Source organism: Flavobacterium sp. Leaf82 (assembly GCF_001422725.1).
Taxonomy (GTDB): Bacteria; Bacteroidota; Bacteroidia; order Flavobacteriales; family Flavobacteriaceae; genus Flavobacterium.
On record NZ_LMMA01000001.1, the window covers coordinates 1 to 57671 of the forward strand.

Genomic DNA, 57671 nt, shown 5'->3' on the forward strand with positions numbered 1-57671 from the left:
AATAGTAAACTTTATAAAAATTATTAATCACTATAGTAAAAATTGATTTTTATAAAAACTGAAAATTTAAAATTGACAAAATATAAAAGTTAAACATGAATTTTAATCAAATCGATTCAAAGTTAACTTTATAAACAATTCTATGTTAATAACCATAAATACTAGGAATAATGATACCTAAAACTAAAATAAATACTTCTAATAAACGATTTTTTAAAAGATGATAAATGAGTCAGAAGAAATGAAAAATTAGCTCAAAATTGATTTATGAAAGCCAATTTTAATCTACTAAATCTATAATTTTTAAATATCAATAGAAAAAACAAATAATAAAAAAAAGCGCTTATAAAAAGCGCTTTTAATAGATTTTAATGATATTATATTTTTACCATTTCCTGAAGAATTTCGATTTCTCTTTCAGAAGCATTTTTTGGCGGATTTGAATACAATTTTAAAATTTCATCTTCAAATTGATTTTTCAAACTTAAATCTTCAATATCTCTTAAATTCAAAAGAGCTTTAGATCTCACATAAGTCGACTCGCTTCTAAGAGACATTATATATAATTTTTTAATATCCTCTTCTTCAAAATCTGCAGATTTTAAATGCGAATATTTCAAAATAAACTGAGCAAACAATAATGAACCTTTGTTATTATTGATATTCTTCTTTAAAGAATTTTGTAATAAAGAAAAACTGGAAACATTTTTAATGCTCTCCCCTATTGCACTTTCAATTGCAATACGCTCTGGTTTTGTTTCTACTTTAAAATATTTGTTAATATCTTTTAAAGAATTATTGATACTGTTTTCTTCTTTTTTACCCTTTTCTTCCCAGGCATCTTTTAGTCCAACAGTTTTGTTAAACACTAATTTTGAAGCAGTTGAATCTTTATCAACAGTAAAATATCCTAAACGTTGAAACTGAAATTTATCTTCATTTTGAGCTGTTGATAAACTTGGTTCAACAAATCCTTTTATAATTTCTAACGAATTTGGATTAACAAAATCTAAGAAATTTTTCTCTTTATAACTGTCCGGTGCTTCATCTGTAAACAAACGATCGTACATGCGAACTTCTGCTTCAACTGCATGAGAAATAGAAACCCAATGTAAGGTTCCTGAAACTTTTCTTTGGCTTGCTTCTGTTCCGCTTCCGCTTAAAGAATCAGTATCATAAGTTACATGAATCTCTGTAATATTTCCTTCAGCATCTTTTATAACACTTTCTCCTTTAATAATATACGCATTTTTAAGACGTACTTCTTTTCCTAAAGTCAAACGGAAAAATTTCGCTGGAGCTTCTTCTAAAAAGTCTTCTCTTTCGATATATAATTCACGGGAAAAAGGTACTTTTCTAAAACCGGCATTTTCATCTTCCTGATTATTTTCGGCTTCAAGCCACTCTTCTTTCCCTTCAGGATAATTTGTAATTACCAATTTTACAGGATCTAAAACTGCCATTACACGAGGTGCAATTTTGTTCAGATCTTCACGGATACAAAACTCTAAAACCGATATATTAATCAAATTATCACGTTTTGCAATTCCGGTTGTATTGGCAAAATTACGTAGTGAAGCAGCTGTAAAACCTCTTCTTCTTAACCCGGAAATTGTTGACATTCTTGGATCATCCCAACCGTTAACATGCTTTTCCTTAACTAGTTGTTGTAACTTTCTTTTACTAACAACGGTATGTGATAAGTTACGTCTTGCAAATTCTCTTTGCTTTGGACGCAGTTTATTTTCGTCTAAAATTTGATCTAAAAACCAATCGTATAATTCACGATGAGGCAAAAATTCAAGTGTACAAAAAGAGTGTGAAATCTCTTCCAGATAATCACTTTGACCGTGTGCCCAATCATACATTGGATATATTTTCCAGGCATCTCCTGTTCTATGATGTTCTTTGTGTAAAATCCTGTACATGATAGGATCACGCATTAGCATATTGGTCGATTTCATATCGATTTTAGCACGAAGAATATGTGTTCCAGCCTCAAATTCACCGCTTTTCATTCTTTCGAATAAGTCTAAATTCTCTTCAATCGAACGATTTCTGTACGGGCTATCAGTTCCTGTAGTCGATGGAGTTCCTTTTTGAATCGCCATATCCTCAGAAGACTGACTATCAACATATGCTTTATCTTTTTTAATTAATAAAACCGCCCAATCATATAATTGTTGAAAATAATCAGAAGCATAACGTTCTTCGGCCCAAGTATAGCCTAGCCACTCTACATCTTTTTTAATTGCATCAACAAATTCCTGTTCTTCTTTTTCAGGATTTGTATCATCAAAACGTAAATTCACAGGAGATTGATAATCAATTCCCAAACCAAAATTTAATGCAATAGCACTTGCATGACCAATGTGTAAATAACCATTAGGTTCCGGTGGAAAACGAAAATGAAGTTTATTTTGTGATAGACCTGATTTAAGATCTTCTTCTATGATTTGTTCAATAAAATTGAGTGATTTCTCTTCTGATGCCATTATTTATAGTAATTTTAGCAAAGATAAAAAAGTTTACAGTTTTCGGTTTACAGTTTACAGTTTTCTTTAGAAACTTATCAGTAAACCTGAAACTTAGAGCTTGAAACTAAATTTAAAATGGGAGTTATTAAACTAAAAAACATTCGCACTTTTTCATACCACGGATGTTTAATTGAAGAAGGAAAAATTGGATCTGACTACACTGTTGATCTAAAAATTAAAACTAATTTACAAAAATCAGCTCAAACAGATCATCTTTTAGATACTGTTGATTATGTTCATTTGAACAAAATTGTTACCGAAGAAATGGCGATTCGTTCGCATTTATTAGAACATGTAGCCAAAAGAATCAATATTCGCGTACTTGCAGAAATAGAAATGATAGAAAAAACAACTGTTTGGGTTTCTAAAATAAATCCTCCTATTGGTGGTGATGTTGAGTCAGTTACTATAAAAATGACCGAAAATAGAAAGTAATTCTTTTAAATAAAAAGCTATTTTTTTAAAATACTTCATTTTAAACTTTTGAAATTTAAAGATTTTAGTTACTTTTGCCATCCGTTCAACTACGGCGTCGTGGCCGAGCGGCTAGGCTGGGCTCTGCAAAAGCTCCTACTCCGGTTCGAATCCGGACGATGCCTCAAAAACCTCTAAAGAAATTTGGAGGTTTTTTTTATGTTTAAATTTTTAGAAAAAATTAGATAAAGATGACGTTCGAATCCGGACGATGCCTCAAAAACCTTTAAGGAAACTTAGAGGTTTTTTTATGTTTAAATTTTAGAAAAAATTAGATAAAGATGACGTTCGAATCCGGACGATGCCTCTAAAACCTCTAAAGAAATTTAGAGGTTTTTTTTATGTTTAATTTTTAGAAAAAAATAGATAAAGATGACGTTCGAATCCGGATGATGATCAAAAACCTTCAAGGAAACTTGGAGGTTTTTTTATGTTTAAATTTTCCTCAATCTTGTCATTTCGAAGAATGAGAAATCTTCGTAAGTGACTCGACAAAGATTGTCACTTTTCTATGCGGAGTTACTTACGAAGATTTCTCATTCTTCGAAATGACAAACTTTATGTAAATAGCTTAGTGAGATTACTTCGTTCCTAACAATGACTTATAAACACAAAAAAACCTCTGAAATACAGAGGTTTAAATTTATATTTTTGAGTTATTAACAACTACTTTTTCTCAATCTTCTCAAAAGCATTGCGAACCATTTCTTTTTCTTTTGGAAACCAACCCTGAGTTATTAACACCAGTCCAAAAATCATTAAAACAATACTAATTGCTTTTTTAATTTTAAGAATATTAGTTGGTGTCATTTTAGATTTTAATTGTTTGGCTAATAATATTTTAAGGCAATCAACTAACAAATAAGTAATGATTACTGAAGCAAAAAAAGTAAACATTCTTGAGTTTTGCATTTCTAATTTTGGTCCTACAGAAATGATAACTGCTAACCAGAAACCCAATACACCAATGTTGATAACGTTCAGTAAAAAGCCTTTTATAAACAAACTACCGTAGTTTCTTTTAATGATATCGCGGTCGATTTCTTCATCATCAATTTTTTCTTCATTTTTTAATCTTACGAAAGAAATTATACCGTAAGCCAGCATAATGATTCCGCCAAAAATAAAGAGAGCAGGTTTGTCCTTTAAACTCTGAATAAGTCTGTAACTACCTAAATAAGCAATTCCTATAAAAAAAATATCACCTAATACCACACCAAGATCAAAAACTATTGCAGCTCTAAACCCTTTTGTAATACTGGTTTCCAGTAGTATAAAAAATACTGGACCTACCATAAAACTTAAAAAAAGTCCCCATGGCAGTCCAGCCAAAATATCATTTATCATTCAAATACGATTTCTTATTTTACTTCTTCGATTTTACCTCCAAAAACCGTTTTCTGATTAATTTGTTTCGGTTTACCATAAATGTAAATAGAGCCTCCTGCGCTTACTTTTGCATCAACTAAGGTCGAAGCATTCACATCTGCTTTTCCGCCCGCAGAAACGCTTACTTTAGTCTGAGACGTGGATAATTTACTTCCCAGGAAATATCCGCCAGCTCCTAAACTTGCTTCAAGGTTATCTGCTTTACCAGTTGCAGTAATTTCTCCGCCAGAAACAGAGCTTACTTTTAGTTTATCAACATTCAAATCTACATTAATTTTAGCACCTTCCTGCGCACTTACTTTAAACGAAGTTGCTTTTATAGCTTCTTTACTTATAACCTCTGCACCTTCATTAGCATCGATCAATTCAATGTGTTTATAATACAAAGTTACTTCAAGATCATTTCCTGACAACAGTTTTGGAAAAGGCATTCTTAATTTTAATACACCATTCTTATTTACAGCTTCCAGTTCTGTTTCTCTTGCTCCTTTTATAACAACTTTATTTTCAGACGACTGAACTAATTTTACACTTAATTTATCGTAAACTTTTACAGTATCAAAATCACCTAAATCTTTGGTAACCTGACCAAAAGACATTTGAACAAATAAAATTGCCGCTCCTATAATTAACTTTTTCATACTTTTATTTTTATAATTAAACCTCTATTCTGCTCTTCTCAAAAAATGAAAATCCAGTTGTTTCTTCACTAAATCTGCATTTTTAACTTTTACATATATTTCATCTCCTAGTTGTAAAATACTATTTGAAGTTGCTCCAACTAAAGCATATTGTTTTTCATCAAAAGTGTAATAATCATCTTTTATTTCTCTGATTCTTACCATTCCTTCGCATTTGTTAGACACGATTTCAACATAAATTCCCCACTCAGTAACACCGGAAATAACTCCAAGAAATTCTTCGTCCTGATGATCCTGCATGTATTTAACCTGCATGTATTTAATACTATCACGTTCAGCATTAGTGGCTAAACTTTCCATATTAGAACAATGTAAACATTTTGTTTCGTAAACTTCTTCATCTACAGAAGCTCCATTATCCAAGTAATATTGCAGCAAACGATGTACCATAACGTCAGGATAACGACGAATTGGCGAAGTAAAATGGCTGTAATAATCAAAAGCTAAACCGTAATGGCCAATATTTTCTGTTGAATATTTGGCTTTACTCATACTTCTAATTGCAAGAGTATCAATTAAATTTTGCTCTTTTTTACCGTTTACTTCTTCCATCAAAGCATTCAATGATTTCGAAATATCTCCTTTGTTACGGAAATCTATTTTATAACCAAATTTAGCAATTACGGTTTGCATCGCAATTAATTTGTCTTCATTTGGTTCATCGTGAATCCTGTAAACAAATGTTTTCTTTTGTTTTCCAATGTATTCAGCCACTTTTCTATTGGCCAAAAGCATGAATTCTTCGATAAGATGATTGGCATCTTTAGAAACTTTAAAGTAAACTCCTTCCGGTTCTCCTTGCTCATCTAAATTGAATTTTACTTCGACTTTATCAAAAGAAATTGCTCCATTTGCCATTCTTTTCTTTCTTAGAATCTTAGCTAACTCATCTAATTTTAAAGTAGCATTTGTTATTTCATCAGAAACGGTATAAGATTCTCCGGTAATTGAAATGTCAACCGGAATCGTACTGTCTTTTGTTTCAATGATATATTGTGCTTCTTCATAAGCAAATCGCTGATCTGAATAAATTACTGTTCTGCCAAACCATTGATTGATAACTTGTGCGTTTTCTGAAACTTCAAAAATAGCTGAGAACGTATATTTCTCTTCATTTGGACGTAATGAACACGCAAAATTAGATAAAACCTCCGGAAGCATTGGCACTACTCTATCGACTAAATAAACCGAAGTTGCACGTTGATAGGCTTCATCATCCAGGATTGTTCCTTCTTCCAGATAATACGAAACATCGGCAATGTGAATACCAATTTCGTAATTTCCGTTTTCTAACTTTTTGAAAGACAAGGCATCATCAAAATCTTTTGCATCTTTTGGATCTATCGTAAACGTAAGCGTATCACGCATATCACGACGTTTTGCAATTTCAGATTCCTGAATCGATGTATCAATTTTTTGTGCATAAACCTCTACTTCTACCGGAAAATCTGATGGTAAACCGTATTCAGCCAAAATAGCGTGAATCTCTGTATTGTGTTCTCCAGGTTTTCCTAAAACTTTAATCACAGATCCAAAAGGACTATCAGCTCTTTTTGGCCAATCTTCGATGGTAACTAAAACAACATCACCATTTTCTGCTTCTCCAATTTTATCTTTGGGGATAAAAATATCCGTATACATTTTAGGATTTGCCGTTGATACAAAAGCAAAATTTGCCTGAATATCTATAACTCCTACGAACTCTGTTTTATTTCTTTCTACAACTTCAATTACTTCACCTTCAGGTCTTTTACCTTTTCTACGGTTATAAACATAAACTTTTACTTTGTCTTTGTCTAAAGCACGATTCAAATTATTAGTTGGGATAAATACATCTTCGGTAAAATCAGGACAAATAAAATACGCCGTTTTTCTACTCGTCATATCAATTGTTCCTTCGTAATAATCCTGACTTTCTGCTTTTACTAAATATTTTCCAGGTTCAGATTCTATTATTTTTTTTGAAGCAGCCAGTATTTTTAAATCTTTTATAATCTGGTTTCTGCTTTTTGTATCATCAAGTTCAAGCTTTGCTCCTATTTGTTTGTAATTAAATGCTTTATTAGGGCTTTGCGATAAAATTTTTATTATTTTACTGGAGAAATCTTTCTCATTTTTTATCGGCTTTCTAATTTTCTTACTCATATATCTTTTCTTAAAAAGTTAAAATTACAAATAAGATATCAGATTATAGATTTTAACAAATAAATTATTAAAAATATAACTTTCGTATATTTACAAAAAGACCCTTTATGGAAAGCTTTAAAACCATTGCAATATTCAATTATCAGCACGAAACAGTCGTTCTGAAGCACTTATTAGAGCAAGAACAGATTCCGTATTATTTTGAAAACGAAATGACCTTATCTGTCGTTCCAATGTACACGACGGCGTTGGGTGGAATCAAACTCAAAGTTCATCCAAATGATTTCGACGAAGTTCAGCAAATTCTTGACAATCTTAATAACCCACTTCAAATTGTTTAAACTCCTCTAATTTTTCAATTTCAAATTATTTTTTTTCTTTTAAACTTTCAAAGTTGTCAACATATATTAAATACAACAAAAAGAAAAATTTAAATTAAATTAATTTTTGGTTGTTATTATAGCTTGTTAATATGTGCTATAAATTTATTTTTAAAAGCATTGAAATGAAGTTTCTCTTAGTTATCTTGAGTTATCAACATACTTATATTTTGTTAAAGGATTAATTTCTAAGCCTTTTCTTATTTTAATTAACAACGGTTGACAACCAAAAAACAATTGATTTTGTAGATAAGTTCATATGTTGATTTTTGTTGAAAATAGCATTTTTGGTATTGATAACTTTTATAAAAATTCATCAAACTTTATTAGGTTATTTCATTGCAGTTTTGGATTAGGTTTTTTTTCGACACAACCAAAAAAAACTTCTAATTTTCTATCTTAACTTATGAACAAATAATGTTAATTTAAAGTTAACTGAATATCAACGAATTAGCTTTTGCTATTAACATTATAAAATTTTAACAAAATAAATGAATATTATTTATTGATTATGAGATACTTACAGAGTTGTTAATAATGTTGATAACTGTTAAGTTTTTGATATAAAGCTAGTTGTAATTTAATGTTTTTTTGCCACTCTCGATAGCTATCGGGATCACGAATGTACTCGAATTTTAATTGTCATGTTTTGTACAAGATTTAAACTAACGATGAAAAAGAAATTAGTGAAAATTAGTGAAATTCGTGGCAAACATTTATTAAATGAGTAAATTTGTACTACACAACTTAATAGTATAGAAAAAAATGAAAATTTCGATAGGAAACGACCACGCAGGACCGGATTATAAAAAAGCAATCGTAGCAATGCTTAAAGCAAAAGGATATGAAGTAACTAATTATGGTACAGATTCTGAAGATTCTGTTGATTATCCTGATTTTGGTCATCCGGTTGCGAATGATGTATCTGAAGGTAAAGCTGATTTTGGAATCGTTATCTGCGGAAGCGGAAACGGAATTGCAATGACTGTTAATAAACACCCTAAAGTAAGAGCTGGTTTATGCTGGACTAAAGAAATTGCTTATTTAACACGTTTGCATAACGATGCAAATATTGTGAGCATTCCGGCGCGTTTTACCTCTATTCCTCAAGCAGTAGAAATTGTTGAAACATTCCTGACAACTGCTTTTGAAGGTGGAAGACACCAAAACAGAGTGAATAAAATTGCTTGTCAGTAAAAAAGTCAAAAAAATCGGGTGCTTCGCACCAATAATGATAGTAAGCCGGGCGGATTTTTATAATTCATCCGGTTTTTTGTTTATATAGCTTAAAAATTATCTATTTAATTATTTGATAAATAGGTTTTTATGGAGTTATTAACAATGTAAATGTTTATATTTTATAAGTGAATATTAGATAAATCAATACAACTTGAAGTAAAAAAATAAGCGAGAACTTTATAATAAAAGAAGTTTTACTCGTTTTATGTCTAAAGAATAACATTGCTAACAATAAACCTATTGTTCCGCCAATTGCTTCAAAGAAAAATAATGTATTTTCTGGGATTCTGCGTTTATTTTTTCGAGCTTGATTTTTATCATATCCGGCAAGAATAAAAACGATGATATTTACAAATAAAAAATACAGTAATAAAACTTCCATTGGCTTAAAATTAAAAACAAAGATATTATTTTAGCCGAGTGATTTATTAATCTGTTCATGGTTTTAAAAAACAGATTATCTCATTTTGTAATCAAGAAATTATTTCATTAAAAGTATGACTAATATTCAATTCATTGCCAAGACTGTTCAAACAGCAGCGATTAACATTCAAAACACGGTTAAATTATTAGAGGAAGACTGTACGATTCCGTTTATTTCGCGTTACCGAAAAGATACAACCGGAAATCTTGATGAAGTTCAGATTGAGAACATTGCAAAACTTCAAAAAGAATATGAAACGATTGTAAAACGTAAAGAAGCTGTTCTAAAATCAATCGAAGAGCAAAAATCGCTTACGCCTGAATTGAAGCAAAAAATTGAACAAAGTTTTGATTTACAAGAGATAGAAGATTTTTATCTTCCGTATAAAAAGAAGAAAAAAACAAAAGCAGATGTTGCGCGCGAATTTGGTTTAGAACCTTTAGCGAAAATTATTATGTCTGAAAATGATGTTGATGTTGACTTTATTTCGACACAATATCTAAATGAAAATGTTATTAACGAAGAAGCTGCCATGCAAGGCGCAAGAGATATTGTTGCAGAATGGATTAACGAAAATATTTATGTTCGTAAACAATTGCGACGTTTATATCAACGAAAAGCGACTATTGGAACTAAGGTTGTAAAAAAGAAAGCTGAAGAAGAAGGAGCACAAAAATTCAGTCAGTATTTTGATTGGGAAGAACCTTTGACAAAAGCGCCTTCACATAGATTATTGGCAATGCTTCGTGCAGAAAACGAAGGTTTTGTTAAAATGAAAGTTGATGTTGATATCGACGAAGCTTATGATGTTATTGATGAAATCGTCATTAAAAAGCAAAATAGTACAACGGCACATTTGCAATTAGCGATCGAGGATAGTTATAAACGATTGTTGAATCCGGCGATTGGAAACGAAACTTTGCAAGAAGCAAAAGCAAAAGCTGATGCCAATTCGATTCAGGTTTTTGCCAATAATTTAGGTCAGTTATTATTAGCGCCGCCTTTGGGCGAAAAACGAATCCTGGCAATCGATCCAGGATTTAGAAGCGGTTGTAAAGTAGTTTGTCTGGATGAAAAAGGCGATTTATTATATAATGAAACTATTTATCCGCATGCGCCTCAAAATGAGGAAGCAATGGCGATCAAGAAAATTCGTTCGATGGTAAATGCGTATCAAATTGATGCCATTTCTATCGGGAACGGAACGGCTTCAAGAGAAACCGAATTTTTCATAAAAAAAATTGCATTCGATAAACCATTGCAGGTTTTCATCGTTTCTGAGGCTGGAGCTTCAGTATATTCGGCTTCAAAAATTGCGCGTGAAGAATTTCCTAATTATGATGTAACGGTTCGTGGATCTGTTTCTATCGGGCGACGACTTTCTGATCCTTTGGCTGAGTTGGTGAAAATTGATCCAAAAGCAATTGGAGTTGGACAATATCAACATGATGTTGATCAAACTAAACTGAAAGAAGAACTGGATAATACGGTAATTCGTTGCGTTAACTCGGTTGGAATCAATATTAACACAGCAAGTAAACATTTACTAAGTTATGTGAGTGGGATAGGAGAGAAACTGGCTGAAAACATCGTTCAATATCGTTCAGAAAACGGTCCGTTTGAAGATAGAAAACAGCTAAAAAAAGTGCCTCGCTTAGGCGAGAAAGCGTATCAGCAAGGTGCGGCTTTTATTAGAATTTCGAATGCTAAAAATCCGCTGGATAATTCGGCGGTACATCCTGAGGCTTATCCGGTTGTTGAAAAGATGGCAAAAGATTTGAAACTTTCTGTAAACGACTTAATTGCGAACAAAGAGAAAACAGCCTTAATTAAGGCCGAAAAGTATATTACACCTGAAATTGGTTTACTAACACTAAAAGACATCATAAAAGAGCTTGAAAAACCTGGATTAGACCCAAGAAAGTCCGCTAAGGTTTTTGAATTTGATGCGAATGTAAAATCAATCAAAGATTTGAGAACCGGAATGATTTTACCCGGAATTGTTAATAACATCACCAATTTTGGTTGTTTTGTTGATATCGGAATCAAAGAAAGCGGATTGGTTCACATCTCTCAACTAAAAGCAGGATTTGTAAGCGATGTAAACGAAGTGGTAAAATTACACCAACATGTGGATGTAAAAGTTACTGAAGTTGATGAAGACAGAAAAAGAATTCAGTTAACGATGGTATTGTAAAATATTTAAAACAAAAAAAATCCCAAATTACAATTGTAATTTGGGATTTTCTATTTTTATGGATTACTTCAAAATAACTTTTTTAGTAACGCTTTTATCTCCATTTGTAATTTTTATCAAATACAAACCAGAAGAATAGTTAGATAAATTGATCTCTGTATTTTCAGCCGTTGTTTTTTGTTCTGAAATTACTTTTCCTTGCGAAGAAATTACTGAAATCACAGATTTTTCCGGAGCAAAAACCGTGAATTTATCACTGCTTGGGTTTGGATATAAAGTAACAGTCGAATTCTCTACATTAAAATCGTCAGTGGCTAAAGTAGCAGTTTGTGGCAGATAAAAATTTCCTGTTAATAAAAAAGAGTACAATGTTTTTAAAGTATGATTAAAGTAACTGTTAGGTTCATTTAACTGATTTAAGTCTGTGTAAGAAGCATTTAAATGGGCTTGATTTTCTCCAGCCATCGCTGCACAGGCAAATGCACCAACAAAAGTAGCATTGTGCCATTGACCAATTAAAGTTCCGTTCTGGTTATATCCGTCTTTAATATTCGAAGATCCTCCAAGATTTACACGAACAAAATCAGATGATTTTTTTGCATATGCTTTGGCATCGACATTTCCAAACCATACATAATCAACAGCAATACGCCACGGAGTTCTGGCAGCATCATAGGTATATGTTTTTCCTTCTCTATTATATCCGCTCGCCTGAGTAGAATAAGCACCAGATCCCTGACACCAGTCAGAAACTAATCCGCCAACAGCATTATTTACCGTTAAATTACTGTTGATAACGGTATAAGATTTTGCTGCAACCTGATTCCAAAAAGTTACATCATTAGTAAAAGTTCCAAAAACGCGGTAATATGCCGGAGAAAAATAAGAAGGATTAGTAATCTGGCTTCCGCCGAATTGATCTCCTGGTTTAAGCACAAACGTATTTGCTTCGACTTCGTAAGTTTTAATGGCAGCTATTAGACTTTTTGCATCATTTTTATAATTAATAGTTCCAGTGCTTGTCCATTGATAGTCTGCTACAATAAGGGCAAATGCAGCGTCAAGTTCTGCATCTGTGGCACCATTTGCACCGTTGATTCCAGAACAGCCATTGATTTTCCAGTTCATTACACCGTTAGAATTTACGTTGTCTTTATAATACAGCCAAAGTCCATCGAATAATAATTTGTCAGCCGCATAAACGGCAAGCAGCATTCCGTAACCAATTCCTTCAGAGACAGTTTCAGACGGATTGTCAAATTTTACTCTGTATCGTCCGTTGGAGCAGGCTTCTACAAAGTTGGTTTTCCAGGTATTATAATTGTTTTGGGCATCGAGGCTATTTTTATTAGATGCCATTAGACCATTTGTAAATGTTACATTGGCCGGAAACGGTTGCTTTTGTGAATAACTTTTAAGGCACAAAAAAGCAACAGTAATCAGAAGTAGGTTTTTCATAATTATTGTTATTAAATTTAGGGACGATAAAAGTAAGATTTTTTAGATAAAAACAAAACCCCAAACTACATTTTGTAATTTGGGGTTTATAATAAGGGTTTAAATTCTTATTTAATTTCTTCCTCTTCTTTTTTAACAGAAGGTGCGGGTGGAGTTTGATCGTCTTTAGCAGCGTTTTTAAATTCCTTAATTCCGCTTCCTAAACCTTTCATTAATTCCGGAATTTTTTTACCTCCAAAAAGTAATATCACAATACCTACTATTACGAGGATTTCTGTAAGACCTAATCTTCCCATGATTGTATATTTAATGCCGAAGCAAATTGATTTTCTAAATTGTACCGCAAAGGTATATAGAAATATACGAAGAAGAAGTGTTTTTGGATTAAAATATTTGTTTCTATTAGCGTTAAATATTTTATAAAATGCTGAAATAACTGTATTCCTTTATTTTTGTAAGGCATTAACAAGACTATTAATTATTATATTTGCTCGTATAAATAACCATAATGGCTAAGAAAAAATTCAATTTCAGAAAAAAATTATTTATCAAAAACCGATTGGTAATTTTGAACGAAGACACTTTTGAAGAGATTTTTTCATTGAAACTAAATCTAATGAATGTTTTTGTAACGTTTACATTAGGCGGTATATTTTTAATTTTAATTACTACTTTTATCATCGCTTTTACGCCTTTGCGCGAGTTTATTCCAGGCTATTCTTCTACAGAATTAAAAAAGAATGCAACTGAATTAGCGATTAAATCAGATTCATTAGAGACAGCTTTAAAGAAAAATGAAGCTTATATAAACGGTATTCAAAAAGTACTTAGAGGAGAATTAGAATATGCAAAATTCAATAAAGATTCTATTTTGGCAGATGCTGATGAACCTTCAGAAGTGAATATGAAACCTTCAGAAGAAGAAATTAAATTAAGAGAAGAAGTGAACAGGATGGAGAAGGAGTCAGGTGAAAAAACTGGGAATAAAAACAAAAGTGACAAGAAATAATACCGTAACAAATGTCTATTAAAGCAGTAGCAGCAAAATTATTTGCCACCAAGATATATTATAAAACAAAGGCTTGGGCCAATAAACCGGTCGAAACTCAACAATCCATATTCAAGAGTTTAATTAATAGTGCCAAAGAAACACAGTTTGGTACAGATCACCATTTTGATAAAATAAAAACAGTTCATGATTTCAGGAAACGCGTTCCGGTTCGTGACTATGAAGATTTAAAGCCTTATATAGATAAGGTTCGAATGGGAGAAAAAAACATTCTCTGGAAAGGAAAACCTATTTATTTTGCTAAAACTTCAGGAACAACATCCGGGGCAAAATACATTCCGTTGACAAAGGAATCAATGCCATATCATATTGAAGCTTCACGAAATGCGATTTTACATTATATATACGAAACAGGAAATGCTGATTTTGTCGATGGAAAAATGATTTTCCTTCAGGGAAGTCCAATTTTAATCGAAAAATACGGAATCAAATTTGGAAGATTATCCGGAATAGGAGCGCATTTTGTGCCTAAATATCTTCAAAAAAACAGAATGCCGTCTTGGGAAACCAATTGTATCGAAGATTGGGATACTAAAGTAAATGCAATCGTAGAGGAAACTATCGAGCAGGATATGACTATAATTTCTGGAATTCCGTCTTGGGTACAAATGTATTTTGAGCGATTACAGGAAAAAAGCGGCGGAAAGAAAATAGGGGACTTATTTAAGAACTTTAATTTGTTTATTTATGGAGGTGTCAATTATGAACCTTATCGCGCTAAGTTCGAAAAAATGATTGGCCGTAAAGTAGACAGCATTGAATTATTCCCTGCATCTGAAGGTTTTTTTGCTTATCAGGATTCTCAAAAAGAAAAAGGAATGTTGCTGTTGTTGAATTCAGGAATTTTCTATGAATTTATTAAAGCAGATGAATTCTTCTCAGAAAACCCAAAAAGTTATACCATTGGCGAAGTAGAAATTGGTGTAAATTATGCGTTGATTATTTCTACAAATGCCGGACTTTGGCGTTATAATATTGGTGATACCGTTCAGTTCACATCTTTATTACCGCACCGCGTTATAGTTTCTGGTCGAATCAAGCATTATATTTCTGCTTTTGGTGAACACGTTATTGCCAGCGAAGTCGAAAATGCCATGAAAGAAGCTACGAAAGGAACTACAATTGTAATCAACGAATTTACAGTTGCACCTCAAATAAATCCTTCAAACGGATTACCGTATCACGAATGGCTGATAGAGTTTGAAAATGAACCTGAAAACATCGAAACTTTTGCTGAAAAAATTGATGATGCAATGCGAAAACAAAACATTTATTACGATGATTTAATCACCGGAAATGTTTTGCGAAAAGTGGTTGTAACCAAAGTTTCGAAAAACGGATTTCAGGATTATATGAAATCTCAGGGAAAATTAGGCGGACAGAATAAAATTCCGAGATTGTCGAATAATCGTGATATTGCAGATAATTTGAAATAGAAATAATTTTTATTGATGAAATATAAATATAATTTCAGACCCGCATATAAATCTCAGGAATTACTAATCGAAATATTTAGCGGCGCTGAAAATGAAGATTTTATATCAGATTTTTTGAATGCTATTAGCGAAATAAATCCTAAGGTTGAGAGCATTAAAAATCTTTGGATGAATGATGAAGATCTATTTGAAATTACATCAGACAGTGGTTTCTTTTTACTTTCAAAAGACATTTGGGACTTAGCATTTATTATGTCAGAAGAGAATCAGGAATGCATTCATAAAATAAATTCAATTTTATCAGAAGACAAGAATTTTCAAAAGATAGAAGTCAATTTTGAAGATTATAAATAAAAAACAATCAGAATATTAGTTTTAAGATAATGAAGCTTTAATAAAGTTTTGATTTTTAATTCCTAATTTCGTTTGATAAAAAACACCTATTATCTCTTCTAAACAGAAGATTTTAAAATAAACAGCATGAAAGAAACCAAACATATATCAAGATCAAGAGCGCAGGAATCATCTGCAGCAATCGAAAAAATGTACATTACTATGCGCCATTTATTCAACCGTGGTTTTTATAAACCAATGGGAGTTTCGGGCGATAGTTTACGCGAATCATTATTAGCATTACGTCCGGAAATATACGGAAACATAGGCGAAGAAAAAGTAGAACTAAACGGACTTTTGTACGTTATAGAACGTTTACCAATTGGTATTGAACAATGTCGATTTATTAATTTAACTTCGGATGAAGGATATTCTAAATCACATTTCCAGGCAATTGTTCCTCCAAAAAGAAGAAGAAATTGTTATAGAATCGATGAAGAACAAATGAATGTTGAAATCACTCGTGGGCGATCAGACATTTATGATATTCTGACGCATTTGACTTTTATCTTTATTGAATCGCATAAAATTAAAAACAGGGTTTTATTAGACGATGGCGGTGAAGTTTCGCGCGATTGGTTAAAATTAGAACAAGCGGTATTGCAAACGAAAAAGCTTTCTCAGATAGAAAAAGAAAAAGCAATTTCGCATGTTGCCAATATTTTAGCAAGAACTTTCGAGGAAGTTTTAGACATTTATGACGCTTTTGGGTCAGAAAACGCGCCGGATCGTTTCCTGCATGTTATTTATTGGTTAGGAAAATTAGCCATCGAAGAAGTAATTGAAAACAACAAACGTACTATTACTTTTAGTCCTGTTTTAAGAGAACGCTTAGGACACCATATTCACGGAGAAATCTGGGCTACTAATATCAAGGAAGTTTTAAAAGCAAATAACCTCTTAAAACGCCCAATTCACGTAATTAGCGCGAATATGCATAGTGTAATGAATTCGATTTTTGCAACACCGTTGTTGAAAACAAAATTCAAGGACAAGTCTGATTTTTATATTTATGAAGAATTAAGTAAATCCGGAGCAAAAGAAACCAGAAGTATTGTAGAAGAATTAGCCTTAAAAAACGGAATGATTTCGTTACCTGATAGTTCTGGGACAAATATCGATGTTCAGATTTTTGATACTGCAAAAATTGACTGGGCAAAAACGGCGTTTCCAAAAACAGTAGTCGACGAAGCTGCCCCTGTTATTATTGTAATGGATTATGCTTTTGGTGAGCAGGCTTACGAAACCATCGATGAACTTTTAAAACCTTATAAAAAAGAAACTTTACTAAATGTAAAATCAGTTTCGATAATGGGTAAAGCCGGAATTCTGGAAGGCGGAAAAGGAGATATCATGATCCCAACTGCACATATAAACGAAGGAACAGCAGATAATTATTTCTTCGAAAATGAATTAACAGGCGCGATGTTCGAAGGAAACGACATTGCAGTTTTTGAAGGTGCAATGGTTACCGTTTTAGGAACCTCATTACAAAACAGAGATTTATTAAAATTCTTTCACGAATCTACGTGGGGCGTAATTGGTCTTGAAATGGAAGGTTCTTATTATCAAAAAGCGATTCAGTCTGCCTCAAAAATTAGAAAAAGTGTGCCACACGATATCAAAGTTCGTTATGCGTATTATGCATCAGATAATCCTTTGGAAACCGGAAGTACATTAGCTTCTGGCGGATTAGGAACAACAGGGGTAAAACCTACTTATTTGATTACGATTAAAATTCTGGAACAAATTTTCAACGTAAAATAAAAGCGAAAAAGTCTGAAAACAGATCAAATAAACAATGAATATCAATTGCTGCCTAATTTATTTAGGCAGTTTTTTTTTAGAATAGTTTCCAGAATTTCCAAATCACTTACATTTGCGATGTATAAATAATTACTATGAAAAGAATACTTATTACCGGAGCTGCAGGATTTTTAGGATCGCATTTGTGCGACCGATTCATTAAAGAAGGCTATTATGTTATTGGAATGGATAATCTGATTACGGGAGATCTTAAAAATATAGAACATTTATTCAAGTTAGAACATTTCGAATTTTACCATCATGATATCACCAAGTTTGTACACATTCCGGGTGATTTAGATTATATTTTACATTTTGCTTCACCGGCAAGTCCCATAGATTATTTAAAAATTCCAATCCAGACTTTGAAAGTTGGATCTCTTGGAACGCATAATTTGTTGGGATTAGCAAGAGTTAAGAAAGCAAGAATCCTTATTGCTTCAACTTCTGAAGTTTATGGAGATCCATTGGTTCACCCACAAACCGAAGAGTATTACGGAAACGTGAATACAATTGGACCGCGTGGAGTTTATGACGAAGCAAAACGTTTTCAGGAATCAATAACAATGGCGTACCATACTTTTCATGGCGTAGAAACGAGAATCGTTCGTATTTTTAATACATACGGTCCAAGAATGCGTTTGAACGACGGACGTGTAATTCCGGCTTTTATTGGACAGGCTTTACGCGGAGAAGATTTAACCATTTTTGGAGACGGAATGCAAACGCGTTCTTTCTGTTATGTTGATGATCAGGTCGAAGGTATTTTCAGATTATTACATTCAGATTATGTATATCCGGTAAATATTGGAAATCCGGATGAAATCACGATTAAAGATTTTGCAGAAGAGATCATTAAATTAACCGGAACCAATCAAAAGGTAGTCTATCATCCTTTACCAATAAATGATCCATTACAGCGTCAGCCAGATACGACAAAAGCAAAAGAATTATTGGGTTGGGAAGCAAAAGTAAACCGTTCTGAAGGAATGAAAATTACTTACGATTATTTCAGATCACTTTCGAAAGAAGAATTATCAAAAGAAGAACACAAAGACTTTTCAAGTTATATTAAATAAAAAAACGGGCAATTATCATTAGATATTTGCCCGTTTTCTTTTTTGATGAATTTGCTTAAAATGCATTATTTTCAATAAGTTCTTTCATTTGCTCACCCAGATTAAAATGACTTTTTGCATGAAGAAAAATAGTCTTTTTCATCTTTTGAATTTCGTCTTTTCCTAATTCAGAAATCTGGTTTAAAGTTGAATTTAATTGCTCAAAATCTTCAACAGGAACAACCCAACCCAAATTATTTTCTTCAACAATATTTTCTCCTTCGCCTCCTCCAAAATAAAAAACAGGAAATCCTAAAGCACTATATTCGAATATTTTTGAAGGTACAGAACCGTAAATCCTCGTTTTAAGAGGAACAAGAGCAATGTCCTGATTCTTTAATGTTTCATGCAAAACGTTTCGCTCTAACATGCCGTGAAAAATGATTTTTTTTGTCGGATTTTGGTTGAGGTAATTAACAATTTGAGTTTTCTCAGCGCCATCTCCAAAAATATGCAATTCGATATTTAAGTTTTCTAAATTCAATTGCTGAATAAGTTCAAAAACACCTTGTGCAACACCAAGTAAACCAGCATAAAACAACTTTATTGGTTCTGTAGAATTATCCTTTTCTTCAAGAAAATCCTCTACAAAATGATCAGGATAATTACGATACAAAAAGCATTTTTTATCAGGAAAAATAGAATGAATATGTTCTATTATTTCATTTGATTGTCCAAAAATATGAGTTGCCTTTTTGTAAATAAAGCGTTCAATAAAAAGCAGGGTTTTATGCGAAACACTATTTTTCTTTAATACTTCGAGTTCAATAGCAGCAGTTGGCCAGAGATCTGAAACATTCAAAATAATGGTTTTACGTTTCAGCCAAAGCACAAATACCGAAACAAAAGAGAGCAATAATGGCGGCGATTGTACAATAACTTTTTTTGGAGTTTTGGCAAACAACAAATAAAAGAATAAAGTAGTTGAAAATGAAAGTGTCGAAACAATTCGTTTAAATATATTCGAACTATTACTAGGATAAATCCAAAGGCGTTTTAGCGTTATATTTTGAATCTTCTCAGTAACAGAGAACTTACCTTTATATTCCGGAAATAATTCTCCTTTTGGATAATTAGGAAGTGGAGAAATTACCGAAACTTCATATCCGTTTTGATTTAATTTTAAAGCCAGTTGTTCAATTCTATTGGCGGCAGCACCTTTTTCCGGCGGATAATAATTTGATATAATTAAAATGTCCTTCATTATTTTTTATCCAATAAAATTGAAATAATTCTTTCCGATGCTTTTCCATCCCATAACTCTGGAATACCACTTTTTCGTGGACCATTTTTCAAGAACTGACCAAAGACTTTTTGTAAATTTTCTAATGATGTTCCTACAATAGTATTAGATCCTATGGTTTCTGTTTCAGGTCTTTCAGTATTATTTCGCATTGTAAAACACGGAATTCCCATAACGGTTGTCTCTTCAGAAATTCCGCCGCTATCCGTAATAATGGCAAAACTATTTTTGATTAAATACATGAAATTTAAGTAACCTTGAGGCGCGACAAAAATGATATTTTTAAACGTTATATCGCTTTCACTCAAAATGGCTTGCGTTCTGGGATGAATTGGAAACAATATTTTTTTGTCGTTAACCAAATCGTCAATTCCGTGCAATAATTTAATTAGTGATGAAACTTCGTCAACATTTCCAGGACGATGAAGCGTTAAAATAATATAATTTTTTTCGCTAAGTCCATGTCCATTCCAAAAGTCCGGTGCTGAAATTCTATCAATATTTTGATATAAAGTATCGATCATAACATTGCCCACAAAATGCACATTTTCAGGATTTGAACCCAATTTAAATAAATTTTCTGAGGCAGAAGTTGAGGTTGTAAAAAAGTAATCAGTAATACTATCCGTCAACATTCTGTTGATTTCTTCCGGCATTGTTAAATCTCCTGAACGAATACCTGCTTCGACGTGCGCTACTTTTGTATGGCATTTTTTGGCTACAATCGAACACGCCATAGTTGAGTTGACATCGCCAACAACCAAAACTAAATCGCAAGGATTTTGAAGTAATTCCTTTTCAAAAGCAATCATAATTGCTGCAGTTTGTTCTGCCTGAGAACCACTTTTTACTTCTAGATTTACATTTGGTTTAGGAATATTTAATTCTTCAAAAAAAGTATCACTTAAGTTTTTATCGTAATGCTGACCGGTATGAACCAATCGAAAAGAAACATCAAAACCTTCATTTTGCTTGCTTTTTATGGCGTTAATAATGGGTGCAATTTTTATAAAATTAGGTCTTGCGCCAGCGATTATAGTTATTTTCATAAGTAGGTGGTATTCTTTCTAAAAACTTTCTTTTGGCAAAAGTAAAGTTTAAATTGGAATTTGGATAAATTGAGATACTTTCTTGAATGTTTAAATCATTTTTGAGTATATCAAAACTGATCTTGTCAGAGTTGGAGGTCACAATTTGTGACATCAAGATTGTTTTTTTGCAATTCTCTAAGGTCACAATTTGTGACCTTAAAGAATTGTGTTTATTTTCAGTAAGTTAAAACTTGATATCGCAATTTGCGACATCAAGTTTCAAGGTCACAATTTGTGACCTTGAAAAAGTAGGGAATTATTTTTTATAGCCAATTTTGACTCTTTCATTTTCATCTTCTTTCTTTTCAGTCAATTCATCTAAATAAGAAAAAACCAATTCAATATTTTTATCATAATTCTCTAACTTCTTTTGAATCTGAAGAATATCAACCTTAATTTCTGTTGTATCCAAAAGCATTTGTCTCACTTTCGCGAAAATACGCATGATTTGAATATTGGTTTGAATTGCTTTGTCGCTTTTTAAAATGCTTGAGAGCATGAGAATGCCGTGTTCAGTAAAGGCAAAAGGGGATATTCTAGTTCCTCCCCAACTTGAGGTCACAATTTGTGACCTCAAGTTATTAAATTCAGTTTGAGATAATTCAAACATAAAATCTTCGGGAAATCTTGAAATATTTCTTTTTACAGATTGCTTTAAAACTTTAGTTTCAATTCCATAAAGTAAAGCGAGATCACGATCAAGCATTATTTTTTGACCGCGTATAAAATATATTTTATTTGAAATTGTTTCTTCAGAAAGCAGAGATTGATCGTCCATGAGTTTTTTATTAGTAAAAACAAATGTAAGATTTTATTTATATTTATAAATACGATTTAAATTGTTTTAGTTTTCCGCTTTTGCTTCTTTCCAGAACTACTTTTCGGGTAAAAGTGAAGTTTAAATTTGGTTCTAAATATAATGAGATTGCCTTTTCTATTTTTTGAATTTGAGCAGTATGTAATTCACGATCACTAACATATTCAATTTCAAAAGTGTTTAATTGCGTTTGTTTGATAATAAATTCTTTTACATTTCCGTCATCTTCGATAATGCTTTTGGTTACATAATAAAAGGTCAAACCCGGCGATTTTTTTCCGCTTGGGAGAATCGCAATGTCATTAGTTCTTCCAATTAGTTTTTTAAGAATTGGTTTTTGTGGCGTACTTTTTTCATCTAAAATTCCGATATCACCTATTTCATATCTTATGAACGGATGTGCTTTATTAAACAAAGAAGTAATCACAATTCGGCCTTCTTCCCCGTAAGGGAGAACATTATTATTTTCGTCAAGAATTTCGACAAAAAGGGTTTCTGCATTAATTTGCCATTCTCCATTTGGATTTTCAAAAGCAATTAAATCAAGTTCTGAAGCTCCATATTCATTGATAACGGGAATTCCGAATTGTTTTTCCAGCAGTTTTTTATCTGATTCAAAAAGCATTTCCGAAGTAACGAAACACGCTTTTAACGTGGGACAAACATCTTTTAAAACAATATTTTTCTGTTCCAGATATTTAGCAAATAAAACGATCGAGCTTGTATAGCCATTGATATAATCGAATTTTTTAGTTTTAAATTTTCGGAGGAATTTCTCCAGAACAACATCAGATAAATCAAAAACCGGAAACCTGAAACGATGTGTCAAAAAATCCTTAATTCGTTCTTTTTGATATCCAATAAAATCCATCGGAATGCCGTAAAAACGTGCTTGCAGCGAACGATTAAAATCGATTTTATACCAACCAAAACGCATAAAAATCGAAGTCCAGGTTAAGGAATGGCAATATTTATCTTTGGCAAATACAAACGGAGTTCCGCTGGATCCGGACGTTTTGTTGAGGTATACATTTTTTTTCGAATATCCTTTTGAAAGTCTTTCTTCGAGCGGTTTTTGTAGATTTTGTTTGTTTAAAATGGGCAAATCTTCCCAATTAGGATTTATATGATTTCCAACTAAATCCAGATAAAACGAATTGTTTTTTAAATGAAAATTTACAATTTCTTCTTTTTTATTTTGGAGAAAAAAAACATATTCTTCTTCAGATAAATTCACGATTTTATCCAATTCAGCCTTAGCTTTCTTTATTGGAAAACCATTTAATTTAAGCGAAATATCAAAAATAGAAATCATTTGGGCTGAATTTTCATCAAAAATAATATTATCCAATTACTAACATAGAAGAATGAACAACTTTTTAAGATTTAATTATTTTTTACGTATAAAAGCAATTATTTTTGCACCACAACTAAATACAACTATACCATGACAATTTTACTATTGGGATCAGGCGGAAGAGAACATGCTTTTGCGTGGAAAATGATTCAGAGTCCACTTTGCGAAAAACTTTTTGTTGCACCAGGAAATGCGGGAACAGCTGCAATCGCTACAAACGTTGCAATGTCTCCAACAGATTTTGATGCGATTAAAGCATTTGTAATTCAGGAAAATGTAAAAATGGTGGTCGTAGGACCAGAAGATCCATTGGTAAAAGGAATTTACGATTATTTTAAAAACGACGAAAGTCTACAACATATTCCGGTTATTGGACCATCTAAATTAGGTGCTCAATTAGAAGGAAGCAAGGAGTTTGCTAAAGAATTCCTGATGAAACATAATATCCCAACTGCTGCTTACGACAGTTTTACTGCTGAAACAGTTGAAAATGGATGTGCGTTTCTTGAAACTTTACAACCTCCGTACGTTTTAAAAGCAGATGGATTGGCAGCTGGAAAAGGGGTTTTGATTATTCAGGATCTTGAAGAGGCTAAAACCGAATTAAGAAACATGTTGGTTCACGAAAAATTTGGAGCAGCAAGTTCAAAAGTAGTAATCGAAGAGTTTCTTGACGGAATCGAATTAAGCTGTTTTGTTTTAACGGACGGAAAAAGCTATAAAATTCTTCCAACAGCAAAAGATTACAAACGTATTGGCGAAGGCGATACAGGATTAAATACAGGCGGAATGGGAGCGGTTTCTCCAGTTCCTTATGTTGATGCTGTTTTGATGGAAAAGATCGAAACTCGCATCGTAAAACCAACAATCGAAGGTTTCCAGAAAGACGGAATCGAATATAAAGGTTTTGTATTTATTGGTTTGATTAATGTAAAAAATGAACCAATTGTTATTGAATACAATGTAAGAATGGGAGATCCTGAAACCGAAGTTGTAGTGCCAAGATTAAAATCTGATTTGGTTGCATTGTTCCAGTCTGTTGCAGATCAAAAGTTAGATACTTTTGAATTAGAAGTTGATCCTAGAAGTGCTACTACAATTATGGTAGTTTCTGGCGGATATCCTGAAGATTTTGAAAAAGGAAAAGTAATTACCGGTTTAGAAAACATAACTGATTCGATAGTTTTTCACGCGGGTACAAAATTAGAGGACAATAATGTCGTTAGTAATGGAGGACGAGTATTGACTGTAACATCTTATGGGGACGATTTTCAACAGGCCATAAAAAAATCTTACCAAAATATAGATAAACTAAATTTTGATAAGATGTATTTTAGAAAAGATATTGGCTTCGACTTACTTTAAAAAAGAGTGAGCTGTAGTATCTTGATTTTCTGTTCCGGCGTCATCAAAAATGCGTAATTGTTTAATCCAGTAAACGATTGCGCATGCACAGATGATCATAAAAAACCAGTTAATAGTATTCGCACCAAACCAGGTAATAAGTTCTAAGTGACGTAAAAAGTCAAGTGGAGCAAATAAAATGTTAACGAATAAGTATTGTATTCCTTCAAAAAAAGCTGTCATAATTTATAAAATTATATGTTATTTATTGTTTTTAACGCATTGAAGACAAAATTCAATAAAGAATCTTTTTTCAACTTGTTGGTTTTCCTTTTTAAACAAGTATTATATTTACAATCACAAAAGTATAAAATATCCTTATGATAACAAGTGTTTTTAAAAAATCTACGCCATTAAATTATTCATTGGTCGTAATTTTAATACTGGTTTTCTTTTTTGTTTTTCAAATTAAAGATCCATCATGGGTGAGTTCTTATTTTTTGGCATTCCAAAAAGTAAGTCTGCTTTGCTTTATTTTAGCGTCTTTTTTCCTTATTAATTTTATTGTAAAAAAGAACGGACTGAGCAAAGACAATGGTTACGCGATCTTTTTTTACTTATTGTTTATATTATTTTTCCCCACGATTTTTAATAATGCAAATGTTGTATATGCCAACTTTTTTGTTTTGTTGGCACTCCGAAGATTAATTTCACTGCAATCGTTAAAAGCGGCAAAAGAAAAAATATTCGATGCCTCTTTTTGGATTTTAATAGCTTCTTTATTTCAATTTTGGTGCATTCTTTTCCTGATATTGGTTTTTATATCGATTATTTTTCATGTTTCGAGAGATTATAGAAACTGGATTTTGCCTTTTATAGCGCTTATGGCTGTGTCAATAATCTTTTTATTTATTTCTCTAATCTTCCATATCAACATAATCGAGTTTTTTCAGGAACGCGCTGTAGTAGATTTTAGTATTGATTATTTCAAGAACAATTACGAAAACGGTGCACTTTCGATATATGTTGCTGTATCTTTATTTTTTATAGTTTCGATGTTGAGCACATTGTCAAACAGACCGCAAATCTTACATTCATCGTACAAAAAAGTTGTAGCTTGTTTTTTTATTGCTGCATTTGTTTACATCGTTTCACCGGATAAAAGTAATGATCTGTTGCTATTTAGTATCGCTCCTTTGACCATTATGGCATCAAGCCATGTAGAATATATGAAGCAGAAACTTAATAACGAAATTGTTTTTTATGTGTTGATTGTGTGTAGTTTATTTACATTTTTTTCTCAACTATAATTTGCTTCCGTAAGCAAGATCACCAGCATCACCAAGACCCGGAACAATATAATTTTTCTCATTTAATTTCTCATCCAGGGAAGCTACCCATAAATGACAGTTTTCAGGAAGGCTTTTTTCAAGAAAAGCAATTCCTTCCGGTGCAGCAATTACAACTACAATATGTATCTCTTTTGGTGTTGCATTTTCAATTAATTTTCCGTGAACTGCAACGATAGACTGACCGGTCGCCAGCATTGGATCAAGCAGTAAAACGGTTTTGTCGTTGATGTTAGAAACGGCTTGATATTCTACCCGTATTTCAAATTCATCATCATTATTAGGATGATATCTGCAAGCGGAAACAAAGCTGTTTTCGGCGTGATCAAAGTAGTTCAAAAAACCATTATGAAGTGGCAATCCTGCTCTTAAAATTGAACATAGAACCAAATCACTTTCGATTTCGGTTGTTTTTTTAATGCCAAGCGGAGTTTGAATTTCGATATTTTTATACGACAAATCTTTGCTTAGTTCATACGCCATAATTTCGCCAATACGTTCTATATTTCTTCGAAAACGCATGCTGTCGTTCTGAACATTAATATTTCTGATTTGACCTAAAAAGTGGTTTAATACGCTATTATTTTCAGAGATATAATGGATTTTCATAATAAAATTTTAGAATTATCAATGGGTTACAGTACGATAACGAAAAAATCATCGTTTTATTCGCACGATAAAAGTATAAAAAGTATCTTTGTAACTCTAACAAATAAAGACATGTTTTCAAAATTAGCATATTCTGTTTTCGAACAAAGCATCAAAGATTATCATCAATTTGATAATGTTGATCAACCAATAAACAATCCTTATCCTAAGGATAAATTCGAACATTTGTTATATCTAAAAAACTGGATTGACACTGTTCAATGGCATTTTGAAGACATTATTCGTGATCCGCAAATTGATCCGGTTGCAGCTCTTACTTTAAAAAGAAGAATCGATGCCTCTAATCAGGAACGTACTGATATGGTGGAATATATTGATAGTTATTTTTTACAAAAATACAGTGATGTAAAAGTAAAAGATGGTGCAAAAATTAACTCAGAAAGTCCTGCGTGGGCTTTTGACAGATTATCTATCCTGGCGCTAAAAATTTATCATATGCATGAAGAAGCTACACGTGCAGAAGCTTCGCAAGAACACAGAGATAAATGTCAGGAAAAATTAAACATTCTTTTAGAACAAAGAAGCGATTTATCAACAGCGATTGATGATTTGCTTACCGATATCGAAAACGGTGAAAAATTCATGAAAGTGTACAAACAAATGAAAATGTACAATGACGATGAATTGAATCCTGTTTTATACCAAAATAAAAAATAATTGGCAGAATTGTCCAATAAAATTAAGCATATAGCCGTCATGAGACTTTCCGCAATGGGAGACGTCGCCATGACGGTTCCTGTTTTACGTGCTTTTGTAAAACAGTATCCAGAGGTAAAAATCACGGTAATTTCACGTCCGTTTTTCAAGCCATTTTTTGACGGAATCCCGAATCTTGATTTTTTTGCTTTTGATGAAAAAGACCGTCACAAAGGATTTGCAGGACTTTTACGTTTATTCAAAGATGTAAAAAAACTTAAAGTTGATGCTTTTGCAGATCTTCATAATGTTTTGAGATCTAAAATTGTGAGTTTACTTTTCGCTTTAAGCGGAAAAAAAAGAGCCACAGTTGACAAAGGGAGAGAAGGTAAAAAGGAATTAACCCGCGCCGAAAATAAAATATTCAGGCAATTGCCAACAATGTTCGAAAGACACGCAAAAGTGTTCCAGGAACTTGGTTTTTCTTTAGATTTATCCTCCCGAAGCGTCGGGACTGAATTCCCTGAAAAAGCAATTTTAAGTTCAGAAATTCTTGAAATTATTGGTGATCAAAACTCAAAATTAATTGGTATTGCTCCTTTTGCACAATATGATTCTAAGGTTTATCCGCAGGATTTAATGCAGGAAGTTATTGCAAAACTGGCTGAAAATAAAGAGTATAAAATTTTACTTTTTGGAGGAGGAAAAAAAGAAATCGAAATATTGGATTTATTTTCTCAACCATTTGAAAATGTAATAAATGTGGCTGGAAAAATTAAATTTCAGCAAGAATTACAATTAATCAGCAATCTTGATGTAATGCTTTCAATGGATTCAGGAAATTCACATATTGCAGCAATGTTAGGCGTAAAAGTAATCACGCTTTGGGGCGCAACACATCCGTACGCAGGATTTTTACCTTTTAATCAAACGATGGAAAATGCTTTAACTTCAGATAGAAATCAATATCCGCAATTGCCAACATCAGTTTATGGAAACAAAATTGTTGAAGGTTACGAAGATGCAATGAGAAGTATTTCTCCAAACGAAATTATTCAAAAAATACAATCAAGCATATAATCCATTTAAATCATGGAGAAAATAGCCAATTGTTTTCTTCTTGTTTTTATTGGCAACAATTACAACAAATTGATTTTCTTTTTCTGTAGAGAGCAAAATATGTTCAAAATCTTCTGTTGAATTTCTGTAAATTTTATGCACCAATTTTGATTCTTTAATTTTGTGCGATAGAACTTTAGCCGCTTTTAGTTTACTGATATAAGGCCAGAAATTAAAAATATTTTGGTCAGAAGGTGTTATTTCAGTCATTTTACCAATCATTGTTGCGTTATATTTTTCTTCTGTAAGTAGTTTAGGCCCTTTTTTATTTCGTTGTTTTTTAATTATAAAGTAAACACAAAATAAAGCAGTTATTACAAAAAGCGCTATAAATGATAAACGGAGGAAGTGATGCATTGTCATAATATTTAATATTTAAACGGTTGACAAATTTAATTTAGCTCTACAATCATAAAGAACGAGATTGCGATTACTTTAATTACACCACTAAAATAATGAAAATTCAGCAATATTTTAATAATAATTTGCTTTTATTGTATTTCAGCTATAAACAGATTTTCTCGTCTTTACATCTGCTGTAAATATAACTTTTAAGGTTTAGTCGCAGTCGCAGTCGCAGTCGCAGTCGCAGTCGCAGTCGCAGTCAGTCGCAGTCGCAGTCGCAGTCGCAGTCGCAGTCGCAGTCGCAGTCGCAGTCGCAGTCGCAGTCGCAGTCGCAGTCGCAGTCGCAGTCGCGAATACGCATAAAAAAAGAGTTTGCATTGCAAACTCTTTTTTTAACTGAGACTGTAAACTTAGACTGTAAACTGAGACTGTAAACTGAGACTGTAAACTGAGACTGTAAACTGAGACTGTAAACTGAGACTCAAAACTCTCTACACGTCATCATAATCTACATAAATAGACTCTGATGTTGGGTGCGCCTGACAAGTTAAGATTAAACCTGAAGCGATTTCTTTATCTGTTAAAATAGAATTTTTAGTCATTTCGGCACTTCCAGAAGTTACACGAGCAAGACAACTGCTGCAAATTCCGCCTTGGCAAGAATATGGAGCATCAATTCCTTGTTTTAAAGCCGCATCTAATATGGTTTGTTTTTGAGACATTTCGAATGAAACTTCGTCATCATCTACTAAAACAGTGATTTTTGTATGTCCTTCAAGTGAAGCTTTTATTTCGTTTTCCTTAGATGAAGAAGTAAAAAGCTCAAACTTAATTGCTGATTCTTTTACATTTTTCTCCTTTAAGATTGCAGAAACTGTATTGATCATTTCTTCTGGTCCGCACAAGAAAAATTTATCAAATTGTAATTCTTTGTGTTTATTATTCAAAACAAAATTTACTGCTGATTTCTCGATTCTGCCAAACAAAGCATTTTCGGCTTTAGCCTGACTAAATACATAATGCACGAAAAAACGACCTACATATTGCAATTGCAAATCATGTAATTCCTGGTAAAAAATAGTTTCCTCAGGATTTTTGTTTCCGTAAACCAATACAAAAGAACTTTTTGGTTCACTTTTCAAAACAGATTTTATGATCGAAAGCACAGGAGTAATTCCGCTTCCGGCAACAAAAGCTGCGTAATTTTTTTGTCTTTCAGCATCTGGTTCAAAAGTAAATATTCCTTCCGGATGTCCTACTTCAAGAACATCGCCAGCTTTAAGTCTTGTGTTTGCAAATTGAGAAAACAAACCATTTTTAACTGCTTTTACTGCAATTCTTAATTCGCCGCTTTCTGGTGCAGAACATATGGAATAAGCACGACGAATATCTTGATTGTCAAGAGTTAATTTTAAATTTATGTATTGTCCGGCTATAAATTTATAGTCAGGTTTTAGTTCTTCGGGAACATTAAAAAGTACAGAAACGGCGTCGTTTGTTTCGCGTTTTACCTCTTTAATTATAAGTTTTAAGAATGAAGGCATGATTGTATATTTTATGCAAAAGTAGCAAACGGAGATTAAATGTCAGGCACGAAATTATTATTTTTAACTTTTTTTGTAACGTTTACTTACATTTGATCACTTACTACAAAACTGAAAACCAAATAACCATGATTAAAAAGTTTATTTATCTAGAATGGAAAGCCTTTACCAGATCTGCATCGTTTGGTGCAAATGTGGCAATGAAAATTTTAATTGGTTTTTTGATGGTTTATTTTTCGGTACTTTTTATCGGAATGGGTGTTGGGGCATTTTATGTGTTACGAAAAATGAATCTGGAACCGTTATCGACCATCAATCAATTTTTGATTTATTACTTTTTGTTTGATCTCGTAGTTCGCTTATTAATGCAGGCAATCCCGGTATTGAATATCAAACCATTGTTGATTTTACCTTTCAATAAATCTACCATTGTACATTTCTCTTTAGGTAAAACCGCCTTGTCTTTTTTTAATTGGGTTCACGCTCTTTTTTTTATTCCATTTTCTATTGTATTAGTTCTGGAAGGTTATGATACATGGGCAGTTATTTTTTGGTTTTTAGCAGCTTTTTCTTTTGTGTTCATCAATAATTTTTTGAATATAATTTTAAGCAATATCGATAAATTATTTGTTGGTTTTATTGGGCTAATTCTTGTATTAGCGGCTGCTCAATATTATAAAGTATTTGATATTACGGCATTTACCGCACCTTTTTTTCTTGGATTTTACGAGATAAAAGGATTGTTTTTAATTCCGGTTTTGGTATTATTGGGGCTGTATTTATTTACCTATAAGTATTTCAAAAACAATTTATTTCTAGATGCCGGACTTTCTAAAAAAGAGGATATAGCCACAACCGAAAATCTTTCTTGGCTAAATCAATTTGGAACTTTAGGAACTTTTCTTAAAAACGATATCAAATTAATCAAAAGAAATAAACGTTCAAAAACAACGATATTCATGAGCATATTCTTTTTGTTTTATGGATTCATTTTTTTCGGGAATACACATCAGCCTGAGGTAATGCAAATTTTTGCCGGAATATTTGTTTCCGGAGGATTTTTATTTGTGTTTGGTCAATTTGTACCAAGTTGGGATAGTTCGTATTACCAATTAATGATGACTCAAAACATTCCGTACCGCGGTTATATTACTTCAAAATGGTGGCTTATTGTTATCGCCACAATTGTTTCAACTATTATTGCTTCTTTCTATCTTTTTTTTGGATGGGAAATCTATCTAACAATTGTAGTAGGTGCCATTTATAATATTGGAGTAAACTCACACTTAGTACTTTTAGGCGGAGCATTTACAAAAACACCAATCGATTTAAGTTCTGCAAGCGGAGCTTTTGGAGACAAAAAAGCTTTTAATGTAAGTGCTATGTTATTGACATTACCAAAAATATTATTGCCATTAGGACTTTATGCAATTGGACTTTATTTAGGAAATAAAACCATTGGATTATCATTAGTTGCAGGTGTCGGAGTTTTAGGTTTTGTTTTTAAAGATAAGGTATTTTCATTAATCGAAAAAAGATATAAAATCGAAAAATACAGTACGATAAGTGCTTATAAACAAAAGAATTAAATTAGAGAATATGTCAATTTGATAATGAGATAATTTTTATCAGATTGAATAAAATATTGAAAAAATACATAAGATTTTTTAATCTAAAATCATTCCCGAAGCTTCGGGACTAAAATCTAAAATCACCATGATACAAGTAAATCAACTTTCAAAAACATATAACGGAACTACAGTTTTAAATATTAATAATCTTGAGATCCCAAAAGGTCAAAGCTTTGGTTTAGTGGGAAATAACGGAGCTGGAAAAACAACCTTTTTCAGTTTGTTATTAGATTTAATTCAGCCTTCGACAGGAAATATTACCAGCAATACAATTGAGGTAAATACAAGTGAGAACTGGAAATCTTTTACGGGATCTTTTTTAGACGAAAGTTTTTTGATTGGTTATTTAACCCCTGAAGAATATTTTTATTTTATTGGAGATTTGAGACATCAGAACAAAGCAGATATTGATGCTTTGTTAGCGCAGCATGAAGAGTTTTTTAATGGTGAAATCCTGAACAACAAAAAATATTTAAGAGATTTATCAAAAGGAAATCAGAAGAAAGTGGGTATTATTGCCACACTCATAGGAAATCCTGAAGTAGTAATCTTAGATGAACCTTTTGCAAATTTAGATCCTACAACTGTTAGCCGATTAAAAAAAATAATAAAAGATCTGGCTGAAAATCCAAATGTTACAGTGCTGGTTTCCAGTCATGATTTGCAGCATACGGTAGAGGTTTGCGATCGAATTGTGGCACTTAATAAAGGCGAAGTGGTGAAGGATATTCAAACTTCAGAAGAAACCTTACAAGAACTGGAATCGTTTTTTGCAGTATAAGTATTCTATATTTCAAAAAGAAGCGTATTTTTACAAGTCGATATACTAAAAGTCCATTTTAGAAGTTAATTGATTTAAACTCTTTCTATTGAAAAACAATACTCTTAAATATAGTTTTTTTCTTGTCTTTTTGTTTCTTTTGATAGCCTGTTCTACCAAGAAAAACACTTTTCTGGCTAGAAATTCGCATGCCTTAAGTACAAAATATAATATTTTGTACAATGGCGGAATTGGTCTTGATAAAGGATTAAAGTCTATTCAGGCAAACAGTCAGGATAATTTCTGGAAGTTGCTGCCAATAGAAAAAATGCAAATCGACGAAAATTTTTCCGGAGACGAAAAATCTAAAAATCCTGATTTTGAAAAGGCCGAAACGAAAGCAACAAAAGCCATTCAGAAACACTCCATGAACATTGGCGGAAGAGAGCGAAATTCACAAATTGATGAAGCATATTTAATGCTTGGGAAAGCCAGATACTATGATCAGCGCTTTATTCCGGCTCTTGAAGCATTCAATTATATTTTATACAAATACCCAAACAGCAGTAATATTTACACCGCAAAAATATGGCGTGAGAAAACAAATATGCGTTTAGGAAATGATGCAATTGCCTTAAAAAACATTAAGCTTTTATTAAAAAATACCGATCTAAATAAACAAACTTTTTCTGACGCAAATGCTTTATTAGCCGAAGCTTTTTTGAATCTAGAGCAAAAAGACAGTGCGATTTCCAGACTTAGAGTTGCAGAACAATTTACAAGAATAAATGAAGACAAGGCCAGATACCGTTTTATTCTGGGTCAGATGTATCAGGAAGCCGGAAAAAAAGACAGCGCAAATTATTTTTATGATGGTGTAATCGATATGAATCGAAAAGCCGATCGAAAATATATGATGCATGCTTATGCTAAAAAAGCACAAATGTTTGATTACGAATATGGCAATCAGGATTTGTTTATAGAAATGTATAATAAGCTAGTGGCAGATCGTGAAAACAGACCTTATTATGATATTTTGTTTTATGAAATGGGAGTGTTTTTTGATAAATATAAAGAACAGGAAGACGCTTTAATTTTCTATAATAAATCATTAGCCAGAAAATCTAAAGATCCTTATTTAGTAGCATCCACATATAGAAATATAGGAAACATGTATTTTAAAAATACAGATTACACAATGGCTGCTAAATATTATGACAGTACATTAGTAAAATTAGATCCTAAAACGAGAGAGTTTGCTTTTATTCAAAAAAACAGAAAAAATTTAGATAACGTAATTAAATACGAAGGAATTGCAAAACGCAACGATAGTATAATTAAGGTATACGGTTTGCCAGCGCCTGATCGAAAGTTGTATTTCGAAAATTATATTGCGGAACTTAAAAAGAAAGATGAAGCCAAACGTATTCTGGAAGAAAAAGAAAAGGAAAGATTAGCCAATATTGACCGTAACACAAATACCGGTAATTCACCAACTGCTGTAAATCCTAATGCAATTGGAAAAAGCGATCCTGGCGTTGGTACATTTAATCCTCCTGCAGGAAACGAAACAGCTAGTACGAGTACTTTTTATTTTTATAATCCAACAACGGTTGCCTACGGAAAACTACAATTTAAAAAATTATGGGGTAACAGAACTGTGGGCGGAAACTGGAGAATGGCTACCATAAAATCTGCAAATAATGCAGCTATGAATGATTCAATAAATAATGATCAGAATGTAGCAAACACCTTAAAAGATACTATAGTTGTTGAAAAATATACAACAGATTTTTATGAAAAACAGCTTCCAAAAACGCAGTCTTCAATAGATAGTATTGGTGTAGAGCGCAATTTTGCCTATTACCAGTTAGGGCTTATCTATAAAGAAAAATTCAAGGAATATAATCTGGCAAGTGCCAAATTGGAGCAGTTATTAAGAAATAATCCTGAAGAAAAATTGATTTTGCCTTCGATGTATAATTTGTATAAAATTTATCAAATTACAAATCCGGCTAAAGCTGAAGCGGTAAAATTTGATATTACTACAAAATATCCTAATTCGAGATATGCACAGATCTTAAATAATACAAATTCTGAAGATTTAGCATCGCCGGATAAGGAATATCAAAAATGGTATAAATTATATCAGGAAGAACATTTTGATACTGTCCTCGATAATATCGATAATCTAATCAATCAATATGCCGGTGATGAAATTGTTTCTAAATATGAATTACTGAAAGCAAATACTTTAGGAAAAGTAAATGGTCTTGCAGCGTATAAAAAAGCATTAGAATCTGTGGCAGATGATTATCCAAATAGTGATGAAGGTAAAAATGCAAGGGAAATTCTTGAGAAGCAAATTCCAACTTTAGAAAAACTTGACTTTACTGCTGTTGACGGTAAAAGTTGGAAAATTTTATATTTAGTTCCTAATAACGATTCTAAAACGCTTAAAAATATTGAAGAAGCAATCAGGGTATTTTTGTTAGTTGAAAATTTCGAAAGATTAACAACTTCTCTGGATAAGTATAATAAAACCGAAAGCTTTGTAGTTATTCATGGTATAAAATCAGAGGCATATGCGAGAGACGTTTCAGGAGTTTTAAGAGATGATAAAAAATATAAAATCTCACATCCGTCTATTATTATATCAACTGATAATTATAAAGTAATTCAAATCAAAAAAAATCTAGAAGCTTATTTAGCTCCTAAAAATCCATAAGCATGTTTGATAAAGTCAAAAAAAACGGAACAGAACTTCTAGGAAAAACGAATAGAATTGTAGAAGGAACTTCGATAGTAGGAGATATTGTATCAAAGGCAGATTTTAGATTAGATGGAGAGTTAATAGGAAACTTTACTTCTCAGGGAAAACTGGTAATAGGAGTATCCGGAATTGTAAAAGGTGAAATTGTTTGTAATAATGCTGATATAGAAGGAGAGTTTCAGGGTAAAATAAAGGTATTAGAAGTCCTTAATATAAAAGCAACAGCGCGTATTCATGGAGAAGTAGCTGTTGGAAAACTGTCTATAGAACCGGGAGCTGATTTTACAGCTACCTGTACTATGCTTACAAATAATAAAGAAGTAACTGTAAAAGATGGAAAAGGAGCCGAACAAAAACAGAAGGAATAAATGGTTGCCATTAATTAATATTCCTGTTCAAATGGGAATAATTATTTTTTTATTCTCTTATTTCGGTAGTTGGCTGGATGAAAATCATCCCAGTCCAAAAGTGTATTACAACACAATTTTTGTAATGCTTGGTGTTGGGCTTGCTCTATATAATGTAATTCGTCAGGTTAACGATATCAATAAAACAAAGTAATTTATGTTTTAAAGCATCTTTAAATAAATGTTGCATCTTTGCAAAAAATATTTCAAATGCTTTTAAAAAATTACAAACCTATTCTCCATTTATTCATTTTTGCTTTGGCGGCTTATATTTTGCACAAAGCAGCTTTTTTAGTTTTAGAGTTAAATACTCAAAACTTTTATTATAGTATAGAATTTTTGTATTTGATTTTCTTTGGACTTTCTGCTTTGTTATACCTTATATTATTGATAGTAAAAAAGAAGAATTTTGAAATTATTGGTATGGCATTCTTATTCGGGACATTTACACAAATGCTATTAGGATATTTAATTTTAAGACCAATTCTCGAAAATAAATCCGAAGAGGTTATGGTTGAAAAAGTCAGTTTTTTTATAACATTTATTTTATTTTTGTTATTTGAGACGCTTTTAACTGTCCGATTATTAAATGAAAAGCGTTAAAATAAGGATTCTGTAAAACAAGGTTCAAAAATAATTTTTCATATCCTTTTGAATATTAATAAAAAATGTACCTTTGCACCAAATTTTAGAAACGTAAAAAAATAAGATTTTTAACAGATATGGTGATTTCAAACAAACCGCTCAATTTTATTCTTGCAGCTTTAGTAGCTTGTTCTCCAGTAATGAGTTTTGCAAATTCAGAGAATGACTCAACGCATGTACAGACAGAGACTGCTCATGAAGAGAAAGTAATTTCACATAATGCTCCTGTAGAAGGTGAGCATGAAGCTCTTGATCCAAAAGCAAAAGTGGATGCTTTTATTGATCATCACTTACAAGATTCTCATGATTTTGTTTTCTTTTCAGATGAAAAGGAAAATAAACATTATGGTTTTCCATTACCTGTAATACTTATTGACGGAGGATTGAAAATTTTCTCTTCTTCAAAATTACACCACGGTGAAGAAGTTGCAGAAGTTGATGGAAATTTCTACAAACTAGTTCACGGTAAAATTTACAAAACAGATGCTGCCGGTACTATTACTTTTAATGAGCACGGACATCCTGAAAACGAAAAGCCATTAGATTTTTCTATTACAAAAAATGTAGTGTCAATGCTTTTTGTTGCCGTACTATTATTTATAATGTTTACAGGTTTAGCAAAATCATATAAAAAAGAACCAATCCCAACTGGATTTGGAAGAGTATTAGAACCGCTTATTATTTTCATCAGAGATGAAATTGCTGTTCCAAATATTGGTGAGAAAAAATACAGAAAATATATGGGTTACTTATTAACCGTATTTTTCTTTGTGTGGTTGTTAAACTTATTAGGTATGACTCCACTAGGAATTAATGTTACAGGAAATATTGCAATTACAGTTTGTTTAGCAGCATTTACTTTTATCATTACACAATTCAGTGCAAACAAAGATTATTGGGGACACATTTTTTGGATGCCGGGAGTTCCTGTACCAATGAAAATTATTTTAGCTCCAATTGAAATCTTAGGAACACTAACAAAACCGTTTGCATTATTAATTCGTTTGTATGCAAATATTACTGCAGGTCACGTAGTAATTATGAGTTTGATCGCAATGATCTTTGTAGGTAAAAATTTAGCTGCAGATTTGCCAATCTCTATGGGATTAACATTATTTATTTCGGTTATCGAAGTTTTAGTTGCATTTTTACAGGCGTTCATTTTCACAATGTTATCATCATTGTTTATTGGTATGGCTGTTCAGGATCATGATCATCACCACGCTGATGAGAATGTAATTATCTAATTTAGAAGTTTAATTTTATATATATAAATAGTTATGGGAACAATTCCAACTTTAGTAGGTGCTGGATTAGTAGTAATCGGAGCAGGTTTAGGTTTAGGTAAAATCGGTGGATCTGCTATGGACGCTATTGCTCGTCAGCCAGAAGCTGCTGGTAAAATTCAAACTGCGATGATTATTATCGCGGCTTTATTAGAAGGTTTAGCATTTGCTGCTTTAATCTTAGGAAAATAATAAAGAGAGAAATAACAACATCTTTAACGGTTGGTTAAAGGTGTTGTTACTTTTAAAAAAAGAAATTAAATATTTAATATAGTTATAAAATGGATAAGTTAATTAACGATTTTTCATTCGGTTTATTCTTTTGGCAAGCTTTAATCTTGTTGGTTTTAATTTTGCTTTTAGTAAAATTTGCCTGGAAACCAATTATGGAATCTATTACTGCAAGAGAAGAGGGTATTAAAAATGCATTACTTTCTGCTGAAAATGCAAAGAGAGAAATGGAAAACTTACAAGCTGACAATCAAAGAATTTTGAATGAAGCTCGTGCAGAACGTGACGCGATGCTTAAAGAAGCTCGTGAAATGAAAGAGAAAATGATTGCTGATTCTAAAAACGAAGCACAAGAAGTTGGTCAAAAAATGATCGAGCAAGCTAAAGCGGCTATCGAAAGTGAAAAGAATGCTGCTATGGCTGAATTGAAATTACAAGTTTCAACTTTATCATTAAGCATTGCTGAAAAATTGTTGAAAGAAGAATTATCTAACAAAGAATCTCAAACTAAATTAGTAGAGAAAATGTTAGGTGACGTAAAGTTAAACTAAGATTATGGCAAGTACAAGAGCAGCAATTCGTTATGCAAAAGCAATTCTGGACTTAGCAAACTCTAAAGGTGTTGCCGAAGCAGTTAATAACGATATGAAGTCAATTGCTGCGGCAATTGAATCAAATGAAGAATTGAGTACCTTTATCCAAAATCCAACTACAAAAGTTGAAGTTAAGGAAAGTGCTCTTTTAGAAGTTTTTGCAGATGTAAATGGCGTAACCAAAGGTTTGTTTCATTTATTATTTGAAAACAAAAGATTCGAAATTCTGGAAGCAATTGCTTTAGAATATAAAAAATTATTTGATGAAAGTAATGGAGTTGAAGTAGCAAAAGTTACAACAGCAATTGCAATGGATGCAGCATTAGAAGCTAAAGTTTTAGCGAAAGTAGCTACATTATCAGATAAAAAAGTAACAATAGAAAATATCGTAGATCCATCAATCATTGGAGGATTTATTTTAAGAATAGGTGATCAACAATACAATGCATCTGTTGCAAACAGATTGCAGGTATTAAAAAGAGAGTTAAGTAATTAGTTTTATTACACATAAAAGTGTCTAAATTATAAATTAAGATGGCGGAAATCAAACCTGCTGAAATTTCAGCAATATTAAGAAAGCAAGTAGAAGGTTTTGAATCTGGTGCTACGCTAGAAGAAGTAGGAACAGTACTTCAAGTTGGAGACGGTATTGCTCGTATTTACGGGCTATCGAATGTACAATATGGTGAGTTAGTTGAATTTGATAACGGACTTGAAGCTATTGTATTGAACCTTGAAGAAGACAATGTTGGTGTGGTACTTTTAGGACCATCAACTGGAATCAAAGAAGGATCAACAGCAAAAAGAACACAACGTATTGCATCTCTTAAAGTAGGTGAGCAAATGGTAGGACGTGTAGTAAACACTCTTGGTTTTCCTATTGATGGAAAAGGACCAATTGGTGGAGACTTATACGAAATGCCTTTAGAAAGAAAAGCACCTGGTGTTATCTTCCGTCAGCCAGTAACTGAGCCATTACAAACAGGAGTAAAAGCAGTAGATGCTATGATCCCGGTTGGTCGTGGACAACGTGAGCTTGTAATTGGTGACCGTCAAACAGGTAAATCAACTGTTTGTATCGATACAATCTTAAATCAAAAAGAATTTTACGATGCAGGAAAACCTGTATTCTGTATATATGTTGCAATTGGGCAAAAAGCTTCTACTGTAGCAGGAATCGCTAAAATGTTAGAAGAAAAAGGTGCAATGGCTTATACAGTTATTGTTGCAGCTAATGCTTCAGACCCAGCTCCAATGCAAGTTTATGCTCCTTTCGCAGGTGCTGCAATTGGAGAATACTTTAGAGATTCAGGTCGTCCTGCACTTATTGTGTATGATGATTTATCTAAGCAAGCTGTTGCTTACCGTGAGGTTTCTCTTTTATTAAGAAGACCACCGGGACGTGAGGCATATCCTGGAGACGTTTTCTACTTACACTCTCGTTTATTAGAGCGTGCTTGTAAAGTAATTGCTGATGACGGAATTGCTAAAAACATGAACGATTTACCAGATTCTATCAAGTCTATCGTAAAAGGTGGTGGTTCATTGACTGCATTGCCAATTATTGAAACTCAGGCTGGTGACGTTTCTGCATATATTCCAACAAACGTAATCTCGATTACTGATGGTCAGATTTTCCTTGATGGAGATTTGTTCAACTCAGGAGTTCGTCCTGCTATTAACGTAGGTATCTCTGTATCTCGTGTTGGAGGTAATGCTCAGATTAAATCTATGAAAAAAGTTTCTGGAACTTTAAAATTAGACCAGGCTCAATTCCGTGAATTAGAGGCTTTCGCTAAATTTGGTTCTGACTTAGATTCAGTTACTTTAAACGTAATTGAAAAAGGTAGAAGAAACGTTGAGATCTTGAAACAAGGTTTAAATGATCCTTACACTGTAGAAAATCAAGTTGCTATTATTTACGCTGGTTCTAAAAACTTATTAAGAAACGTTCCTGTAAATAAAGTAAAAGAGTTTGAAGCTGATTTCTTAGCTTACTTAAACAGTAAACATAAAGATACGCTTAACGCTTTGAAAGCTGGTAAATTAGATGACAACATTACTGATGTTATCGAAAAAGCAGCAAAAGAAATTTCAGCAAAATATAACTAATAAGATAATTCGTAAATTAGATAATTAGAAAATGTGTTATCATTATTCTAATTATCTAATTTTCAAATTGTCACATTTTCTAATTAATAGATGGCAAATTTAAAGGAAATCCGTAATAGAATTACTTCCGTTTCATCGACGATGCAAATTACATCGGCAATGAAAATGGTTTCTGCTGCAAAGCTTAAGAAAGCACAAGATGCAATCACTGCAATGCGTCCTTATGCCGAGAAATTAACGGAGTTGTTGCAAAACCTTTCTGCTACACTTGATGGTGAAGTCGGAGGAGATTATACAACACAACGTGAAGTAAAAAAAGTATTGCTTGTTGCAATAACTTCGAATAGGGGTTTATGCGGGGCATTTAATACAAATATTATTAAGGAGGTTAAAAATCGTTCTGCATTTTACGCTGGAAAACAAGTTGATGTTTTCCCTATTGGTAAAAAAGGAAATGACGTACTATGTAAATCTTTTAAAGTTCATGGTCACCATAATGCAATTTTCGATCATTTAACTTTTGAAAATGTTGCCGGGATTGCTGATAACTTAACTCAAAAGTTTTTATCTGGTGAATACGACAGAATCGAATTGATTTACAATCAGTTTAAAAATGCTGCAACACAAATCGTTCAAACAGAACAATTTTTACCGTTAGCGCCAATTAAATCTGATGTACCGGTTTCTACTGGAGATTATATTTTCGAGCCTTCAAAAGAAGAGATTGTGTTGACTTTGATTCCTAAATCATTAAAAACACAATTATACAAAGGTATTCGTGATTCATTTGCTTCAGAACACGGAGCGCGTATGACAGCAATGCACAAAGCAACTGACAACGCAACGGAATTAAGAAACCAATTGAAATTGACTTACAATAAAGCACGTCAGGCATCTATTACTAACGAGATCCTTGAGATCGTTGGTGGAGCAGAAGCTTTGAACGGATAATTATTTCAAGACATATAAAAAAGCCCCGACAAGTAATTGTCGGGGCTTTTTTTATGGAGAAATTTTACTTATCTGTAAAGGGTAAAATGTCCAACAAACTCTCTGTCATCTTTAAGATCGTTTAATTTTATTACATACCAGTAATCACCAGTTGGTAATTCAGTATTATTGTATTTTCCGTCCCATTTTTCACCAAATTTATAGTTGCCAATTATACGATTGTATCGGTCAAAAATAGTGAATGTCAGATTTTTATAATTTACAGCACATCCCGGTCCCCAATTATCGTTGATTCCGTCGCCATTAGGAGTGAAATTATTAGGGATGCAAAGATCAATGTATTCAAAATATTTTGAAGACGTTGCCGTACATCCATTTTTATCTGTTACGGTTACGGTGTAAATTCCTGATTTATATATTAAAAAATTACTCGTTAAGTCGTAATATTCTTCATTAAATGCATATTTATATTGCCCGTGCCCACCTGTAGCTGTCGCGACAATTTCATTTAATTCGCCATTATTTAGTGTTAGGATTAAAGGTTGAATATCCTCAATATTGAATACCAATGTTGAGTGCTCGCAACCATTCGTATATCTTGCTTTAATAGTATGTAAGCCGGATTCAAGGTTTGTAAATACATTACTAGTTTGATAAGTATTACTATTATCTATTGCATAATCAATATCATCAGGATTGATGTTATTCTCAGTAATCGAAATAGTCACTGAATTTGTTGCTGCATTATTGAAACAATCATAAAAGACTTGAGCTTGAGGTTTGAATATAACAGCATTTTCCATTCTTACTTCAACTTCAGTTAAACAATGAGCATCTTTAATAAATACCGTATGTTTTTTGCCACCGGAAAGGTCTGTAAAATCAGATTGTGTTCCTGAAATATATGTATAAGGGCCATCCGGATTATTAAGACTTACACTGTAGGGTGGAGTTCCTCCAAAAATGGCAATGCTAAATGCACCATCTTTATCTCCGTCGCAAATTTCCTGGAAAACAGGATCTATAACTTTCGCATGCAAAATTTCAGGTTCTTTAATTTCTAATATTAGTGGTTCATTCGCGAAACATCCTGATTCATCCTGAGCTAAAATTTTATAAGTACCGGGAACTAAATTATCGAATATAAAATTATGACTAAACTGGGATAAGTTTGGAGAAATAGCATATTTAATAATTCCTGTACCGCCACTTGATGTAACTTTAATTTTGCCATCATTAGCACTATTACAAGTTACATGAGTCACACTACCATAAAAGAGAAGAGGCTTGGGTTCATTAATCATGAAATCGTTTTGAGCCGTACATCCTGATATATTATCAATTACAGTAAATGTGTATTTTCCTGCCGGTAAATTTGTATATGAAATATTATTACCTGTTTTAAAGAATTGTAATTCTGATACAGTTGGAAATAATTTATAGCTGTAATTCTCAGATGCTATAAAGTTATCTATACTGTAAGTTATCGAACCAGTATTTTCATCATTACACGTTATATCCATATGTGATTGTACAGTTACACTAATTTGTGGTTCTTTTATTATGTCAATAGATTTTGTAATGAAACATTTTGTAGTATTATCTGTTGCTTTTATAAGGTATTTTTTTGGTAATAATCTTGTAAAAACACCTATAGTATTTGCAGGAGCAATCCCAACAGGACTTATAATTTCATAAGTGTAAGAAGAACCAGCTAATGAGCCAACTACATTGTTTACAGTAACTGTGGCAATACCATCAGGTGTATTACAATAAATAGGAGTTATTGAAATATCTAAATCTTTTGGCGGATTATATCCGGGAACAAATATATTCCCGGTAACTTTACAACCATTTTTATCTTCAACGATATAGTTTATTGTTTGTTCGGAATTTACAGTAAAAGTGTTTTTTGTAGTGGAAAAAGAAATTCCATTGTCAAAACTATAGCTATATAATTCATTTTCTTTAGTTGGAATAAGAGTAACAACAGCATCAAGTAATTTGTTATCAGGGCTACATCTAAAAGGTGTTAAAACAGTTTTTATTTCTGGAGCTTTTAATTTAGTTATAGAAAATTGCTTGATCTCAAAACATTTCGAAACTTTGCTTTCAAAACGTATCCAGATATTAGTTACTCCTACAGGAATAGTATATCCCGACAAATCTGATGTTGGAATTGCATTAATAAGTGTTGGGTTTTGAGCATCTGATAAACTGGTATAAAAAAGAATTTCTAAATCGTCGAGCAAATTAGGATATTCTGGAATGGTATTGATTTCAGATGTCATGTTTTTGACTTCCTCCAGCAGATTTAATGTACTTTCGGTTTTACCGTCTGATCCAAATTCACAAAGATTTGTAATTACGTAATCGTTTGCCTGAATATTGGGATATATTATTAATTTGATTGACGCGATATTATCACAGTAACCAATAGCACTAACTCTAACAAAAACAGTATGTTCGTACGGATTTAGATTTTGCCAATTTTCGGGATCAATTATAGCGTTCGTATTTTTTTGTGCGTCATTTTTAGTTGGATAATATTTAAAATTAACATTTGTCGCATTAGAAATGCTGAGTTCTACAGTAGTTAAATCAAAATTTGTTTTTCCGTCATTGTCTGATTCATCACATTTTAAAATCTCCGGTTGTATCGTACTCACAGGAACTTTTTTATTAATCGAGAAATTAATGCCTACAACAGAGAAACATCCCGTATTATCCTTTTTGTCAATACGTGCATAAATAGTATGAGAATCTGAATTAATTCCGGATAATATCTCCGCTTCTGTAAAAGTATAGTTTAGATTGTTAACTGTATTTCCGTTTCCGTCAGCTGCGTCAAGTCGGTTTTTATAATAGGTAAAAAGATATAAATTTTCAAGATTGGATTCTCCTGTAATTATTCGATTTTTAAAAACATTTAAATCAGGAATAACATATTCACCATCCAGTTTTCCATCTGTCTCATCACAAACTTCCTGAAATATACCCTGTGCTTTCGGAGTGTTGTAAATCGTGACACTCAGTTTTTTAACAATATAACAACCTGTGGTTTTAGAAATAAATTTTATCCAGATCTGACTTGCAGGAGTTACTATAAAATGTCTTATGTCAAAATTTAAACTAACATTGCTCACAGCATTAGCTCTTGTATTGTGATAACTTACATCAAAATCATTTAGGTTTGCTGATGTTGATATCATTTGTGGAGGATAATCTGTTAAATCAACTTCTTTAGACATTTCTCCGTTTCCACAGGCTATAATTTCAGAATCTATAATGCTGTTTTCAAGAGATGGAGTTTGTTTGAATAAAATGGGTTTGATAGAAAAACATCCCGTAGGAGTATATATTACTTTTACCCAAATTGTTTTAGGAAAAGAAGTAATAGTATAAGCAGAGGTTACTTTGCCAAAAGTTCCTCCGGCAATGGCATCATTTTCTGATGTGTCGTAATAAGTAAATGTATAATTAGCGGTTAATGGAAAGCCTAGAATATCCTCTTTATATGTGTCTAAAGTCACGGTTTCTTTTACAGCTCCATTTTCGTTTCCGGTATTATTATTACAAATCATATAAGTCAGTGATTTTTTTTCTAATTCAGGAGACGTAATCAAGTTAAACTTTAGTTCTGCTATTATAGGACAATCTCCAACATTTTGAGCAATGTTAACCCAAATAGAATTGGTTGTAGTTGCTTCAAAAAAAGCGAGAGAAGATGGTTGTGCTACCAGGGCTTCTGTCTTTGTTTCGTAGAATTTATAGATCATAACCGAAGAAATATCCGGATTACCAGCAATAAGTTGATTCCTAATATAGCTGGTCGTTAATAGTTCTTTCCCGTCATTTTCAAAATCACAGCTTTTTATTATAGTGCTGTTGAGCACTGGAGTTTTAATCAGAGTAACAGTAAAAGTTAGTACTTTCCAGCAAGTAGTAACTTTATCGTATATCCGAACATAGATTGTTGTAGGAGAAATGGTTACCAAATAATTTATGGCTACTGCAGCTGAGATAAAGAATGGTGAATCTTCGCTTCCTACTTCTGCAGCAGACAGAGTTTTATAAAAAGTAAGTTGGGCATTTGGATCAATGCTTGCAATTGCTTCGTTTAAATTTACAAATTCCTGATTATCATTATTTACATCACATATAAGTAAGTTTTTAAGGATTGGTAAAGCTACAGCAGTAGTAAATTCAAATTTAACTTCGACTATTACAGGACATTCGTCATTAATGTTAAGTCTTGCAAATACCGACATTTGCATGGTATTAATCTCAAAATTATTGAGATTGCTAATGTAATTTGCTGCTCCGGCATGAGCCTGAATTAAAGTTCGATAATATCGTACGGGAGTTTGTAATTTGCTTAATTGTGTGGCTGACAGTTCATTTTTTACATCAGTCTCGTTATTACTTATTTTAATTATATCGACCAGTTCTTTTTTATCATTATCAAAATCACAAATGAGATAAGATGGATTTATGAATTTTTCGACTATCGGAACCAGATTAAAATTTATTTCATGGGTGTAAATACAGTCATAATATTTTACATAAACATATACTGTAGTAAGCGAATGAATTAAATTTATATTAGTTATAATTTTACTGCTATTATCCGGATCAGATTCATAATTATTCAAATCTTCCAGAGCAGAAAAAAAATGAATTGTTGCTCCAGGATATTTTGATTCTAATGCAATTTGCCATTCTGGTTTTGGATTATAACTTGATTTTAAAGTGATGAGTTCCTTTCCGTCATTGTAGCTATCGCATATTGCGAAAGTGTTTGAATCGAGTGTTGCTTTTTTTGAAGCACTTACCGGGAAATTGACATAAGATTCTAATCCACTTGCCTTTATTTTAAATCTTGCCTGAATTACTTTAAAAAAAGGCGGTGAAAAAATAAAATTATAAGGAATCATATCAGTAATTAGGGAATTGTTGGCAGAATCATAAAATCCCATCAGAGTAATATCTGATAAAGTCAGTCCTCCCTGCAAATAAAATTTTAGATAATCAGTATCCAGATTTACTGTAAATACCGTTTCGTTTGTATCACAAATAGCACCACCGCCTCCGCCTGGACCGCCCGGACCTGTTGCAGTTCCTCCTCCGCCACTGCCACTTCCGCCAGGAGAGCCGTCACAATCATCATCTGCCGCAAGAGTGATTTGCGTATATGCATCACAATAACCAATACTTGTTGCCTTTATATAAATAATAGTATTCATAGTTAGAGTTGCAGAAACGGGATTGGATATTTTATAAGATGAAGAGTAGCTGGAATTCGTATAATATTCGAAGTTTACTCCTGATGTTGGAGAATCAAGAAGTTCCGATTCGTGTTGGGTTAAATTATAATTCTTTACAATTTGTCCCTCAGTTACATGGCAAATTAAAAAGGCTTTCTCCGGTTTTTTAACTTTTACATATTGTTTTAATTTTATTTTAAATGGAACAATAGTATAGCAATCAGGATCATTATACGAAGTATTCCAAACTCGTAAATAGAGAATTTTGGTATTATCAGATTCTCCGTTTACATTTAATGGATAGGCAGTATAATTGGTTATTTCAGGATTGCCAACATTTGCTTCTGTCTGAGATTCAAAGAATTTATAAGTAGTACCGTTTAGTCCTGTAAGCCCCAAAGTATTTAAATTCACTGTTTCTTTTCTATCATTGTTTTCATCACATTTTTCAAAAAATTGATTAAGAGGAATTATCGGTTTTTTATTTAATCTTAGATTTAATTTTGTGACACTATAGCAAACCCCACTTTTTAATACTTTGACATATATGGTTTTGTTATTAGAAAAAACATAAGCATTTTTAGTTAATATTAGAATACTAAGATTTTGATCTTCAAAATAAGAGAAAGAAAGGGAAGAATCCGGATTAATTTCAGGTTCGTATAAAGTTAAATCTACAGTATAATTTTCTCCGTTATTTATACAAAAAGCCGCTGTGGTACTTTCTTTTGCAGTAGGGAAATCCTGCGAAAACTTTACCTCTATTATGTCTGTAACCAAAACCGGAGTACACAAATTATAAGTAACCTTAACTTCATATTTGGTGTTTTGTGTTGGATAAACCAATATATTTTCCAGGTTTCTTGTTCCTGTAATTTCATTTACACCATTAAACCATTGTATTGTAATATTGGTATTTCCGTTAGGACTAAATCTCCATGCTTCATTATGCGCTTCCCAGTTCCCGGCATCTCTGTTTGGAGCTGCAATTCCTGAACTTGAGTCATAGTTAGTAATACCAACAGCAGCATTTTTATAAAATGGATTCTCGTCAAAAATAGAATTATCACCTTCATTTTTAAAACGGTCCTTTACATACACATCTATTATGTTTGTGGTTTCATGTAACACAATTTGTGAAGTCGAGCTTTTACCGTCAATTCCATCTCCCCATTGTTGAATATAGTTGTAATTAATAATAAATTTTCTGTTAGGAAAATTTCCTTCCTCCCGATATAATACTTTCTCCATGTTTACCATATCATGAAAAACTCCAAAAATAGAATTTCTGGGAAGCCCATTCGGAATTGGTCCTGACGGAGCACGAGGACAATCTTGTTGTGCCAAAACAGTATTAAAACTAACTACTCCGTTATCGCTAATGATGATTTGTGAAAACATATTACCATAAAAGCAGAAGCTGAAAGGCAAATTTATAACGGCACTAAAAGTATCATCTTCCTTAAGATCTTTATTTAATATAATTACTTTTTCTCCCTGACTAAAATCGCCAACCGGAAGATAATCGATAGCAGATACAGAGTAATTATTGCTTTCTCTTATTTCAGGAAATGTGGCTTTTAATCGGATTCCATTATTAGCAAGAAAGTCGTAATCACAATCAATAGGTATTATACCGGTATTTTCTTTATGATCATTAATCTTTACAGAAGGAATAGCGACATTTTGCGAAAAAATTTTCTTTGAAGGAAATAATAAAAATAAAACAAAGAGTAACTGGATATTTATTAATTTCATAATTAGGCATCAATTAATTTGGATAAATATTTTTTTGGTTCCAGGATCTTTATAAGAAATTGGCAGAATAATAAGCATCAGAAATCCTTAGATTTGCTTTTCGATTATTTTTGTATCCTTAATAGAAAATTAGAAAAGATTTATCAGCAACAAGGCTACTAGAAGTTTTATAAGTATTAGAATAGGACTTTGTGAGCTTTGTTCAGAATTAATTTTGCACATAAAAAAACCCCGACAATTGCTTGTCGGGGCTTTTTCTTTATAGTAGTTTTAGTTTTTTTGATGTGAAACTTATAAAATGGTGATTCTCAATTTATCCAAAAAACCGAGAATCAGTACCATTTTATAAAATTATTTACAGATTTATCACCTCTGTCGTGCTTTGTCTTTCATGGGAACAAACTAGCTTTATTAGTCCCAATGCTCTGTTTTTTTGAGGGTTACATATCAGCAGAATCAATCCCTTTGCTTTGTCTTTTATGGGAACAAACAAGCTTTATTAGTCCCAGGGCTCTGTTTTTTTGAGGGTTACATTTCAGCAGAATCAATCCCTATGTGCTTTGTCTTTTATGGGAACAAACTAGCTTTATTAGTCCCAATGCTTTGCTTTTTTTTAAAGGGTTGTATTTTAGCTTTGCTCATTCCCTTTGATACAAAGTTAGTATAGAAGTACTTATAAAAATTTATATAATTTTTGAACTTTATTATAGATTTCACACACAGCGTTAAGATTGAATTATATAACTAACAATTAAAAAAATTAAGTATTTTTGAAGTCTATTTTTTTATTGCAATGAAACTACAAGTAAAAGAGCTTATCACTATAGAAGCAATGCTGGCTCAGATAGCAACCATGCGATTTCTTTACCCTAATTTATCGGTAGAGAAATATGAGGCATATCTTTCTGAAATGGTGCCTCATAACTATATTCAGATTGGCGTTTTTGAAGAAGATGTTTGTCTTGGAATTACTGGTTGCTGGTCAGCCACTAAATTATGGACGGGGAAATATCTCGAAATTGATAATTTTGTAGTAAATCCGGATCATCGTTCTAAAGGAATAGGAAAATTGTTGACAGATTATGTCGAAAAAAAGGCTTTAGATCTCAATTGCAGCTCTATAGTTTTAGATGCTTTTACCGGAAATTTTGCTGCTCATCGTTTTTACTACAATCAAGGTTACGGACCAAAAGGTTTTCACTTTGTTAAAATTCTGGACGAAAAAAAACTAACACAATAAAATTGACGCAAGTTTTTTTATTGAACCAACAAAATCAACAATAAACCAAAGAATTGGTTATTTTTGTTTTACAAACTTTATTATAAAATTATTTTGGGATTATATAAAAATCTGTTCAAACAAACTGCTATTTACGGACTAGCAACGGTATTGCCAAGAATGCTAAGTTTTTTATTGGTACGATTGTATACTGGTATTTTACCAACTGCAGAATATGGCGAAGTTTCGATCGTTTTGTCATGGATGGTTTTCTTTAATGTAGTTCTTTCGTACGGAATGGAAACGGCATTTTTTAGATTTTACAGTGCCGAGGAAGATAAGAAAAATGTAATAGCAACGTCGACAATATCTATATTCTGGTCTTCAATTATTTTCTTATTTGCCGCTTTAATTTTTAGAAACACATTGGCAACTCTTGCCGAAGTTGATGTACAATATATAACCTATTCCGTTTGGATATTAGTTTTAGATGCTTTGGTTCTGGTACCATTTTCTAAACTAAGAGCCAATCAGCGACCAATGGTTTATGCTGCAATCAAGATTGGGAATGTAGTAATCAATATGTTACTAAATTTTTTCTTTTTAATATACCTGCCAAAATTAGCGGCTGCAAATCCTAATTCTGTTTGGGATAATTTATATGTAGAAAATTTCCAGATCGCTTATATTTTCATAGCAAATCTATTGGCGAGTTTAGCCACGTTTATAGTGCTTTCGCCGAATTATCTTTCTCTTGGAAGAAAATTTGATCCCGTACTTTGGAAGAAAATGATGAAATACGGTTTGCCAATTTTGGTTGCCGGATTAGCTTTTGCCGTTAACGAACATTTCGATAAAATTCTTTTAGGATATTTATTACCGGAAAATCTTGCAAAATCAGAAGTTGGAGCTTATTCCGCTTGTTACAAATTAGGATTGTTTATGGTTTTGTTTGCAACAGCTTTTAGATTAGGAATTGAACCTTTCTTTTTTAGTCATGCAAAAAATGCAAATGCGCCACAAACTTATGCAGTCATCACAAAATACTTTGTAATTTTTGGTTCACTGATTTTATTGGGAGTTATTGTATTTGCAGATGTTCTAAAATATCTTTTGCTTGACAATAAAGAGTATTGGGAAGCAATGAAAGTAGTTCCGTTAATTATATTGGCAAACTTCTTTTTAGGAATTTATAACAACTTATCGGTTTGGTATAAACTGACAGATAAAACAAAAATTGGAGCATATATCTCAATTGTTGGAGCAATTGTAACATTGGTTTTAAATTATTTTTTAATTCCAAAATACAGTTACTACGGTTCTGCAATTGCAACTATTTCTGCTTACGGAAGTATGATGTTAATCTCTTATGTTTTAGGAAACAAATATTATCCAATACCATATGATATGAACAAAATTGGAGCTTATTTAGGAATTTCAATTGGATTTTCGGCTATTTCTTTTTACGGATTCAGAGAGAATTATTTTGTTGGAATACCGTTATTATTAGCATTCATGTATTTTGTGTATCACAACGAAAAAACAACAATCAAAGGAATTATGAATAGAAAGTAAAATTGAGTTTGACAAAATTCGATTTGATTTTTAATCTTTTAAAATAAAAATGAAAATACAAATTATCAATAAATCGCAACACGCTTTACCAAACTACGAAACAATTGCTTCGGCAGGAATGGATTTGCGCGCGAATCTAACAGAATCTATAACATTAAAACCATTAGAAAGAACTATTGTAAAAACGGGACTTTTTATTGAATTACCAATAGGTTACGAAGCACAAGTTCGACCAAGAAGTGGTTTAGCAGCAAAAAGAGGAGTAACGGTTTTAAATTCTCCGGGAACGGTTGATGCCGATTATAGAGGCGAAATAGGCGTAATTTTAGTAAATTTATCAAATGAAGAATTCGTAATCGAAAACGGAGAACGAATTGCACAACTAATTATTGCCAAACATGAAAGAGCCGAATGGATCGAAGTTGCAGAACTTTCTGAAACATCAAGAGGCGAAGGTGGATTTGGAAGTACAGGGGTGAAGTAGTTTTCAGTTTACGCACTTTGCGAACTCAAAAATGAAATGAAAAACTTAGTGAACTTTGTGAATAATCCTTTGCGAGCTTTGCGGTGAAAATTTCAGTACAAGAGAAAATAAATTAGCCTTTGAGGTTAAAAATTAAGAACCAAACTCAGAAGATTTTTTAAATCTTCGAATAAAATAAAAAGATAAAATGAAAATAATCGTTCCAATGGCTGGTCGAGGATCAAGACTTAGGCCACATACTTTAACTGTTCCTAAACCATTAATTCCTGTTGCAGGAAAATCTATTGTACATCGTTTAGTCGAAGACATTGCTAAAATATTAAAAGAACCTATAGAAGAAGTTGCTTTTATTTTAGGAGATCCTGCTTTTTTTGGAGATGATCTTGTTACAAGTTTAGAAGAATTGGCCGGAAGTTTAGGCGCAAAAGCTTCAATATATCGCCAGGATTTACCATTAGGAACAGGCCACGCAATTATGTGTGCCAAAGAATCATTATCAGGTCCTGCAGTTATCGCTTACGCGGATACTTTAATCAGAGCAGATTTTGAATTAGATCCTGCTGCTGATGCTGTGATTTGGGTGAAACAAGTAGAACAGCCGGAAGCATTTGGCGTAGTAAAACTTAACGGAAATAATGAAATTATAGAATTGGTAGAAAAACCAAAAGAATTCGTAAGCGATTTAGCCGTTATCGGAATCTATTATTTTAAAGAAGTTGGTGATTTAAAAAAAGAACTTCAGGGAGTTTTGGATAATAATATCCAGAATGGTGGAGAATACCAAATCAACGACGGAATCAAGGCAATGATGGCAAACGGCAAAGTTTTTAAAACAGGAAGCGTTGACGAATGGATGGATTGCGGAAACAAAGATGTTACCGTTGAAACAAATTCAAGAATGCTTGGATTTTTACATAATGACGGAGAACATTTAGTTGATTATGATGTAAAATTAGAGAACTCAACAATTATTCCTCCTTGTTATATTGGCGAAAATGTAGTGTTGAAAAACGCAACAGTAGGACCAAATGTTTCAATAGGAAAAGGATGTCACGTTACAGATAGTTCGATCAAAAATAGTCTGGTTCAAACCTATTCTCAAATAAAAAATGCTAACTTAGACAATGCCATGATAGGAAATCATGTTGTTTATGATGGTAAATTTACCAGCATTAGCATTGGTGATTATTCGGTTTTAGAATAAATTATAAATTTAACAGATTCGTTTTTGTTTAAAGATTAAATTTTAGAGATGATACAAAAAGGAGTTATAGTGATTTTATTTTTCGTTTTGCTTAGCAATCCAATTTCGGTAATGGCTCAAACAGAACCCGAAGATATTGCTATGGCAACGGATGAATATCAGGATGCTTTTTATGAATCTTTAAAACAAAAAGGAATTGAAAATTATGATAAAGCCATCACATCATTAGAAAAATGTGTAAGGTTAAAACCCAATGATGCTGTTGCATATTTTGAATTAGGAAAAAATTATCTCTCCCTGAAAGATTATCGAAATGCACAGGATTCGTTTGAAAAAGCGACTCAATTAGATCCAAAAAACAAATGGTATTGGTTAGGAATTTACGATGTAAGTTACGAAACCAAGAACTATCCTTTGGCAATTGAGACCATTCAGAAAATAATTGCTTTTGATGAAGAGTACAAAGATGATTTGATTTCGTTATACATGATCACCAATCAGTTTGACAAAGCCCTTGTAACGATCAATGAAATGAACGATAAATTTGGGAAATCAGAAGATCGTGATCGATACAAATTACAGATTTTATCTCAGGGGAAATATCAAAATGCCGAAGTTTCAAACCTGATTGATCTGATTAAAAAGAATCCAAAAGAAGAATCTAATTATATAAATCTGATTTTTTTATATTCAAAATCTGAAGAAACAGATAAAGCATTAGAAGTTGCAAAACAATTAGCCAAAGAAGTTCCAACATCAGAGTGGGCGCAAGTCAGTTTGTTTAAAGTTTATATAGACTCAAACCAGGCAGATAAAGCGATTAAGGCAATGAATGTAATTTTATCAAGTTCTAAAATTGATTCAAAAATCAAACATCGTACATTGAATGAATTTTTGATTTATGTGAATAAAAATCCGCAATATGCTCCTGAATTAGAGAAAGCAATTGCTTATTTTGATAATGATAAAGAAGTTGATGTTACAAAAGAAATAGGTAAATTTTATCATAGCAAAGGTCAGTTTGAGAATGCGATTAAATATTATGAAAAAGATTTAAAAGTAAATTCAGATACAGATCGTGAAACCAATTTGTTATTGCTTGAGGCTTATACGCAAGCAAAACAATTTGAACCTATGACAAAAAGAGCAATGAATATGATTGAAGTTTATCCTAGTCAGCCGCAGTTTTATTATTATGCGGGATTGGGGAACAATCAGTTGAAACAATTTAAAAACGCAAAAACCGTTTTAGAAATGGGACTGGATTACGTAGTCGACGATAAAACGCTTGAAGCAAATTTTAATATTCAATTAGGAGAGGCATATAATGGTTTGGGAGATGCTAAGAAAAAAGAGGAATACTTTTTGAAGGCAAGTGAATTATTAAAGAAAAAAAAGTAAACTCATATGAAAAAATATATAGCGATAGTATTCCTGACAGTTTTTATGGTTTCTTGTAAATCAAAAGCTGTTGCAGTACAAAATAACGATACGAAAGAAGTTGTCACAAAAGAGGACAAAAAAGCAATTGACAAACACTATGATAATAAGTTAGATTTTTCGACCTTATATATAAAAGCAAGTGCAAAATATGTTGACGAAAAACAAAGCCAGAATGTTACTGCCGAAATTAAAATAGAGAAAGACAAACAAATTTTAGTAAGCGTTCGTTTTTTAGGAATTACAATGGCAAAAGCTTTGATAACACCAACAGCAGTAAGTTACTATGAAAAAATAAACAGTACATACTACGAAGGTGATTTTACCAGTTTAAGCAAATGGTTAGGAACTGAATTAGATTACAGCAAAGTTCAGAATTTGTTAGTAGGAGAAGCACTTGACGATTTAAGAAAAGGAAAATATACCCAAACAATTGTAGAAAACCTTTTTAAGTTAGAAGATCAAAAAGAAGCAAACATAAAGAAATCTTTCTTCTTGGATGCTGATAAATATTTAGTGCAAAAAGAAGAGATTTCGCAACCTTCAGAAAATAGATTACTGGAAATCGTATATTCTGATAGTAAAGTTTTTAATCAGGGAACACTTCCAACAAGTATCGAAATTAATGCAATTCAGCCAAAAGGAAAAACCAATATTAACCTGAATTATAATAATATTTCATTTAATGAAGAACTTTCTTTCCCATATAGCGTACCAAGTGGTTATAAAAAAGTTATAATTAAGTAAATTTGCAAAAAGAAAACATAAACATGCCAAAATTTCTCCTAAGCCTAATTTTTATATGTGCCACTACATTTATGTGGGCGCAAGATTCGCAGCAAGAAAAACTTGAACAGCGTAAAGCTCAGATTCAGCAGGAAATTAGAGAAAATGAAAAAATGTTGCAGTCTGTAAAGAAAAAAGAAAAGTCAGCAGTAAATGTTTTTTTAATTCAGGCTAATAAAATAAAATTAAAAGAGAAACTGATTAATACCACGGCAAAACAAGAAAAGCTTTTAAGTAATGACATGTATATTAATCAGGTACAGGTTAATAAACTAAAAAAGGAATTGACAATCTTAAAAGCAGATTACTCAAAAATGATTTTAAAATCATACAAAAGCAGATCTGAGCAAAGTCGAGCCATGTTTATTTTATCTTCTGAGAGTTTTTTGCAAGCTTACAAAAGAGCACAATATTTAAAGCAATATACCAATTTTAGAAAAAATCAAGGTTTGGAAATTGAATCCAAATCAGCCCAACTTGTTGATTTCAACGCAAAACTGGACGGACAAAGAAAGGTTAAGAAAAAAATCATTGCTGAAAACGAAAAGGAGAAACAAAGTTTAGAAGAAGAGAAAAAAGAACAGCAAAAAATTGTTAACTCTCTTAAAAAAGATAAAAATAAAATTATTGCCGATACAAAATCTAAACAACAGGAATCAAGAAGAATTGATGCAAAAATCAAGGATCTTATTCGGGAACAAATTAGATTAGCCAATCAAAGAGCCGAAGAAGAAAGACGTAAAAGAATTGCAGAAGGGAAAGCCAGTGAAGCAGAAAAAGCAGAAGCGGCGGCACCTAAAAGTTATTCATCAGACAGAATTACGTTAACGCCGGAGGGTAAAATTTTAGCGGCAGATTTTAAAGCAAACAGAGGAAAACTCCCTTGGCCGGTAGAAAAAGGATTTATATCCCTTGGTTATGGAGATCAGCCACATCCACTTTATCCTACACTTACCGTTCATAATTCAGGAGTAGAGATTACTACAGAACAAGGATCGACTGCGCGTGCCGTATTTGAAGGAGTAGTATCAAAAGTTATTGCCTTATCTCCGGTAAACAGAGCCGTATTTATTCAGCATGGAGATTACTTTACAGTATATCAAAACTTAAGTCAGGTATCTGTTGAACAAGGTGACAAAGTAAAAGTCAAGCAGAGTATTGGAAAAGTAAGAACAAGTGGAGATACAGGAAAAACAATCATTAAGTTTTTGATTCTTCAAAATACAACAAACAACAATCCGGAAGGATGGTTGCAAAACAGATAATAAAAGGGAGCTAATTAGCTCCCTTTTTTATGTCACAATTGTAATTGTTCAAGTGAAATTGTTAAGATTGAAATTTAAAAATAGTATTTTTGCACTATGGAAACAAATAGACAGAAAAAAATAGGCGGTGTCATCCAGAAAGATTTGGTTGATATTTTGCAAGGTGAAGTGAGAAAAAACGGAATTAGTAATTTGGTAATTTCGGTATCCAAAGTTAGTGTTACTTCAGATTTATCTGTGGCAACCGTATATTTAAGCATTTTTCCTCAGGACAAAGCCAAAGAAACTTTAGAAGGTATAAAATCGAATAGTACTTTAATTAAACACGATTTATCGCAACGTGTACGTTTGCAATTGCGTCGTGTACCAAACCTTGTATTCTTTATAGATGACTCTTTAGACTATATCGAAAAGATTGATAATGCATTATCAAACAGAGAAAACCCAATTGAAAACCGTGATCTTTTAGAAAAAAGAAGAAAATCATAAGTTGAATTTCCCCCTTTACATAGCCAAACGTTATATTTTTAGCAAAAGTAAAAACAATGCTATCAATATTATTAATCGTATTGCCAGCATGGGAATCATTGTTGGTACAATGGCTTTGTTTGTAGTTTTATCTGTTTTTAGCGGACTAAAAATTTTTAGCCTTTCGTTTACAAACGAGATAGATCCGGATTTAAAAATCACCAGTACATACGGAAAATCATTTTTGATTACACCGGATCAGGAAAATCAAATTAAAAAAATTGATGGCGTTGTTTCGTACACGAAAATTATTGAGGAACGCGTTTTGTTTTTATTTAAAGATAAACAACAAGTAACCTATCTAAAAGGAGTAGACAAAAATTATCCTGTTGTAAACGATATCAAAAAAAAGCTTTTTAACGGTCAATGGTTTAAGCCCGGCACTTATCAGGTAGTTATTGGTTACGGAATTGCTCAGGATTTTTCGATGGGAATTCTTGATTTCGAAAATCCATTGCAAATATTTGCACCAAAAC

At 32.2% G+C, this 57671-nt stretch carries 50 protein-coding genes and 1 tRNA gene (1 of these 51 running past the window's edge); 35 read left to right on the forward strand and 16 right to left on the reverse strand.

The window, feature by feature from the left end; genetic code table 11:
- Positions 1–377: 377 nt before the first annotated feature.
- A complete protein-coding gene (locus ASF10_RS00005) occupies positions 378–2495 on the reverse strand; it encodes a glutamine--tRNA ligase/YqeY domain fusion protein (protein WP_056243629.1) in 2118 nt (705 codons plus the stop codon).
- Between the two features lie 117 nt (positions 2496–2612).
- Here ASF10_RS00005 and folB point away from each other — a divergent pair, with 117 nt between their 5' ends.
- Positions 2613–2972 carry a dihydroneopterin aldolase gene (gene folB, locus ASF10_RS00010; protein ID WP_055096756.1) on the forward strand — a complete coding sequence of 120 codons (360 nt, stop codon included), beginning with the start codon at positions 2613–2615 and terminating at the stop codon, positions 2970–2972.
- Between the two features lie 93 nt (positions 2973–3065).
- A tRNA-Cys gene (locus ASF10_RS24195) sits at positions 3066–3136 on the forward strand.
- A gap of 541 nt (positions 3137–3677) precedes the next feature.
- Here the strand turns inward: ASF10_RS24195 and ASF10_RS00015 are convergent.
- Genes ASF10_RS00015 through rnr form a run of 3 tightly spaced genes read right to left on the reverse strand, consistent with a single transcriptional unit; the run spans position 3678 to position 7246 of the window.
- A complete protein-coding gene (locus tag ASF10_RS00015) occupies positions 3678–4358 on the reverse strand; it encodes a LysE family translocator (RefSeq protein ID WP_056243632.1) in 681 nt (226 codons plus the stop codon).
- Between the two features lie 14 nt (positions 4359–4372).
- A complete protein-coding gene (locus tag ASF10_RS00020) occupies positions 4373–5041 on the reverse strand; it encodes a head GIN domain-containing protein (protein WP_056243637.1) in 669 nt (222 codons plus the stop codon).
- Positions 5042–5065: 24 nt separating this feature from the next.
- A complete protein-coding gene (gene rnr, locus ASF10_RS00025) occupies positions 5066–7246 on the reverse strand; it encodes a ribonuclease R (protein ID WP_056243640.1) in 2181 nt (726 codons plus the stop codon).
- 107 nt (positions 7247–7353) lie between these two features.
- Here rnr and ASF10_RS00030 point away from each other — a divergent pair, with 107 nt between their 5' ends.
- Together ASF10_RS00030 and rpiB are read left to right on the forward strand one after the other, a co-directional pair.
- Positions 7354–7587 carry a DUF2007 domain-containing protein gene (locus tag ASF10_RS00030; RefSeq protein WP_056243643.1) on the forward strand — a complete coding sequence of 78 codons (234 nt, stop codon included), beginning with the start codon at positions 7354–7356 and terminating at the stop codon, positions 7585–7587.
- An 804-nt stretch (positions 7588–8391) separates the two neighbouring features.
- On the forward strand, positions 8392–8823 hold the full coding sequence (gene rpiB, locus ASF10_RS00035; RefSeq protein WP_056243646.1) for a ribose 5-phosphate isomerase B: 432 nt from the start codon (positions 8392–8394) through the stop codon (positions 8821–8823).
- Positions 8824–8977: 154 nt separating this feature from the next.
- Here rpiB and ASF10_RS00040 read toward each other — a convergent pair whose 3' ends face one another.
- A complete protein-coding gene (locus ASF10_RS00040; RefSeq protein ID WP_056243650.1) occupies positions 8978–9247 on the reverse strand; it encodes a DUF1294 domain-containing protein in 270 nt (89 codons plus the stop codon).
- Between the two features lie 115 nt (positions 9248–9362).
- On the opposite strand from ASF10_RS00040, the gene ASF10_RS00045 reads away from it, so the two are divergent.
- Positions 9363–11486 carry a Tex family protein gene (locus ASF10_RS00045; protein ID WP_056243653.1) on the forward strand — a complete coding sequence of 708 codons (2124 nt, stop codon included), beginning with the start codon at positions 9363–9365 and terminating at the stop codon, positions 11484–11486.
- A gap of 63 nt (positions 11487–11549) precedes the next feature.
- Here ASF10_RS00045 and ASF10_RS00050 read toward each other — a convergent pair whose 3' ends face one another.
- Both ASF10_RS00050 and ASF10_RS00055 read right to left on the reverse strand, forming a co-directional pair.
- Positions 11550–12944, reverse strand: coding sequence for a glycosyl hydrolase family 8 (locus ASF10_RS00050; RefSeq protein ID WP_056243656.1), 1395 nt, complete (start codon positions 12942–12944; stop codon positions 11550–11552).
- Positions 12945–13051: 107 nt separating this feature from the next.
- Positions 13052–13240, reverse strand: a complete 189-nt coding sequence (locus ASF10_RS00055; RefSeq protein WP_055096778.1) for a twin-arginine translocase TatA/TatE family subunit — start codon at positions 13238–13240, stop codon at positions 13052–13054.
- 212 nt (positions 13241–13452) lie between these two features.
- On the opposite strand from ASF10_RS00055, the gene ASF10_RS00060 reads away from it, so the two are divergent.
- From ASF10_RS00060 to ASF10_RS00080, 5 genes are all read left to right on the forward strand, one after another.
- Entirely contained in the window at positions 13453–13953 is a 501-nt protein-coding gene (locus ASF10_RS00060; protein WP_056243659.1) for a hypothetical protein, read from the forward strand.
- 11 nt (positions 13954–13964) lie between these two features.
- Positions 13965–15449, forward strand: a complete 1485-nt coding sequence (locus ASF10_RS00065) for a GH3 auxin-responsive promoter family protein (protein ID WP_056243663.1) — start codon at positions 13965–13967, stop codon at positions 15447–15449.
- A 15-nt stretch (positions 15450–15464) separates the two neighbouring features.
- Complete coding sequence (locus ASF10_RS00070; protein WP_056243667.1) at positions 15465–15803, forward strand: hypothetical protein; 339 nt, start codon at positions 15465–15467, stop codon at positions 15801–15803.
- Positions 15804–15929: 126 nt separating this feature from the next.
- A complete protein-coding gene (locus tag ASF10_RS00075; RefSeq protein WP_056243670.1) occupies positions 15930–17609 on the forward strand; it encodes a DUF6909 family protein in 1680 nt (559 codons plus the stop codon).
- Positions 17610–17743: 134 nt separating this feature from the next.
- Positions 17744–18727 (forward strand): UDP-glucuronic acid decarboxylase family protein, encoded by a 984-nt coding sequence (locus ASF10_RS00080; RefSeq protein ID WP_056243674.1) that lies wholly within the window; start codon positions 17744–17746, stop codon positions 18725–18727.
- A 55-nt stretch (positions 18728–18782) separates the two neighbouring features.
- Here the strand turns inward: ASF10_RS00080 and ASF10_RS00085 are convergent, their stop codons facing one another.
- From ASF10_RS00085 to ASF10_RS00100, 4 genes are all read right to left on the reverse strand, one after another.
- Positions 18783–19970 carry a glycosyltransferase family 4 protein gene (locus ASF10_RS00085; protein ID WP_056243678.1) on the reverse strand — a complete coding sequence of 396 codons (1188 nt, stop codon included), beginning with the start codon at positions 19968–19970 and terminating at the stop codon, positions 18783–18785.
- Positions 19970–21058: a non-hydrolyzing UDP-N-acetylglucosamine 2-epimerase gene (wecB, locus tag ASF10_RS00090; protein WP_056243681.1), complete on the reverse strand. Its 1089-nt coding sequence runs from the start codon at positions 21056–21058 to the stop codon at positions 19970–19972. The genes ASF10_RS00085 and wecB overlap by 1 nt, the downstream gene beginning before the upstream one ends.
- A 298-nt stretch (positions 21059–21356) precedes the next feature.
- A complete protein-coding gene (locus ASF10_RS00095; RefSeq protein WP_056243684.1) occupies positions 21357–21878 on the reverse strand; it encodes an ORF6N domain-containing protein in 522 nt (173 codons plus the stop codon).
- 43 nt (positions 21879–21921) lie between these two features.
- Complete coding sequence (locus tag ASF10_RS00100; RefSeq protein WP_056245499.1) at positions 21922–23232, reverse strand: phenylacetate--CoA ligase family protein; 1311 nt, start codon at positions 23230–23232, stop codon at positions 21922–21924.
- 132 nt (positions 23233–23364) lie between these two features.
- Here ASF10_RS00100 and purD point away from each other — a divergent pair, with 132 nt between their 5' ends.
- On the forward strand, positions 23365–24639 hold the full coding sequence (gene purD, locus ASF10_RS00105) for a phosphoribosylamine--glycine ligase (RefSeq protein ID WP_056243687.1): 1275 nt from the start codon (positions 23365–23367) through the stop codon (positions 24637–24639).
- Here the strand turns inward: purD and ASF10_RS00110 are convergent.
- The gene (locus ASF10_RS00110) at positions 24631–24861 is read right to left on the reverse strand and encodes a DUF6341 family protein (RefSeq protein WP_056243688.1); all 231 of its coding nucleotides are present in this window, start codon (positions 24859–24861) and stop codon (positions 24631–24633) included. The genes purD and ASF10_RS00110 overlap by 9 nt on opposite strands.
- A gap of 137 nt (positions 24862–24998) precedes the next feature.
- Between ASF10_RS00110 and ASF10_RS00115 the strand changes: the two genes are divergently transcribed.
- A complete protein-coding gene (locus ASF10_RS00115; protein ID WP_056243691.1) occupies positions 24999–25928 on the forward strand; it encodes a DUF6427 family protein in 930 nt (309 codons plus the stop codon).
- On the opposite strand, the gene upp is transcribed toward ASF10_RS00115, so the two are convergent.
- Complete coding sequence (gene upp, locus ASF10_RS00120; protein ID WP_056243692.1) at positions 25923–26576, reverse strand: uracil phosphoribosyltransferase; 654 nt, start codon at positions 26574–26576, stop codon at positions 25923–25925. The two genes, ASF10_RS00115 and upp, sit on opposite strands and share 6 nt — an antisense overlap.
- Positions 26577–26687: 111 nt before the next feature.
- Here upp and ASF10_RS00125 point away from each other — a divergent pair, with 111 nt between their 5' ends.
- On the forward strand, positions 26688–27293 hold the full coding sequence (locus ASF10_RS00125; protein WP_056245502.1) for a DUF4254 domain-containing protein: 606 nt from the start codon (positions 26688–26690) through the stop codon (positions 27291–27293).
- Between the two features lie 39 nt (positions 27294–27332).
- Positions 27333–28352, forward strand: coding sequence for a glycosyltransferase family 9 protein (locus ASF10_RS00130; protein WP_056243695.1), 1020 nt, complete (start codon positions 27333–27335; stop codon positions 28350–28352).
- On the opposite strand, the gene ASF10_RS00135 is transcribed toward ASF10_RS00130, so the two are convergent.
- Both ASF10_RS00135 and ASF10_RS00140 read right to left on the reverse strand, forming a co-directional pair.
- Positions 28341–28748 carry a hypothetical protein gene (locus tag ASF10_RS00135; RefSeq protein ID WP_241774880.1) on the reverse strand — a complete coding sequence of 136 codons (408 nt, stop codon included), beginning with the start codon at positions 28746–28748 and terminating at the stop codon, positions 28341–28343. The genes ASF10_RS00130 and ASF10_RS00135 overlap by 12 nt on opposite strands.
- Before the next feature lie 479 nt (positions 28749–29227).
- Positions 29228–30280, reverse strand: coding sequence for a ferredoxin--NADP reductase (locus ASF10_RS00140; RefSeq protein WP_056243702.1), 1053 nt, complete (start codon positions 30278–30280; stop codon positions 29228–29230).
- 128 nt (positions 30281–30408) lie between these two features.
- On the opposite strand from ASF10_RS00140, the gene ASF10_RS00145 reads away from it, so the two are divergent.
- The 12 genes from ASF10_RS00145 (at position 30409) to atpG (ending at position 41669) form a co-directional block, all read left to right on the forward strand.
- Complete coding sequence (locus tag ASF10_RS00145; RefSeq protein WP_056243705.1) at positions 30409–31869, forward strand: DUF5687 family protein; 1461 nt, start codon at positions 30409–30411, stop codon at positions 31867–31869.
- A 127-nt stretch (positions 31870–31996) separates the two neighbouring features.
- Positions 31997–32692, forward strand: coding sequence for an ABC transporter ATP-binding protein (locus tag ASF10_RS00150; protein WP_056243708.1), 696 nt, complete (start codon positions 31997–31999; stop codon positions 32690–32692).
- An 88-nt stretch (positions 32693–32780) separates the two neighbouring features.
- Entirely contained in the window at positions 32781–35399 is a 2619-nt protein-coding gene (locus ASF10_RS00155) for a tetratricopeptide repeat protein (protein ID WP_056243710.1), read from the forward strand.
- 2 nt (positions 35400–35401) lie between these two features.
- Positions 35402–35812: a polymer-forming cytoskeletal protein gene (locus ASF10_RS00160; protein WP_056243714.1), complete on the forward strand. Its 411-nt coding sequence runs from the start codon at positions 35402–35404 to the stop codon at positions 35810–35812.
- A complete protein-coding gene (locus tag ASF10_RS00165; protein WP_055096813.1) occupies positions 35778–36005 on the forward strand; it encodes an AtpZ/AtpI family protein in 228 nt (75 codons plus the stop codon). Before ASF10_RS00160 ends, ASF10_RS00165 begins: the two co-directional genes overlap by 35 nt.
- Positions 36006–36061: 56 nt before the next feature.
- Positions 36062–36454: a hypothetical protein gene (locus tag ASF10_RS00170; RefSeq protein ID WP_056243717.1), complete on the forward strand. Its 393-nt coding sequence runs from the start codon at positions 36062–36064 to the stop codon at positions 36452–36454.
- A 119-nt stretch (positions 36455–36573) separates the two neighbouring features.
- Positions 36574–37743: a F0F1 ATP synthase subunit A gene (atpB, locus tag ASF10_RS00175; RefSeq protein ID WP_056243719.1), complete on the forward strand. Its 1170-nt coding sequence runs from the start codon at positions 36574–36576 to the stop codon at positions 37741–37743.
- Between the two features lie 33 nt (positions 37744–37776).
- Positions 37777–37974, forward strand: coding sequence for an ATP synthase F0 subunit C (gene atpE, locus ASF10_RS00180; RefSeq protein ID WP_008465835.1), 198 nt, complete (start codon positions 37777–37779; stop codon positions 37972–37974).
- A gap of 89 nt (positions 37975–38063) precedes the next feature.
- A complete protein-coding gene (locus tag ASF10_RS00185) occupies positions 38064–38564 on the forward strand; it encodes a F0F1 ATP synthase subunit B (RefSeq protein ID WP_056243722.1) in 501 nt (166 codons plus the stop codon).
- Positions 38565–38568: 4 nt separating this feature from the next.
- Positions 38569–39102 carry an ATP synthase F1 subunit delta gene (atpH, locus tag ASF10_RS00190; RefSeq protein WP_056243725.1) on the forward strand — a complete coding sequence of 178 codons (534 nt, stop codon included), beginning with the start codon at positions 38569–38571 and terminating at the stop codon, positions 39100–39102.
- Positions 39103–39140: 38 nt separating this feature from the next.
- Complete coding sequence (gene atpA, locus ASF10_RS00195) at positions 39141–40718, forward strand: F0F1 ATP synthase subunit alpha (protein ID WP_056243728.1); 1578 nt, start codon at positions 39141–39143, stop codon at positions 40716–40718.
- Positions 40719–40808: 90 nt separating this feature from the next.
- Positions 40809–41669: an ATP synthase F1 subunit gamma gene (gene atpG / locus ASF10_RS00200; protein ID WP_056243729.1), complete on the forward strand. Its 861-nt coding sequence runs from the start codon at positions 40809–40811 to the stop codon at positions 41667–41669.
- Positions 41670–41737: 68 nt separating this feature from the next.
- Here atpG and ASF10_RS00205 read toward each other — a convergent pair whose 3' ends face one another.
- Positions 41738–48694, reverse strand: a complete 6957-nt coding sequence (locus ASF10_RS00205) for a T9SS type B sorting domain-containing protein (protein ID WP_056243732.1) — start codon at positions 48692–48694, stop codon at positions 41738–41740.
- 793 nt (positions 48695–49487) lie between these two features.
- On the opposite strand from ASF10_RS00205, the gene ASF10_RS00210 reads away from it, so the two are divergent.
- The 9 genes from ASF10_RS00210 to ASF10_RS00250 all read left to right on the forward strand — a co-directional run.
- Complete coding sequence (locus ASF10_RS00210; RefSeq protein WP_056243736.1) at positions 49488–49934, forward strand: GNAT family N-acetyltransferase; 447 nt, start codon at positions 49488–49490, stop codon at positions 49932–49934.
- A gap of 93 nt (positions 49935–50027) precedes the next feature.
- Complete coding sequence (locus ASF10_RS00215) at positions 50028–51488, forward strand: lipopolysaccharide biosynthesis protein (RefSeq protein ID WP_056243739.1); 1461 nt, start codon at positions 50028–50030, stop codon at positions 51486–51488.
- Positions 51489–51537: 49 nt separating this feature from the next.
- Positions 51538–51972, forward strand: a complete 435-nt coding sequence (gene dut, locus ASF10_RS00220) for a dUTP diphosphatase (protein ID WP_056243741.1) — start codon at positions 51538–51540, stop codon at positions 51970–51972.
- Between the two features lie 187 nt (positions 51973–52159).
- Positions 52160–53176, forward strand: a complete 1017-nt coding sequence (locus ASF10_RS00225) for a sugar phosphate nucleotidyltransferase (protein WP_056243744.1) — start codon at positions 52160–52162, stop codon at positions 53174–53176.
- 48 nt (positions 53177–53224) lie between these two features.
- Positions 53225–54577, forward strand: coding sequence for a tetratricopeptide repeat protein (locus tag ASF10_RS00230; RefSeq protein ID WP_056243746.1), 1353 nt, complete (start codon positions 53225–53227; stop codon positions 54575–54577).
- A 6-nt stretch (positions 54578–54583) separates the two neighbouring features.
- Positions 54584–55363, forward strand: coding sequence for a DUF4292 domain-containing protein (locus ASF10_RS00235; RefSeq protein ID WP_056243749.1), 780 nt, complete (start codon positions 54584–54586; stop codon positions 55361–55363).
- Between the two features lie 23 nt (positions 55364–55386).
- Positions 55387–56667 carry a murein hydrolase activator EnvC family protein gene (locus ASF10_RS00240; RefSeq protein WP_056243752.1) on the forward strand — a complete coding sequence of 427 codons (1281 nt, stop codon included), beginning with the start codon at positions 55387–55389 and terminating at the stop codon, positions 56665–56667.
- A gap of 96 nt (positions 56668–56763) precedes the next feature.
- Positions 56764–57156, forward strand: a complete 393-nt coding sequence (gene rbfA, locus ASF10_RS00245; protein WP_055097718.1) for a 30S ribosome-binding factor RbfA — start codon at positions 56764–56766, stop codon at positions 57154–57156.
- A 1-nt stretch (position 57157) separates the two neighbouring features.
- A protein-coding gene (locus tag ASF10_RS00250; RefSeq protein ID WP_056243755.1) for an ABC transporter permease crosses the window boundary here: on the forward strand, positions 57158–57671 show its 5' end (the start). It continues 686 nt past the right edge of the window; the window shows 514 of its 1200 coding nt (coding positions 1–514); it begins with the start codon at positions 57158–57160; its stop codon lies off the right edge, out of view.

Coding starts and splice junctions, on each gene's coding strand:
- ASF10_RS00005 (WP_056243629.1), bottom strand. CDS start 2,495: ATGGCATCAGAAGAGAAATCACTCAATTTTATTGAACAAATCATAGAA.
- folB (WP_055096756.1), top strand. CDS start 2,613: ATGGGAGTTATTAAACTAAAAAACATTCGCACTTTTTCATACCACGGA.
- ASF10_RS00015 (WP_056243632.1), bottom strand. CDS start 4,358: ATGATAAATGATATTTTGGCTGGACTGCCATGGGGACTTTTTTTAAGT.
- ASF10_RS00020 (WP_056243637.1), bottom strand. CDS start 5,041: ATGAAAAAGTTAATTATAGGAGCGGCAATTTTATTTGTTCAAATGTCT.
- rnr (WP_056243640.1), bottom strand. CDS start 7,246: ATGAGTAAGAAAATTAGAAAGCCGATAAAAAATGAGAAAGATTTCTCC.
- ASF10_RS00030 (WP_056243643.1), top strand. CDS start 7,354: ATGGAAAGCTTTAAAACCATTGCAATATTCAATTATCAGCACGAAACA.
- rpiB (WP_056243646.1), top strand. CDS start 8,392: ATGAAAATTTCGATAGGAAACGACCACGCAGGACCGGATTATAAAAAA.
- ASF10_RS00040 (WP_056243650.1), bottom strand. CDS start 9,247: ATGGAAGTTTTATTACTGTATTTTTTATTTGTAAATATCATCGTTTTT.
- ASF10_RS00045 (WP_056243653.1), top strand. CDS start 9,363: ATGACTAATATTCAATTCATTGCCAAGACTGTTCAAACAGCAGCGATT.
- ASF10_RS00050 (WP_056243656.1), bottom strand. CDS start 12,944: ATGAAAAACCTACTTCTGATTACTGTTGCTTTTTTGTGCCTTAAAAGT.
- ASF10_RS00055 (WP_055096778.1), bottom strand. CDS start 13,240: ATGGGAAGATTAGGTCTTACAGAAATCCTCGTAATAGTAGGTATTGTG.
- ASF10_RS00060 (WP_056243659.1), top strand. CDS start 13,453: ATGGCTAAGAAAAAATTCAATTTCAGAAAAAAATTATTTATCAAAAAC.
- ASF10_RS00065 (WP_056243663.1), top strand. CDS start 13,965: ATGTCTATTAAAGCAGTAGCAGCAAAATTATTTGCCACCAAGATATAT.
- ASF10_RS00070 (WP_056243667.1), top strand. CDS start 15,465: ATGAAATATAAATATAATTTCAGACCCGCATATAAATCTCAGGAATTA.
- ASF10_RS00075 (WP_056243670.1), top strand. CDS start 15,930: ATGAAAGAAACCAAACATATATCAAGATCAAGAGCGCAGGAATCATCT.
- ASF10_RS00080 (WP_056243674.1), top strand. CDS start 17,744: ATGAAAAGAATACTTATTACCGGAGCTGCAGGATTTTTAGGATCGCAT.
- ASF10_RS00085 (WP_056243678.1), bottom strand. CDS start 19,970: ATGAAGGACATTTTAATTATATCAAATTATTATCCGCCGGAAAAAGGT.
- wecB (WP_056243681.1), bottom strand. CDS start 21,058: ATGAAAATAACTATAATCGCTGGCGCAAGACCTAATTTTATAAAAATT.
- ASF10_RS00095 (WP_056243684.1), bottom strand. CDS start 21,878: ATGGACGATCAATCTCTGCTTTCTGAAGAAACAATTTCAAATAAAATA.
- ASF10_RS00100 (WP_056245499.1), bottom strand. CDS start 23,232: ATGATTTCTATTTTTGATATTTCGCTTAAATTAAATGGTTTTCCAATA.
- purD (WP_056243687.1), top strand. CDS start 23,365: ATGACAATTTTACTATTGGGATCAGGCGGAAGAGAACATGCTTTTGCG.
- ASF10_RS00110 (WP_056243688.1), bottom strand. CDS start 24,861: ATGACAGCTTTTTTTGAAGGAATACAATACTTATTCGTTAACATTTTA.
- ASF10_RS00115 (WP_056243691.1), top strand. CDS start 24,999: ATGATAACAAGTGTTTTTAAAAAATCTACGCCATTAAATTATTCATTG.
- upp (WP_056243692.1), bottom strand. CDS start 26,576: ATGAAAATCCATTATATCTCTGAAAATAATAGCGTATTAAACCACTTT.
- ASF10_RS00125 (WP_056245502.1), top strand. CDS start 26,688: ATGTTTTCAAAATTAGCATATTCTGTTTTCGAACAAAGCATCAAAGAT.
- ASF10_RS00130 (WP_056243695.1), top strand. CDS start 27,333: ATGAGACTTTCCGCAATGGGAGACGTCGCCATGACGGTTCCTGTTTTA.
- ASF10_RS00135 (WP_241774880.1), bottom strand. CDS start 28,748: ATGCATCACTTCCTCCGTTTATCATTTATAGCGCTTTTTGTAATAACT.
- ASF10_RS00140 (WP_056243702.1), bottom strand. CDS start 30,280: ATGCCTTCATTCTTAAAACTTATAATTAAAGAGGTAAAACGCGAAACA.
- ASF10_RS00145 (WP_056243705.1), top strand. CDS start 30,409: ATGATTAAAAAGTTTATTTATCTAGAATGGAAAGCCTTTACCAGATCT.
- ASF10_RS00150 (WP_056243708.1), top strand. CDS start 31,997: ATGATACAAGTAAATCAACTTTCAAAAACATATAACGGAACTACAGTT.
- ASF10_RS00160 (WP_056243714.1), top strand. CDS start 35,402: ATGTTTGATAAAGTCAAAAAAAACGGAACAGAACTTCTAGGAAAAACG.
- ASF10_RS00165 (WP_055096813.1), top strand. CDS start 35,778: ATGGAAAAGGAGCCGAACAAAAACAGAAGGAATAAATGGTTGCCATTA.
- ASF10_RS00170 (WP_056243717.1), top strand. CDS start 36,062: ATGCTTTTAAAAAATTACAAACCTATTCTCCATTTATTCATTTTTGCT.
- atpB (WP_056243719.1), top strand. CDS start 36,574: ATGGTGATTTCAAACAAACCGCTCAATTTTATTCTTGCAGCTTTAGTA.
- atpE (WP_008465835.1), top strand. CDS start 37,777: ATGGGAACAATTCCAACTTTAGTAGGTGCTGGATTAGTAGTAATCGGA.
- ASF10_RS00185 (WP_056243722.1), top strand. CDS start 38,064: ATGGATAAGTTAATTAACGATTTTTCATTCGGTTTATTCTTTTGGCAA.
- atpH (WP_056243725.1), top strand. CDS start 38,569: ATGGCAAGTACAAGAGCAGCAATTCGTTATGCAAAAGCAATTCTGGAC.
- atpA (WP_056243728.1), top strand. CDS start 39,141: ATGGCGGAAATCAAACCTGCTGAAATTTCAGCAATATTAAGAAAGCAA.
- atpG (WP_056243729.1), top strand. CDS start 40,809: ATGGCAAATTTAAAGGAAATCCGTAATAGAATTACTTCCGTTTCATCG.
- ASF10_RS00205 (WP_056243732.1), bottom strand. CDS start 48,694: ATGAAATTAATAAATATCCAGTTACTCTTTGTTTTATTTTTATTATTT.
- ASF10_RS00210 (WP_056243736.1), top strand. CDS start 49,488: ATGAAACTACAAGTAAAAGAGCTTATCACTATAGAAGCAATGCTGGCT.
- dut (WP_056243741.1), top strand. CDS start 51,538: ATGAAAATACAAATTATCAATAAATCGCAACACGCTTTACCAAACTAC.
- ASF10_RS00225 (WP_056243744.1), top strand. CDS start 52,160: ATGAAAATAATCGTTCCAATGGCTGGTCGAGGATCAAGACTTAGGCCA.
- ASF10_RS00230 (WP_056243746.1), top strand. CDS start 53,225: ATGATACAAAAAGGAGTTATAGTGATTTTATTTTTCGTTTTGCTTAGC.
- ASF10_RS00235 (WP_056243749.1), top strand. CDS start 54,584: ATGAAAAAATATATAGCGATAGTATTCCTGACAGTTTTTATGGTTTCT.
- ASF10_RS00240 (WP_056243752.1), top strand. CDS start 55,387: ATGCCAAAATTTCTCCTAAGCCTAATTTTTATATGTGCCACTACATTT.
- rbfA (WP_055097718.1), top strand. CDS start 56,764: ATGGAAACAAATAGACAGAAAAAAATAGGCGGTGTCATCCAGAAAGAT.